Source organism: Xanthomonas arboricola (genome assembly GCF_003353015.1).
GTDB classification, from domain to species: domain Bacteria; phylum Pseudomonadota; class Gammaproteobacteria; order Xanthomonadales; family Xanthomonadaceae; genus Xanthomonas; species Xanthomonas arboricola_E.
Genome location: NZ_QREM01000010.1, coordinates 607976 through 654186, shown reverse-complemented (window position 1 = coordinate 654186; position 46211 = coordinate 607976). Strand labels below are relative to the sequence as shown.

Below are 46211 nucleotides of genomic sequence, written 5' to 3'. Positions count from 1 at the left end.
GGGAACCGCCAGGAGAGGGACCTGCCAGGAGAGGGACCTGCCAGGAGAGGGAACCGCTATTAGAGGGAACCGCCAGCAGAGGGAGCCGCCGGGGGAGAGAACAGCCTGGAGAGGGAGCCGCCAGGAGCGGGACCTGCCGCGGAGAGCTTTGGGTGGGAAGCGCTTCCCGCGTGGACGAGGGCTTGCTCCCTTCTCCCGTTTACGGGGGAAGGTGCCCGAAGGGCGGATGGGGGCAGCCACCTCTGGCCGCACGACCCAATCCCAATCCCCCCGGCCGCTACAATGGTCGGCTTATGACCGCTGTCCTGCCGCTGCCGCAACCCCTGGCCGACCCCGCGCCGCGCGACCCGCGCCAGCGGCTGCAGCGTGAACAGCTGCGCCTGGGCAAACGCCTGCAGCGCCAGGTGGGCCAGGCGATTGCCGACTTCGGCATGATCGCGCCCGGCGACAAGATCATGGTGTGCCTGTCCGGCGGCAAGGACAGCTACACCTTGCTGGACATGCTGCTGCAGCTGCAGCGCAAGGCGCCGGTGCCGTTCACCCTGGTGGCGGTCAACCTGGACCAGAAGCAGCCCGACTTCCCCGCCCACGTCCTGCCCACCTATCTGCGCGGACTGGACGTGCCGTTCGCCATCGTCGAGCAGGACACCTATTCGGTGGTCAGCCGGGTGATTCCGGCCGGCAAGACCATGTGTTCGTTGTGCTCGCGGCTGCGGCGCGGCGCGCTGTATGCCTATGCGCAGGCGCACGGCGTCACCAAGATCGCGCTCGGCCATCATCGCGACGACATCGTGGCCACGTTCTTCATGAACCTGTTCCACCACGCCCGGCTGGCGGCGATGGCGCCCAAGCTGCGCAGCGACGACGGCCAGCACGTGGTGATCCGCCCGCTGGCCTATGTGCGCGAAGCCGATATCGCCGCCTACGCGCAGGCGCGCCAGTTCCCGATCATTCCGTGCAACCTGTGCGGCAGCCAGGAAAACCTGCAGCGCCAGCAGGTCGGCCGCATGCTGCAACAATGGGACCGCGAGCAGCCCGGGCGGGTCGAGCAGATCGCCCGCGCGCTGGCCGATGTACGGCCCGAGCAACTGGCCGACCGCACCCTGTTCGATTTCCTGGCGCTGGGCCGCAATGGCGAGGCGGCACCGCCCGCTCCCGATTCCGACTCCAGCGCCTGGCTCGCCGCCGGCGACGACACCACACACGACAGCGGCTGACGCGGCCACCACGGCGCCGGCAGTCTTCCCACCCTCCACGTTTCCTCCTCTTCGGTCTGACGCATGTTCTTTCGTAATCTCACCCTGTTCCGCTTTCCCACCACGCTGGATTTCTCCGAGATCGACACGCTGCTGCCGCAGGTGCAGCTCAAGCCGGTCGGCCCGCTGGAAATGAGCTCGCGCGGTTTCATCTCCCCGTTCGGCCGCGACGAGCAGGAAGTGCTCTCGCATCGCCTGGAAGATTTCCTCTGGCTCACCGTCGGTGGCGAGGACAAGATCCTGCCCGGCGCGGTGGTCAACGACCTGCTCGAGCGCAAGGTCGCCGAGATCGAGGAGAAGGAAGGCCGTCGCCCCGGCGGCAAGGCGCGCAAGCGCCTGAAGGACGACCTGATCCATGAGCTGTTGCCGCGCGCCTTCGTCAAGAGCTCGCGCACCGATGCCATCCTGGACCTGCAGCACGGCTACATCGCGGTCAACAGCTCCAGCCGCAAGAGCGGCGAGAACGTGATGAGCGAGATCCGCGGCGCGCTCGGCAGCTTCCCGGCCCTGCCGTTGAACGCCGAAGTCGCACCGCGCGCCATCCTCACCGGCTGGATCGCCGGCGAACCCCTGCCCGAAGGCCTGAGCCTGGGCGAAGAATGCGAGATGAAGGACCCGATCGAAGGCGGCGCGGTGGTCAAGTGCCAGCACCAGGAACTGCGCGGCGACGAGATCGACAAGCATCTGGAAGCCGGCAAGCAGGTCACCAAGCTGGCGTTGGTGCTGGACGACAATCTGTCGTTCGTGCTCGGCGACGATCTGGTGATCCGCAAGCTCAAGTTCCTCGACGGCGCACTGGACCAGCTCGAACACAGCGAAGACGACGGCGCACGCGCCGAACTCGATGCCCGTTTCGCACTGATGAGCGCCGAAATCCGCCGCCTGTTCCTGCTGCTGGAAACCGCGCTGAAGCTGAGCAAGGCGGAGTAACCAGGTTTCGAACGGTGGCGGCGTCAAGGCGCGATGCGCCGCTTGAATCATCCGAGGTCTAAAACAACAGCTCGCAGCGTCGCGGGCGCGGTGCCCTCACCGCTCGCGGGACACGCCGTGAACCCATCCATGGGGACCGTGTGGCGGCATCCATGCCGCCACACGGTCCCGCAACCGGCAAGGACACCGCACCAGACAGTTGGTCGGCTGCTTTCTTGAAGGCGTGGCGCTCGGCTTGCGGTGGGCAGACGCGACGCTTGCAGATTGCGCGTCAAAACGCGTGCCTGCTGCTCGGTCTGCGGTGAGACAAGTGGTGGGAAGCCGGTCGAGACACAGTGGCTCGACCATCGCACCTCATCTTCTGCTTGCAACCACACACACCGACCATCTCGACAGGTCCTTGCCCGCTCACCGTCGCGGGACCTTACGCGGCATGGATGCCGCGTAAGCGCTTACAAGGACGTACTTGCAGCGTGTCCTGCGATGGTGGGCGGGCAAGGGCCCTGCAGCCAACGCGCAGCGTCGCTGCTGCGGCGCCCTCACCGCTCGCGGGACACGCCGCAACATCGCATGCATCAATCGCGCCATCTCACCACCTGACACATCGCAGCGCTATCCTGTGCCCATGTTCAAGCCCGTCCGCCGTCTGGTTGCGCCGCCGTCGCAGGTTGTCGAACGCGACTGCGTGCGCGTGCAACTGGACGGGCGCGAAATCGCGGTCCTGCGCGTGCGCGACCCGCGTGCGCGGCGCATCAAGCTCAGCGTCGACGAACGCGGTGCGCGGTTGACCCTGCCGCTGCGCGCAAGCCTGGTGTCGGGCGAGCGCTTTCTGCTGGCGCACCTGGACTGGTTGGGCACGCAGCTGTCGCGTTATCAGCAGGTCGATGCGTTTCCGGCGCTGGCGCGTGGCGTGCCGGGGTTGCTGCCGTTACGCGGCGCCTTGTTGCCACTGAGCTGGCACGACGGGCGCTACGCACGCATCGAGGTCACCGATGACGGCGCGCAGTTCCATGTGCCGACCCGCCTGGGCGACGCCGGCCTGCGCCGCACGCTGAAGGAATTCTACGAAGCGCAGGCGCGCGCCGATGTCGGACGCTGGTTGCCGAGCTATCTGCCCGGCCTGCCGCGCGCGCCGGCGCGGGTGCGGCTGAAGGTGATGTCCTCGCAGTGGGGCTCGCTGGCACCGGATGGCTCGATGGCGCTGGACCTGGCGCTGGTGCTCGGCCGCCCGTCCGCGTTCGAATACGTGCTGGTGCACGAGCTCTGCCACCTGCTGCAGGCCAATCACTCGCCTGCGTTCTGGGCCGAGGTGGAGCAGCGTTTTCCCGCCTGGCGCGACGAGCGCAGCTATTTCCACGAGCACGGGCGCCAGCTCAAGGCGCAGCTGCGGCGGTTGTTGCAGGCTGAGTGACGGGCGGTGTGTCTCACCGCCCGTCACAAACGCCATAACCCCATGGCGCGATGACAATGCGTGTTCGCGTGCATGCACAGCCCGCATCCACCATCACTCGCGCGACGGCAACTCGGCCAAAAACCCATTGATCACCGCAGCCACCGCTTCCGGCGTCTCCATATGCACGTGGTGCGTGCCCGGCAGAAGATGCAGGCGCGCATCGCGCATCAGCGCCACGCGGTGGTCGCGCAAGGCAGCGGGGAAATACGCCTGCGCCGGCGTGGCGAAGATGGCCTGGACCGGGCAGGCGATGGAGGCCAGCAGCACGTCGATCTGCGCTTCGGTCATGCGGATCGCCGTGGGCAGGGTCAGGCGCGGGTCGCTGCACCAGCTGTAGCCGCCTTCGACCGCGCACACGCCGCGCTCCACCAGCAGCCGTGCGGCCGGTTCGGTGAGCTGGTTGGCCATCATGCGTGCGCGCACCGGCATCTCCATCGACGGAAACACGCGCAGCGGCCGCTGCGACAAGGTGCGTGCCGAGGCAATCGCATCGCGCAGGCGGCTGGCAGTGCCTTCCACCGGCTCGGCCAGCGCGCCCAATGCCTCGATCGCGATCAGCGCCTCCACGCGTTCCGGCGCCGCGGCGGCCAGCAGGCTGGCAACACCGCCGCCCAGCGAGTGGCCGAGCACGCTGAAGCGCTCCCAGCCCAGCGCATCGGCCACCTGCAGCAGAATCCCGATCGCGCTGCTGAGCGTGTACTCGGCACCGACCGGCAACCACGTGCTACGGCCGTGGCCGGGCAGATCGAGCAGGACCAGGTCCAGGTCCTGCGCATGCAGGTGCGCGCTCAGCGGCAGGAAGCTGGCGGCGTTGTCCAGCCATCCATGCAGGGCCAGCACCCGGCGCGGGCCACGGTCCGGGTTGCGCAGTCCGGTGACCCGGCCGATCGCCAGGTCGCACGCAAACGGCTCCAACCTCACGCGCGCCGGGCCACGGCGGCCAGTGCCTGTGCATGTGCCGGGCTGGCATTGAGGCAGGGGATGTAGCTCAGGGTGGCGCCGCGTTCGGCCAGCGTTTCGGCAAACCCCAGCGCCACTTCTTCCAGGGTTTCCAGGCAGTCGGTGGCAAAACCCGGGCAGACCAGGTCGAAGCTGCGCACGCCGCCTTCGGCCAGTTTCCACAAGGTCGGTTCGGCGTAGGGCTGCAGCCAACGCTCCGCGCCGAAGCGCGACTGGTAGCCCATCTGCCATTGGTCCGCGCCCAGGCCCAGCGCGGCGACGATGGCCTGCGCGCTGCGCTCGCATTGCTGCGGATACGGATCGCCGGCATTGGCTACGCGCTGCGGCAGGCCGTGGAAGGAGAACATCAGCTTCTCGCTGCGCCCGTGCGCCTGCCAGTGCGCACGGATCGAATCGGCGATCGCCGCGACCCAGCCGGCATCGTCGCAATAGTCCTGGATCACCTCCACCGCGATCTCCGGCGCGCCCGGGCGCCAGGCGTCGATCACGTCCTGGATCGATGCAGTCGTCGTGGTCGAATACTGCGGATACAGCGGCAGCACCACGATGCGCCGGATGCCGCGCGCACGCAGGCCGTCCAGCGCCTTGCGCAGCGCCGGGGCGCCGTAGCGCATGGCCCATTCCACGTGCCAGTCCGGCATGACCTGCTTCAGGCCCTCGGCCAGCCGGCGCGTGTACACCGCCAGCGGCGAGCCGTCCGGCAGCCAGACCTTGGCGTATTTCTCGGCCGACTTGGGCCCGCGGATGGGCAGGATCACCCCGTACAGCAGCGGCTTCCAGAACAGCGGCGGGATCGCGACCACGCGGCGGTCGCTGAGGAACTCGGCCAGGTAGCGGCGCACGGCCGGGGCGGTGGGCGACTCGGGGGTGCCGAGATTGACGACCAGCAGGGCGGTATCGGGGGTGGTGTTCATGCGCACCATTCTGGCAGAGCGCGGCAGTGCTGCCGAGGACAGCGCATCGATTGCCCCCATTGACCGCCTCTGGCACCCGGCCTGCGCTCACCACCGATTCATTGCGCCACCACTAACGTCGCGCCATTGCTATCTTTGACGGATCGTCCCCTGGAGCTTGTCATGCCTCGTCTGTCGCGCCTGGCCCTGTTGTTGTCGCTGACCTTCGCCGCCGGCCATGCCGTCGCCGGCCCGGAAGAGGACCAGCGCGCGCGTAACGCGGTGCGGGTGCTCAACGAGATCATGAAGATTCCCGAGCAGGCCATCCCGGACAAGCTGCTCGACGAGGCGCGCGCCATCGTGGTCATCCCCGACACGCTCAAGGCCGGGCTGGTGATCGGCGGCCGTCGCGGCCACGGCCTGATGTCGATGAAGAATGCCGACGGCAGCTGGTCGCAGCCGGTGTTCGTCAAGCTCACCGGCGGCAGCATCGGCTTCCAGGCCGGCGTGCAGTCCTCCGACGTGGTGCTGGTGTTCCGCAACGACCGCAGCCTGGACAACATCGTCAACGGCAAGTTCACCCTCGGTGCCGATGCCGGCGTGGCCGCCGGCCCGGTCGGCCGCAATGCCGCCGCCGCCACCGATGGCCAGCTCAAGGCCGAAATCTGGTCGTGGTCGCGCGCCCGTGGCCTGTTCGCCGGCGTGGCGCTGGACGGTGCGGTGCTGCAGATCGACGATGCCGCCGACCTCAACGCCTATGGTGGCGGCGCCACCCCGCGGATGATCTTCGAAGGCCGTACCAACGAGCGCCCGTCCACCGACGTGATCGCCTTCCGCGACCGCCTGGAAGAGGTCACCTACACCGCACGCGCCAATCGCAACAGCGATGGCGACGGTGACAGTGACGACACCGTGCCGCCGCCGCACGCGGCGACTGCCACGCAGGCCCCGGTGCAGCCGGCACCGCCGCCGGCCAACGAGGCCAGCACCGTGCCGATGCAGCCCAGCACCACGCCACCGCCGCAGCAGGGCTTCCAGCCGGTGTCCGATGGCGAAATCCGCACCGAATCGCTGGACGGCAACCGCTGACGCGCTGTCATCCCCCTGCGCGGTGCGCTGGGGTATCCTGCGCCTTCCTTCTTCTTCAGCAAGCGAGCAGATCATGGGCGGTTTCAGCATTTGGCACTGGCTGATCGTGCTGGTGATCGTGCTGCTGGTGTTCGGTACCAAGCGGCTCACCAGCGGTGCCAAGGATCTCGGCAGCGCGGTCAAGGAATTCAAGAAAGGCATGCACGACGACGACAAGCCGGCCGGCAAGCTGGGCGACGACAGCCGCACGGCCGAGCAGGCACGTGAGGCGCAGGCCGAGCGCGATCGCGACGCGCGTTGATCCGGAGCGGCGTCGGTGTTTGACATAGGTGTTGGCGAACTGACGCTGATTGCGATCGTCGCCCTGGTGGTGCTCGGTCCCGAGCGATTGCCCAAGGCGGCCCGGTTCGCCGGCTTGTGGGTGCGCCGGGCGCGCATGCAATGGGATTCGGTCAAGCAGGAACTGGAGCGCGAGCTGGAGGCCGAAGAGCTCAAGCGCAGCCTGCAGGACGTGCAGGCCTCGCTGCGCGAGGCCGAGGACCAGTTGCGCAACAAGCAGCAGCAGGTCGAGCAGGGCGCGCGCGCGCTGCACGACGACGTCGGCCGCGATATCGACATCCGCAGCACGGCAGCACCGGTGGCGACGCCGCTGGAGCTGGCGCATGCGGACCTGTCGGCGGGGGCCAATGCCGAGTCGGTCGCAGGGACGCCGGCGCTTGCCGACGCGGCCGCTGCACCCGCGGTTGCGGCACCGGTCATTGCCCAGGCACAACCCATTGCACCGGCGCCCCATCAGCCATTGGTGCCGGCCCCGCATGACCCCGTGGCGCCAGCGCCGCACGCGGCGCATCGCACCAGTGCGCATGCGCAGACGCCGGCCACTACTGCACCGATGGCGCCGAGCACGCCGAAGGCACCGACCGAGCCAACCGCGCCGGGCAAGCCCCAGGAGAAGCAGCCGTGAGCCTGTTCGACGACGCACAGGCCGAAAGCAGTCTGATCGAGCATCTGGTCGAACTGCGCGCGCGCCTGGTGCGTGCCCTGATCGGCCTGGGCGTGGTGCTGCTGGCGCTGCTGCCGTTTTCCCGCGCGATCTATTCGTGGCTGGCTGCGCCGCTTATTTCGCAGCTTCCGCTGGGGCAGACCATGATCGCGATGAACCCGGCCGGCGCGTTCTTCGCCCCGCTCAAGCTGACCTTCTTCGTGGCGGTGTTCTTCAGCGTGCCGTGGCTGCTGTATCAGGCCTGGGCCTTCGTGGCGCCGGGCCTGTACCAGCGCGAGAAGAAACTCGCATTCCCGTTGCTGGCCTCGGCGGTGGCGCTGTTCTACATCGGCTGCGCATTCGCGTATTTCCTGGTGCTGCCGGCGGTGTTCCACTTCCTGACCACGTTCAAGCCGGACGTGATCGCCATTACCCCGGACGCCAATTCGTACCTGGACTTCGTGCTGGCGATCTTCTTCGCCTTCGGTGCGAGTTTCGAGTTGCCGGTTGCGCTGGTGATCCTGGTGCTGCTGGGCTGGGTCAGCCCCAAGCAGCTGAGCGAAGGTCGCGGCTATGCCATTGTCGGCATCTTCGTCCTGGCCGCGGTGCTCACCCCGCCGGACGTGGTCTCGCAGCTGATGCTGGCGATCCCGATGTGCCTGCTCTACGAGCTGGGCATCATCGCCTCGCGCGCGGTAGGGCCAAAGGCCGCCTAGCGCGGACGACGCCCCAGACGCCATCACCCACGTAGGAGCGCACCCGGGCGCGACCGGGACTTCCCGACCAACGCTTCGTCGCGCCCGGGTGCGCTCCTACGGGGTGGGATGGTCTGGCGGCGAACACGTTCGCGCGTGACCGAGGGGTGTCCTGACGAAAGCATGTCGCGCCCGGGTGCGCTCCTACGGGGCCGGGGNTGGGATGGTCTGGCGGCGAACACGTTCGCGCGTGACCGAGGGGTGTCCTGACGAAAGCATGTCGCGCCCGGGTGCGCTCCTACGGGGCCGGGGCCTGAGGCGGCCGAGACAACCGCAGGTCAGGGGGCTCAGGCCGCGAGCGCAGCTGAGCGAAGGTCGCGGCGATGCCATTGTCGGCATTTTCGTCCTGGCCGCGGTGCTCACCCCGCCGGACGTGGTCTCGCAGCTGATGCTGGCGATCCCGATGTGCCTGCTGTGCGCGCTGGGCATCATCGCCTCGCGCGCGGTGGGTCCAAAGGCCGCCTAGCGCGGACGATCGCCCCAGACGCCAATCACCCACGTAGGAGCGCCCCCGGGCGCGACCGGGACTTCCCGACCAACGCTTCGTCGCGCCCGGGTGCGCTCCTACGGGTTGGGATGGTCTGGCGGCGAACACGTTCGCGCGTGACCGAGGGGTGTCCTGACGAAAGCATGTCGCGCCCGGGTGCGCTCCTACGGGGCCGGGGNTGGGATGGTCTGGCGGCGAACACGTTCGCGCGTGACCGAGGGGTGTCCTGACGAAAGCATGTCGCGCCCGGGTGCGCTCCTACGGGGCCGGGGGCCTGAGGTGGCAGAGACAACCGCAACGTGTCAGGGCTCAGGCCGCGAACACGTCCGGGCGTGACGGTGCAGTGGGCTGCGCCACGTTGCCGTCATGCGTGAACATCTGCTTCCAGGCCGCGTAGACCGAGCCGGCGAACACCGGCATCAGCACCGCCATCAGCAGCAGCTGGGCCAGCCACATCGCCACCGTCTGGCCGGCCACCAGGCCGACGATCAGCGCCACGATCATCACCGCGAAATAGATCGCGAAGATGGCGATAAAGGCCAGCACGAAGAACACCAGCATCGCCGGCAGGTTGTGCAGGCTGGCCCGCAGGCTCTCGCGCAGCGCGTGGCCGCCGGTGCGGCGGTCGAACATCACCTGCGGCGGCATCACGAACAGCGCCAGGGTCATCGCCGCGAAGGTGGCGATGGTCAGCAGCAGCCACAGCAGGATGCGGCCGGCCGGCAGGCTGGCGGCCAGCTGCTCGATCTGCACCGGGTCCGGCTGCGCGCCGGACTGGCTGATCTGGTTGATCTTGATCATCACCTCGGACAGCTGCTGCAGCCCGCTGGCGCCGATCATCACCAGCAGCAGCACGCCCAGCAGCAGGCCGGCGATCAGCTGCGGCAGCAACGACACCAGCAGGTGCGGCGCGCGGCCGTCCTGCAGGCCGTGCAACAGGTGCGACGGCTTGGCGATGCGGCCTTCGTCGACCTCGCGGATCGCCCACAGCAGGCCGCCCATGAACAGCGGGCCGGCCAATACCAGCAGGAACTGCAGGGCCGGGCCCAGCAGCGGCACCAGCACCGACAGCGACACCACCAGGGTGGCCGCCACGCTCCAGATCACCCCCAGCGAGCCGAGCGCCAGTGGCGCCCGCTTCAGCAGCGAGAAACCGGTCAACAGCCATTCTGCGCCGGCAGACGCCGGCACCTTGCGGATTTCGCTCATTCCCATTCCGGATCGATACGCGCCGGACCATCCGGCGTGGCGCGATTATCGCTGCTTTTGCGTGTGTGCGGCGGGATGAGTGGTCACTGTTTGCAGGCCGCGTGCGTGATGCACGAACCGGCGCAGCAGCTTGCGGGCGATCGGCGCGGCGGTGACCTCGCGGGCAACCGTGCGGGCGCAGTGGCCGTGGCGGGCGATGCACTCGGCGCGCGCCTGCACATAGCCGCGCATGTGGTGGGTGGCGAACTCGGGGTGGAACTGTACGCCCCAGGCGGCCCGGCCCCAGCGGAAGGCATGGCAACGGTCCTGCCGCGAATGCGCCAGCACGATGGCGCCCTCCGGCGCGCGCACCACCGTCTGCAGATGCGTGGCATGGGCCGGGAACTGCTCCGGCAGGCCGGCGAACAACGGGTCCTGCCCGGCCGGCGGGTGCAATTCCAGCGCGATGGTGCCGGACTCGCGCCCGGCCGGGTTGTAGTCGACCTCGCCACCCAGCGCATGCGCCAGCAACTGGTGCCCGTAGCAGATGCCCAGCAGCGGCTTGCCCTGGTGGGCGGCATCGCGCAGCCACGCGGCACTGCGTTCGCTCCAGTCGGCGCGGTCGGTGACATAGGCGGCCGAGCCGCTGACGATGATGCCGGCGAAGGCGGCCGGGTCGGGCAGCGCATCGCCACTGGCGACGTCGATGGCCACGGTTTCATGCTCGGCCAGCCCGGCGGCCACGCGGATCCAGTGCGGAAAACGGCCGTAGCGCTTCATCTCCGGCACGGGTTGCCCGGTTTCGATGATCAGGAATGGCAAAACGGACATGCGCGAAGATCCGGACACGACAGATGCCCCCGATTGTAGGCGGCAGCGACGCGTTTTTTTCAAGCGGCACTCCAATACGCTCGCTGCGGGTCATTGCCGAATGACATTTCCTGATTCCCTCGCAGCGGGATGCTGATGATGGTAGCGGTGGTCGCCGACTGGTGCATGTCTTGGATATCGGCAGACAAACGCACGGCTGGAATGACAGTGCCTCTGCGCCGTTGCTGTGGTCAGGTCGACGCAAGGTTCGGCTGGATTGAGATGGAAAAACGCCGAGTCGTGCATAACCATCAGAACACCGTGCTTGACGGCTGCGGAGCACGTCGCCGTGGCGGCGTGCTGCATCCCGGGCGTTCAATCCATGCCATGTGTTGGGGCCATCGGCCCAACACGCAGCGCGCGTCGCACACGTCGTCGATGCTTCGTATCGAACAATTCGCTCGCGGGTAGCTCGACTAAAATTTTGGGCATGAAAACCCATGCCACCCATCCAAACGCGTTCCGCACAAACTCGCCTTACGCTCATGCCGAAAAGCCCAGGCTAACGGAGGATGATGCAGCAGCCAGCAGCAGCGGCACGCATCAACCGCTTGGACGGCCGCCTAGAAAACGGCGGAGGATGGAGTCGGATGACCGAGGAGCGTCGACGCGCGACAGGCAGCCCTTTACGGCAAGCGCCGTAAAAAAAGAGCACACCGATGCCAGCGAAGGCGCATGGGACAGGTGCTCTCGGCACTGGCCGCCCTCTGCCGTAAACGAGTGCAACAAAACCGAGCGGTACCCTGACAAGGGGAGCGCCGACGTCGGTGCCTCGTCGCATCGTCGGCCCCAACGACCGACGCAGCATGGTTTGGAAACAAGGGAAAATTTTCGACCGACCGAGCGGCAACCCGAGCGAATCGTGGGAAAACGATCGCGCGAAGAGCAAGAACCCTATCGGCAGTCAAAGCGGTCAGGTCATGGCACGCGGCTGACAGCCGAACTGCGCAGGGCCGAAGATAATCTGGACGTGGCGGCACAAAAACGGCTAAAGGCGCAGCGACAGCAACAGCGGCGACAGTTGAGCGAGCCCCACGGAATCGGGCGGAACCACAACGCCGGCCTGTGCGTATCGATGGCATGCGACAACGAGCTGGCCGATCGCATGCGCGGCAGGATGGCGCTGCCCTTCCTGGAAGAGAGTTTGCATGCGCAAGTCAACGCCAGTCGGCTCGACAAATACCTGCAGCTGGTTGCCAATGCACAGCGCTCCAGGGGGGTAACGCCCCGCGATCTCGATCGTTGCACCGAGCTTGCAGCGCAGTACATCTACCAGACCGGATGGTTCGAAGGCACCTCGCTGAAGCAGCTGGCGCATGTGGGCAACAAGCTGAGCAAGCACCCGCACCAGCCCGCGTGCATGGAGGCAATCGCGTGGATCGCCGGGCAAGTCGATCAGGCCGATGATCTTGTGGGGCTGGGTGCCCACCCGTCGGCTCTGCTCCTGAACGCCTTCGCAAAAAATATCGACAGCGGTCGGTGTGAGCGCGCGGTGGCGCGTGTGGCACGTCATCTGCTGCGTGATGACCACGCCTGGCAGTCTCTGGGTGCGCAGAACATCGGCCTGTCACTCAATACCTTCAGCAAGTGGTCCGATCATCCGGATTGCCAGGCCGCGGCGCATCGGCTCGCCGCGCGTGTCGCAAGCGACAACCGCTTGCGTCATGCGATGGATGCCCAGGGCGTGGCGACCACGCTCAACGCCCTGAGCAAATGGCCCGACACGGCGGTCTGTGGAGACGCCGTCGGCGCGCTGGGCGAGCGGCTGGCCGACGAGGCCCGGTTGCGCAAGGACCTGAGTCCGCAGGAACTGGCCAATGCGCTCAACGCGCTGAGCAAATGGCCCGATACGCCGGTCTGCGCAGCCGCCTCCAGTGCGCTGGCCGAGCGGTTGGTCGACGATCCCGAGTTGCGTCAGGCNCAGGCGCTGGACCGCCAAGGCGTGGCGAACGTGCTCAACGCGCTGAGCAAATGGCCCGATACGCCGATCTGTGGGCAGGCCGTCAGTGCGTTGGCCTGGCGGCTGGCCGGCGATTCCGAGTTGCGCGAGGCCTTGATTGCGCGAGCTGTGTCCAACGTGCTCATCGCCCTGAGCAAATGGCCCGACGACGCGGTCTGTGCGGCCGTCGTCGCTGCGCTGGCCAGGCGGCTCGCCGACGATCCCGAGCTGCGCGAAGACCTGGACCCGCAAGGCGTGTCCAACGTGCTCAACGCGCTGAGCAAATGGCCCGATACGCCGGTCTGCGCAGCCGCCTCCAGTGCGCTGGCCGAGCGGTTGGTCGACGATCCCGAGTTGCGTCAGGCNCAGGCGCTGGACCGCCAAGGCGTGGCGAACGTGCTCAACGCGCTGAGCAAATGGCCCGATACGCCGATCTGTGGGCAGGCCGTCAGTGCGTCGGCCTGGCGGCTGGCCCATGAGCCGGAGTTGTGTATGGCCCTCAACGCGATCAACCTGACCCAAGCGCTGGGTGCCGTGAGCAAATGGCCCGACGAGGAGGTGTGTGCGTCCGCCGGCAGCGCGCTGGCCGCGCGGCTGGCATGCGAGCCCGATGTGTGCGACGCCCTGAAACCGCAAGAAGTGGTCACCGCGCTCAATGCCCTGAGCAAATGGCCCGGCACTCAGGTCTGCGAGGCGGCCACCGACCTGTTGGCGACGAGGCTGGCCAATGCGCCCGGGTTGCGCCATGCCCTGGATGCGCCAGGCGTGGCCATCGCGCTCAACGCGCTGAGCAAATGGCCCGATAACGTACTGTGTGCGGCCGCCGCCGGTGCGCTGGGCGAGCGGCTGGCCGACGATCCCGGGTTGCGCCATGCCCTGGAGGCGCCAGGCGTGGCCATCGCGCTCAACGCGCTGAGCAAATGGCTCGCCAGGCCGGCGTGCCAATCGGCATTCGTGCTGCTCGCCGAGCGTGCAGGCTCGACCGAGCTGCCTTGGCGGCAGTTCGGGATGCGCGAGATCGCCATGGTGGCCAACGCGATGTCCCGCCTGCTGCACCTGGACGATGAGGGCGATGAGCAGTTCCGGCCCCTGGGTGTGGCCAAGCTGCAGGCGATGGCCGGGCACCTGGACCTGCACCGCGAGCGGTTTGTGTCCGCTTCGGCTGCCGATATCGGGGGGCTCTTCAAGGCCCTTGCATCGGCGCAGCTGCAACGCCATATGCGTCCGCTGGGAGAGCCGGCGCTGGAGCGGGTATCGGTCCTGATCGGGGACGATGGATTACGCCAGACCAGCCTTGAGGGGATCGGCAGCCTCTGCTTGGGGCTGTTGCCGCTGATCCGCAGCCCGGAGTTGGCCTCCCGGCATCGGGGCCAGGCATTGCGCGTGTTCGATGCATTGCAGCCCATCGTCGCGCGCAAGATCGACCTGTACCTGGGCGAGGGCGGCGCGCGCGCGTCGGCCGACATCGAACAGCATGCAACACGCTGCCCGGCGCTGACCTTCTACCAGGTGCTCAAAGCCTACGCGGTGGTGAGCCGACGATGGAAAGCGCGCCATCTCGACGGCCCGCGCAAGCAACTGCGCCAGCGCCGCGACGAACTGGTGAAGTGGGTGGACCTGACGCTGGCGCGCACGCGCGAGGCGATCGAGGCGGACCTGGGCGAGATGAGCTGGAACCTGATCGCGCAGATCGAGGCCGGCGAGCAGGTGTTCGAGGCCCTGGACCTGCGCATGGCCAAGGACGCGCCGGCGATTACCCAGGCCCATCCACCGACCCGCTTCGACCTGGACAGTGGGCGGCTGAGCATGTCCACGGTTCCCGGACGGCCGGTGGCGCCGGCGCCGGGCCGCGGCAGCACGACCCATGTGGTGGTCGATCTGGTGGGCAAGGAGCTGTCGACCAACCAGAGCGCATCGGACAAGCCGTATTCGCTGTTTGCACGCCTGACCGGGCTGCCGCTGGTGGAGGTGCAATTGCCTGGTGAGCTATCGACCTTCATGCTCGCGCGGACGTTCAACTACAACGGCGAGCCCTGGCGCTTCGACATGTTCGGCGGCAGTCGCGCCGCGCGCAGGAAATCCAGTGGCAACAGCCTGGTGATGTCTCACAGGCAGGAGTCGGCGTCGCTGTTGCCGGCATTCCGCTATGCCGACACCGCCCCGGGTAGCAGCCTGATGCAGCTGGCGGCCAAGCTCGCTCCGCAACGCGAGGACTGGTCGCGCATGCAGCGCTCGCTGCTGGAGATGGTGCCCAGTGACCATGTCGTGGAAGGCACGCTGCGCCTGGGGGTGTTCGATGACGTCGAGGGCCCTGCGCATCCGTTCAAGCCGTTGGCGGTGGATGGCACCGCCCTGGCGCTGTGCCCCAACGATGGCTGCGGTTTCCTGAAACTGGAGGTGGCCTTGTCCATTCCGGCCTTCCGCACGCATTACGATGCCTGGCACGCGGTGCAGGCGAACCAGGCCACCGAGGAGCAGCGCGAGCTGGTGGCCGAGGACAAGGGGCCTTCGATGATGCCGGCGCAGGCGTTGCAGCATTACCCGCGCGATGCCGCGGCGCTGGAAGAGGCGCACGCGGCGATGCAGGACCGGCTGCAGACACTGGAGCCGACAGGCGATGATCCGCTGTGGGTGTACAGGCCGCTCATCAGCGGGGGCTACCACGGCCAGCGCGTGCGGGCGGTGCCGTCGGCCGACGACCACGTGCATCTGCCGCAGCAGCGCAGCCAGGCCTTCGACCTGGCCGGCGGCCCGTTGCTGCTCGGCAAGCCTCCTTACGACAAGGAAAATCTGCTGCCGGTGCCGGAACAGCGCATCGCCACCGTGGCCACGGGCGACGCCACCGCCGCGTTCCTCTCCCAATGCTTCGGCATCCAGTACAGCTACACCGGTTTCGATGACCGTTCCGACGTCGATCCGCCGATGCTGCACAGCAAGGGAATGCTGGTGGTGGTGCCCGAGCAGCAGTGGCCGGCCGCGTTCAGCGACACCGACCTGGCCTGCTCCAAGGAAGATCTGAAGACGCTGTCGTCCTGGACGAGCGGCCGCGACCGCGGTGCCTTGCCGCGCGACATCCTCAGCACCGGCAGCCTGCGGCTCAAGGACATCGTGGAGCCTGGGCGCCTGGGCGCACTGCCGATTGACGAGTTGCGCAAACGCAACATGGATACCGACGGGGACGACGCCTTCATCTACGCCGGCTACCCCAAGCTGGCGGCGCTGATTTCGCGGGTGATGGTGGATCGCCAGGCCCGGCGCGGTCGGCAGCAGTCCTTCAAACCGCCGAAGACGGCCACGCCGTCCATCGACCCGGTCAACGGCCACTACCAGCCCGGGCGGCTGTCGGAAATCATATCCCTCAAGCGCGGTCAGCGCATTACCTCGGCGGCGGCCACGCTGGCGTCGCGTTTCATGGCGCAACCGGACACGCTGCGTGAAGCGATGGCGCGCGAGATGATATTCGGCACCTACGATGGCATCGAGCGCGAGTTGCGCACCGGTTTGCGCGAGCTGCTCGAAGAGCAGGTCCGCGATCCGGTGGTGTTGGCCACGCTGCGCGTGCAGGCGCGCGATGCCATCGAGCGCGCGCATCTGCCCGAAGCGCGGGAAGCGGCCGCATTGCTGCACGCGCAGCTGCTTGCGCTTGAGACGGACCCGGCCGCCGACAGCGTCGCGCCGGCGTTGCCCGAGGCCTTGGCCGAGGCGTTTCCCGGCCTGGCCAAGGCCTACGCGGCCGCCTCTGGCGTGGAGGCGCGCATCCACGCCATCCTGGACAACTACCCGGTGTGCCGGCTATCGCATGCGCAGTTCCCGGATGGGCAACCCGGGCTGGTCCCCGGCGAGCCGGAACTGACCATGCGCAACCTGTTCACCATTGCCATCAAGGTCGGCACCGATGCGCTGAAGTCCGACACCGGCACGGCGTTGTTCGCCAAGATCGTGGAGGCCTGCGAACGGTCCGAGCGCAGCTTCGCCGAGCGGGTCCGCGTCCCGCCGTACAGCAGGGCGACCGCCCGGGCCATGCAGGACGGGCGCTTCGATCCCGAACAGACCAAGCTGCTGCTGCAGCGCATGCCGTCGATGGCCGCCGGCGTGATGGAAGACGCGCTTGAGGCGCTACAGCAGGCCGGCTGGATCGCCCGCTCGCCGCCGCCGGCCGAGCGTTTGCGCGCCGTGCAGCCGCAGGACATTGCGGCTGAGGCACAGGACTTGCTCGAGCGCGCTCGCCAGATGGAACCGCAGGTCACCGACATGCTGCAGCGCATTGCCGCCCGCCATGGTGGGCAACTGGCCGGCACGCAGCATCAACTGAAGTCCTACGGCTCGTTGCAGGAAAAGCTCAAGCAGCGGGTGGCGCTGAAGAAGCAGTCGTTGGACGAGGCGGCAGCCCGCGTCAACGACGCGCTGCGCTACAGCGTGGTGCTGGAACCGCAGGACTTCACCACTGGTCTGCGCGCCACGCTGGCTGCGCTGGACGATCAGGGCCATGCACGGGTCAAGATGACCAATCAATTCACCAATTACCTGCCAGTCTTCAAGGCCATCAATGTCACGCTGCGCAGCCCGGAGGGGGCGCTGTGGGAGATCCAGTTCCACACGCCGGAGACCTTCGCGCTCAAGGAGCGCTTCCACGATCTGTACAAGCGCACTCATGCGCTGGCGGTTGGCGGTGCGTCGCGGGCCGAGCAGCGCACGCTGCAGGCGCCTGCACTGGAGGCCTTCAAGCGCGTGGCCTCGCCGCCAGGATGCGAGGAGATCGACAACTGGCAGGAAGAGACCGTGCCGGCGTTGCCAAGCGCGAGGCCGACGCCCGGCGCCGGGCAGACTGCCGGCATGGCAGACCCATCGTCGGCACACGGCGTGTTCGACACCGCCGCAAGCAAGCAAGCGGCGCTGACACCGGTGCTCGATACGCTGGCCGAGCGCTTGGGTGCGCGGCTCTGGGGCAACGTGCGCTACGACGCCAGGCAGGGCCGGATCGAGCAGGTGCAACAGGCGCCGTTCCAGAAATCGGTCTCCTCGATCAAGGACAAGATGCGGCGCCATCTGCGCGCCGGCATGACCGCCGAACAGGCCGCGCAGGCCGTGGGCGATGCGCTGCGATATGCGCTTGAGTTGCCGTCCGAGGATTTCGTGGCCAAGGTGCTGGCGGTACAGCAGACCCTGCAACGGCAAGGAATCACATGCGTGAAACTGAAAAATTACTTTACCTCAGGCGACGGCACCTACCGGGGCATCAATGCCAGTTTCACCGATGCCGAGGGCTACGCGTTTGAAGTGCAGTTCCACACCGCCGAGAGCTTCAACGCCAAGGCGCAAACGCACCTGCCGTACAAGCGGATGCAATTGGCGCAGAGCAGGCTTGCCAAGGAGCAGCAAAAACCTCACCCGGACCCGATGAGGCAGGCAGAACTGACGCAGGAGATCGCAGCGCGCCAAAAGACCATGCACGAGATGACCGCCAAGGTGCGCAAGCCCGCCGGCGTCGAGCGTCTGGGAGCGCGCGCATGAGGGCCAATCCATCTTCCGGAACGTGGACAAGTGCGACAGTTGGAAAGATCGAGCTGCGGGCCAGATGGCGTCTCCACCATGACGGCATGAGCGCCGAGTTGCACTGATGCGGCAACATCGAGCGCGTGCGTCGGTCGCCGTCATGGCGATCGAGCGCTCTGCGTACGAAACGGCATGGAAACCGGACGTGTCTTTGCGTGCGTGCCCACCGACAACGTGCCTGAGCGAAAACGGGCGATCGGCAGGGATCGGTCCCACTGTGCGCAAAAAATTTTCTACTCAATCCCCCGACCCTCGATGCCTTGCGGCCTCGACAATCCCCCCGATCATGCACGCGCGTGCCGGCCGCCAACCACGCCCAAGCGGCCTGCTCACCAGCACGGAGGATCCGCTCAGTCCCGGGGCGGCAATACCGACAGCACTTCTTCGATGGTGGTCAGCCCGGCGGCGACCTTCTCCAGGCCGGTGCGGCGCAGCGTGCGCAGGCCTTCGCCGCGGGCGGCGTGGCTGAAGCTGGCCAGGTCGGTGTCGGCGCGGATCAGGCTGCGCAGGCGCGGGGTAACCGGCAGCAGCTCGTACAGGCCCACCCGGCCCAGATAGCCGGTACGGCGACATTCCAGGCAGCCGACCGGTGCGTGTACGTTCAGCACCTCCGGCAACGCCTCGCCGGGCTCGCGGATCGCCGCCCAGTCGTCGTCGCTGAGCGTGTGCGGGCGCTTGCAGTGCACGCACAGGGTGCGCACCAGCCGCTGGGCCAGCACGCCGTTGAGGGTGGAGGCGACCAGGTAATGCGGCACGCCCAGGTCCAGCAAACGGGTGATCGCCGAGGCGGCGTCGTTGGTGTGCAGCGTGGACAGCACCAGATGCCCGGTCAGCGAGGCCTGCACCGCCATCTGCGCGGTTTCCAGGTCGCGGATTTCGCCGATCATGATGATGTCCGGGTCCTGGCGCAGCAGCGTGCGCACGCCGCTGGCGAAATCCAGGTCGATGTTATGCTGGACCTGCATCTGGTTGAACTCGGGCGCGATCATTTCGATCGGGTCTTCCANCAGCACCAGATGCCCGGTCAGCGAGGCCTGCACCGCCATCTGCGCGGTTTCCAGGTCGCGGATTTCGCCGATCATGATGATGTCCGGGTCCTGGCGCAGCAGCGTGCGCACGCCGCTGGCGAAATCCAGGTCGATGTTCTGCTGGACCTGCATCTGGTTGAACTCGGGCGCGATCATTTCGATCGGGTCTTCCACGCTGCACACGTTCACATCCGGCGTGGCCAGGCGCTTGAGCGTGGAATACAGCGTGGTGGTCTTGCCCGAGCCGGTCGGGCCGGTGACCAGCACGATGCCGTGCGGGCGCTCGACCAGCGCGCTCCAGCCGGCGGCTTCTTCCGGGCTGAAGCCGAGTTGCTCGATGCTCTTGAACGCCGAATCCGGGTCGAAGATGCGCATCACGCACTTCTCGCCGAACGCGGTGGGCATCGTGGACAGGCGCATCTCCACCTCGCGCCCGCCCGGCGAACGGGTCTTGATGCGGCCATCCTGCGGGCGGCGGCGTTCGGCCAGGTCCATGCGCCCGAGCACCTTGATGCGGCTGACCACCGCGGTCATCACCGACGGCGGCACTTCCAGCACCTTGTGCAGCACCCCGTCGATGCGGAAGCGCATGCGCCCGGCCTCGCGGCGCGGTTCCAGGTGGATGTCGCTGGCCCGCTGTTCGTAGGCGTACTGCAGCAGCCAGTCGACGATATGCACGATGTGGTGGTCGTCGGCATTGACGTCGCCGGCGCGGCCCAGTTCCACCAGCTGCTCGAAACTGGGCAGGCCCGAGCTCGACTCGGCGCTGCGCACATCGCCGCGCGCGCCGCGCACCGACTGGGTCACGCCGAAGAACTCCATCGTGTAGCGGTGCAGGTCCAGCGGGTTGATCAGCGCCAGTTCGATGCGGCGCCGGCTCAGGTGCTGCACGTCGGCCAGCCAGTCCAGCGCCAGCGGCTCGCTGGTGGCGATCAGCACGCGTTCGGCATCCAGCGCCAGCGGCAGGATGCGGTGGCGGCGCGCGTAGGCATGCGAGACCACGCCGGTGACCGCGGCCACATCGATACGGGTGGGGTCGATGCGCAGGTAGCGCAGGCCGGTGCGGGTGGCCAGCCATTCGGTGAGCCGTTCCAGGCCCAGCTCGCCGGCCGGCGGCTGTGCGGCGTGCAGCTTGAGATTGGCCAGCAGCACCAGCGGATGCACCTCGCTGGCATTGCGCACGCCGGCGGCGGAGAACTGCACGCGCTCGTGTTCGTGCGGCACCACCATGCCATCGGCCAGCAACGCGGCGGCCACCGGGTCGAACATCAGTCGTCCGCGTGGCAGGATCGCCACCGCACCCTCTGGATCGGCCGTACGCCGCTGTTCCATCGCTTGTTTCCCCTGCAGCGGTGCTCCGCGGCAAAGCGCCGCGGGTCGGCCGGTATACTAGCGCACCCCTTTCGCACGGCCCTTGCTGCATGTCCGATTCCCGCCGCGTTCCAATCACGTTCCAGGGCCTGATCCAGACCCTCAACCAGTACTGGGCCGAGCAAGGCTGCGTGCTGATCCAGCCGCTGGACCTGGAAGTGGGCGCAGGCACGTTCCATCCGGCCACCTTCCTGCGCGCGCTGGGACCGGAGCCGTGGAATGCGGCCTACGTGCAGCCCTCGCGCCGCCCCACCGACGGCCGCTACGGCGAAAACCCCAACCGGCTGCAGCGCTACTACCAGTACCAGGTGGCGATGAAGCCCAACCCGGACAACATCCAGGACCTGTACCTGGGCTCGCTCAAGGCGCTGGGCATCGACCCGCTGGTGCACGACCTGCGCTTTGTCGAGGACAACTGGGAATCGCCGACGCTCGGCGCCTGGGGCCTGGGCTGGGAAGTCTGGCTCAACGGCATGGAGGTGACCCAGTTCACCTACTTCCAGCAGGCCGGCGGACTGGAGTGCAAGCCGGTGCTGGGCGAGATCACCTACGGGCTGGAACGGCTGTGCATGTACCTGCAGAGCTGCGACAACGTCTACGACCTGGTGTGGACCTACGGCCCGGATGGCACGCCGGTGAGCTACGGCGATGTGTACCACCAGAACGAGGTGGAGCAAAGCGCCTACAACTTCGAGCATGCCAACGTGGCCGAGCTGTTCCATCGCTTCGACGCCTGCGAGGCCGAGGCCAGGCACCTGGTGGAAGTCGGCCTGCCGTTGCCGGCGTACGAGCAGGTCACCAAGGCCAGCCACGCATTCAACCTGCTGGATGCACGCCGCGCGATCAGCGTGACCGAACGCCAGCGCTACATCCTGCGCGTGCGCGCGCTGGCGCAGGGCGTGGCGCAGGCGTATTACGCACAACGCGAGAAGCTGGGCTTTCCCGGGGTAAAGAAGTAACAAGAGCCCCTCTCCCCCCGGGAGAGGGGTTGGGGGGAGGGTACGGAGGCGCAGCCCTCATGCACCCCAACTCCCCAGAGCTTCGCCCGTACCCTCATCCGCCCCTTCGGGGCACCCTCTCCCGACGGGAGAAGGGACCAGCAAGCCCCTCTCCTGCGGGAGAGGGGTTGGGGCGAGGGGACGAGGCGCAGCCCTCCTGCACCCAAACGCCACAGAGCTTCGCCCGCACCCTCATCCGCCCCTTCGGGGCACCTTCTCCCGACCGGAGAAGGGAACACGTAAAGGTCCACGTCTTATGAGCGAACAACTTCCCCTGCTGATCGAACTGGGCACCGAGGAGCTGCCGGTCAAGGCGCTGCCGGGTCTGGCGCAGGCCTTCTTCGATGGCGTGCTGGCCGGTCTGGAAAAGCGCGGCGTCGCGGTCACCCGTGGCGAGGCCAAGCCGCTGTCCACGCCGCGCCGCCTGGCGGTGCTGCTGCCGGGCGTGGCCACCGAGCAGCCCGAGCAGCGCTCCGAAGTGCTGGGCCCGTATCTCACCATCGCGCTGGATGCCGAGGGCAAGCCGACCAGGGCGCTGGCCGGGTTCGCCGCCAAGGCCGGCATCGACTGGACCGCGCTGGAGCGCACCAGCGATGCCAAGGGCGAGCGCTTCGTGCATCGCGCGGTGACGCCGGGCGCGCGCACCGCCGACCTGCTGCCGGACATCCTGCGTGAAGCCATTGCCGCGATGCCGATCCCCAAGCCGATGCGCTGGGGCGCGCACGAGTACGCCTTCGCGCGGCCGGTGCAGTGGCTGGTGCTGCTGTTCGGCGATGCGGTGATTCCGGCCGAGCTGCTGGGCGTGCGTGGCGATCGCCTCAGCCGCGGGCACCGCTTCATGCATCAGGGCGAGGTGTCGCTGGCGGCACCGGGCGACTACGTCCAGGCGCTGCGCGCCGCGCATGTGCTGGTGGATGCCGACGCACGCCGCGCACGCATCGTCGAGGAAGTCGAAGCTGCCGCCAGGCAGGCCGGTGGCAGTGCGCGCATCAGCGACGACAACCTGGAGCAGGTGGTCAACCTGGTCGAATGGCCGTCGGCGGTGCTGTGCAGTTTCGAGCGCGACTTCCTGGAGGTGCCGCAGGAAGCGCTGATCGAAACCATGGAAATCAACCAGAAATTCTTCCCGGTGCTGGATGCCGGCGGCAAGTTGACCGAGCAGTTCATCGGCATCGCCAACATCGAATCCAAGGATGTTGGTGAAGTCGCCAAGGGCTACGAGCGGGTGATCCGCCCGCGTTTTGCCGATGCCAAGTTCTTCTTCGACGAAGACCTCAAGCAGGGACTGGAGGCGATGGGCGCCGGTCTGGCCAGCGTCACCTACCAGGCCAAGCTGGGCACGGTGGCCGACAAGGTCGCGCGCGTGGCGGCGCTGGCCGAGGCGATCGCGCCGCAGGTCGGTGCCGATCCGGTGCAGGCACGCCGCGCCGCGCAGCTGGCCAAGAACGACCTGCAGTCGCGCATGGTCAACGAATTCCCGGAATTGCAGGGCATTGCCGGGCGCCACTACGCCAAGGCGGCCGGCGAGCCCGGCGAGATTGCGCTGGCCATCGACGAGGCCTACCAGCCGCGGTTTGCCGGCGACGACATCGCGTTGTCGCCGCTGGGCAAGGTGCTGGCGATTGCCGAACGTCTGGATACCCTGGCCGGTGGCTTTGCGGCCGGGCTGAAGCCGACCGGCAACAAGGACCCGTTCGCGCTGCGGCGTAATGCGCTGGGGTTGGCGCGGACGGTGATCGAGAGTGGGTTTGAGCTGGATTTGAAGGCGACGCTGGTGACTGCGGTCAAGTTGCTGCCGTGGGATCGCCTCGTGCGAACAGCGACGCTGAAGAACGAAGAAAAAATTGCTGATATCGAGTCCGCGCAATACGCGCAGCTCGCTTCTGAAATCTTCGACTTCATCCTCGACCGCCTGCGCGGCTACTACGCCGACAAGGGCGTTGCTGCCACGCACTTCAATGCGGTCGCCGCATTGTTCTCGGTCGCGCCCGAGGGCGCTCCTACAGGGCTCGTAGGAGCGCACCCGGGCGCGACCCACGGCTCCCTCTACGACTTCGACCGCCGCATCGAGGCGATCGGCAGCTTCGCCACGCTGCCAGAAGCCGAAGCCCTGGCCGCAGCCAACAAGCGCATCCGCAACATCCTGCGCAAGGTCGACGGCGAGATCCCCGGCGACATCGACACCACGCTGCTGCGCGAACCGGCCGAGGAAGCCCTGGCCGAAGCAGTGGAAGCGGCCATCGGCGACACCGGCGATGCACTGCACCGGCACGACTACGTCGCCGTGCTCGCGCGCCTGGCGCGCCTGCGCCCGCAGGTCGACGCCTTCTTCGACGGGGTGATGGTCAATGCCGAAGATCCGCAACTGCGCGCCAACCGCCTGGCCCTGCTGAAGAAGCTCGGCGACCGCCTCGGCAGCGTCGCCGCCATCGAGCATCTGTCCAGCTGAGGGCCCTGCTGATTGCGTTGCCCGCAGCGCGAAGCCGAATGCGGGCAACCATCAACGCTGGCTGATCCAGGCCGGTGACTGCAGCCCTTGGGCAGTGCCCCCGCCGCCCGATGCGACCTGTCGTCGGTAGCGCCTCAGCGATCTGTGCATGCCTGTCCCCGGTCGTACCTGCAATTGGGGTCGCGCGGGCGGCAGCGCCAGTCCGCGCATCTGCGCTCCGACAGGCGCGTTACAGGCGGCGATGCTTTCGTAGTGCTGCGGCGCGTCATCGCACCCCATGCCATCTGCGCGCCCATGTGCATGCGCGCGTGACATGCCGCATGGCACCCTGGCCGCTTAGACGCGCCATTAACAGCCCTCCACGCCCAGCCCGGTATCCTCCGTCCCATGCGATTCATTTTCCGGGTTAGGCCCGTTCTCCTGCTGTTGTGCGTGCTGGCCGGCCCTGCCCTTGCCCGCGGAACCATCGACAAGATCGAAATCAAGGGCCTGGACGAAGACGACGACGCGGAGATGATCGAGAACATCGAGGTCTCCCTGTCTCTGTATGAGGCCGTGGGCAAGGAGCAGGGCGAGTCGCGTATCGAGTACCTGCTGGCCCAGGCCGAGCGGCAGACGCGCGAGGCGCTGGAGCCCTTTGGTTATTACTCGCCGACCATCGAACTGGCCGCGCCGCGCACCGGCGACAAGGTGACCGTGGTGATCACCGTGGAGCGCGGCGAGCCGGTACGCGTGCGGCAGTCGCATATCTCCATCACCGGCTGGGCCGAGCAGGATCGCTACCTGGGCCAGGACCTGAAGCAGTTCGAGCCGCGCGAAGGCCAGGTCTTCAGCCATCCGCAGTACGAGGCCAGCAAGGTGCGCATTACCCGCCGGCTGGCCGAGCGTGGCTACTTCGATGCCGACTTCACCAAGCGCCGGGTCGCGGTGACGCGCGCCGAGCACGCCGCCGACATCGACCTGAACTGGGACAGCGGCCGCCGCTACGACATGGGCAAGGTGCGCTTCGACTACGACTATTTCCGCCCCGGCCTGTTCGAGCCGCTGGTGTACTGGGACGAGGGCAGCTACTACCACGAGGGCAAGCTGGACCGCCTGCGCGAGTCGCTGACCAAGCTCGATTACTTCAGCACCATCGATATCCAGCCCAAGCCGGAAGAAGCCGACGACCAAGGCCGGGTACCGGTGGATGTGAAGCTCACCCGCGCCAAGCGCACCGTCTACACCTCGGGCCTGAGCTACGGCAGCGAGAGCGGCGCCGGTGTGCGTGGCGGGGTGGAGCGGCGCTACGTCAATTCGCGCGGCCACAAGATGGACACGCAGCTGGATTACGCGCAGAACCGCAAGAGCCTGACCACCAGCTACCGGGTGCCGGCGTTCCGCTGGCTGGATGGCTGGTACACCGCCTCGGCGCGGCTCTATGACGAGCAGACCGAATACATCGACCTGCGCAACGTCAAACTCACCGGCAGCCGCAGCGGCCAGATCAACGAGCGCTGGAGCGCGATCGCTTCGGTCAATGCCTTGCGCGAGCGCTGGCGTTTCAGCAGCGGCGACGACTTCGAAGGTGCGGTGTACGAAACCTCCACGCTGATCTATCCGCAGTTGCAAGTGAACTACGTCAATGTCGACGACCGCCTGTTCCCGCGCAGTGGCGTGTCCGGGCAGGCCTTTATCCGCGGCGGTGCCGAAGGCGCCGGCTCGGACACCAATTTCGGCCAGCTCTACGGCCAGCTGCGCTGGTTCCTGGGCGCCGGCGAGAACGGCCGGGTGATCCTGCGCGGCGAAGGCGGCACCACCTGGACCAGCGATCTGGTGGCGATGCCACCGAGCCTGCGCTTCTTTGCCGGTGGCGCCAACAGCATCCGCGGCTATGCCTTCCGCGAAGTCGGCCCGCGCACGCCCAAGCCGGATGAATTCGCGCTCGGTGCCAAGAATGCGGTCACCGCCAGCGCCGAATACGAGCATTACCTCAAGGGCGGCCCCTGGGGCGGCGCGGTGTTCGTCGACAGCGGCAGCGCGTTCGACAACACGCCTGACTGGCACACCGGTATCGGCTTCGGCCTGCGCTGGCGCTCGCCGGTGGGCCCGGTGCGCGTGGACATCGCGCATGGCCTGAACGACCCCGACTCGCAGTTCCAGCTCTATATCGATATCGGGGCCAACCTGTGAGCACACCGACGCCGCCCCCCGCACCGCGCCGCGCGCGTTTCTACCGCCGACGCCGGTTCTGGGTGGGCTCCGGGCTGACCGTGCTGGGGTTGGTGTTGCTGGCCCTGATCGCGGTGTACTGGCTGCTGCAGACCGTGGCCGGGCGCGATGTGTTGCTGGCGCAGGTGACCGCGCGCCTGCCGGTCGGCGCCAGCTTCACTCACGGCAGCGTCGAAGGCCCGGTGGCCGGCCCGCTGACCCTGCGCAATGTCGACTTCAAGTATCAGGACATCCACTTCACCGCCGAGCGCGTGTATCTGGAACCGGACCTGCGCCCGCTGCTGGGGCGCAAGCTGCAACTGGATGCGGTGCAGGTCAGCAATGCCACCTTGAACCTGGGCAAGAGCGAGGAGCCGTTCACGCTGCCGAGCTGGCCCGAGTCGCTACCGCAGATCAACGTGCCGCTGGCGATCCAGGCCGACAAGATCGCCGTGGAGAACCTGCGCATCACCCAGCTGCAGCAGCCGATGATCGTCCTGCACAAGGTGCAGGGCGGGCTGGAAGTGGCCACCGGCGAACTGCGCACGCGCGCGCTGGTGATCGACACCGATATGGGCGACTTCCGCCTCAATGGCGACTACGTGCCCAACGACGATTACCGCGCCGACCTCACCGCCACCGCGGTGCTGCCGGCCGCACGCGGGCGCACCCCGGCCAGCCTGGGGCTGGTGGCACGCGGCGATCTGGACAAGATGGAAGTGGCCATCGCCGGCCGCGCGCCGGCACCGCTGCAGGCCAGCCTGGTGTTCACCGGGCGCGATGACCCCACCTGGGCCTTCAAGGCCGTCACCGAGGCGCTGGATACCTCGCTGCTGATGCCGGCCAGCAACGGCCAGTACGCCGCCCCGGCCACGCCGATCGCACTGAACCTGCAGGCCTCCGGCAAGGGCGGCAACGCCGACCTGCAAGGCAGCATCAAGCAGGGCGAGTTGAGCGCCAGTTTGCAGCCCTCGCACATCAGCCTGCTGGACCAGGTGATCACCGTCGAGCCGTTGGTGATCGATGCCTTCGAAGGCCGCGCGCAGTTGCGTGGCACTGCCGATTTCCGCGATACGCAGAATCCGAGCTTCCGTTTTGCGGTCAATGCCAGCGGTCTGCGCTTCACCCCGACACCGGACCCGGCCACCCCCGATGCGCCGGTGGTGCCGGTGGAACTGGTCGATGCGCGTCTTGGCGTGGCCGGCACCTTGAAGGCGTGGGCGGCGATCGGCCGCGCCACGCTGGAGCGCGACGGGCAGCAGGCCGCGCTGGTGTTCGACAGCCGCGGCAACGATCAGCGCGCCCAGCTCAAGCAGGTGCAGGCCAGGACCCCGGGCGGCTCGCTGGATCTCACCGGCGAAGTGGGCTGGACCCCGGAGCTGCAGTGGGATGTCACCGCCCAGCTGGCCAAGTTCGACCCGGGCTATTTTGCGCCGGGCTGGAACGGCAATCTCTCCGGCAAGGTGGCCTCCAAGGGCCGCCAGCTGCCGGCGCCGGCCGGCGGCGTCTCGCCGGGTTTCGAGGCCACGGCGGATATCCCGAGCCTCACCGGCCAGCTGCGTCAACGCGCGCTGTCGGCCAACGGCAAGTTCGCCCTGCGCGGCGAACAGGGCGAAGGCGAATTGCAGCTGTCGCTGGGCAATAGCCGCATCAACGCCAAGGGCAAGGTCGGCGACCAGCTCGATATCGCCGCGCAACTGCAGCCGTTGCAGCTGGACGATGTCCTGCCCGGCGCCACCGGCACCGTGCGCGGGCAGCTGCAGGTCAGCGGCAAGCGCGATGCCCCGGACATCACCGCCGACATCGCCGGCAATGGCCTGCGCTGGAACGACTACAGCGCGCAGAGCATCAGCCTGCGTGGGCGCCTGCCGTGGCGCGGCAGCGACGGGCAACTGGCCTTGCAGGGCACCGCGATCGAAGCCGGCGTGGTGCTGGACAGCGTGCGCGTGCAGGCACGCGGCGCGGTGGAAGCGCTGCGCCTGGATGCCGAGATCGCCAACAGCATGGCCAACCTCGCGCTGCAGGGCGATGTCCGTCGCAACGGCGAGCGCTGGCAGGGCCAGGTCGCCACGCTGCGGATCGCACCGGCCAAGGGCGATGCCTGGGCGCTGCGCCAGCCGGCGCAGTTCAGCACCGACGGTGCGGCATTCACGCTGTCGGATACCTGCCTGGGCGCAGCCACCGGTGGCGCACTGTGCGCCAGCGCCAACTGGCCGCGCGAGGGCATGGTGGTGCACGGCGATGCGCTGCCGCTGTCGCTGGTGCAGCCGTGGCTGCCCAAGCAGGAGGGACGGCAGATCTACCTGCGTGGCGATTTGTCGCTGGACGGCAGCTTCAAGCCGCGCGGCAATGCCTGGGAAGGCTCGTTCCGCATCGCCTCGCCCGAAGGCGGCATTCGCCTGGGCGAAACCCGCTACGCGGCGGTGGCCGGCAATCCCAACCGCGGCGAGTTGCTGCGCTACGACCAGTTCAGCGTGCAGGCCGATTTCACCCCGCAACAGATCCAGGCCAAGCTCGGTGTCGGCTTCCAGGGCGCCGGCTTTGTCGATGCCAAGTTCAACACCGGCTGGGATGCCTACGCGCCGCTCAACGGCGAGCTGTATCTCAATATGTCGCGGCTGTACTGGCTGGAGCTGGTGGTGGCCGATGTGGTGCAGCCCAAGGGCCTGGTCGAAGGCCATGTGAGCCTGCGCGGCACCCGCGACAAACCGCTGCTGGGCGGCGATGCCACCTTGAGCAACTTCACGGCCGAATATCCATCGATGGGCCTGACCCTGAGCGAGGGCAAGGGACGCTTCGACGCGCTACCGGATGGCTCGGCCAAGATCACCGCATCGGCCAAGTCCGGCGAAGGCACGCTCAACATCGATGGCGGGCTGTCGTGGTTCGGCACCAGCACGCCGTTGCTGCTGAATATCCGCGGCCAGAACGTGCTGGCCTACAACACCAGCGAGTTGCGCATCATCGCCGACCCGGACATGCAGTTCGGCATCACCGACAACACCATGCAACTGCGCGGCAAGGTCACCGTACCGGAAGCCGATATCGATCTGGAACGCCTGGATCGCGGCACCTCGGTATCCGAGGACGTGGTGGTGCTGGACCCGGTGGATCCGGAAGAAGCGCCGGCTTCGCCCCTGGATATGGACCTGGCCATCGTGCTCGGCGACAAGGTCAACATGAGCGGCTTCGGCCTGAAGGGCGGGCTGAGCGGGCAGATGCAGATCCGCGCGCGCCCGGGCCGCGAGATGACCGCCAACGGCGGGCTGGACGTGCGCGGCCGCTACAAGGCCTATGGCCAGGACCTGACCATCAGCCGCGGCCAGCTGACCTGGAACAACAACATCGTCTCCGACCCGCGCGTGAGCCTGCGCGCCGAGCGCAAGGTCGGCGATGTCACCGCCGGCATCGACGTCAGCGGCCGCGCCGAATCGCCGCGCGCCGATGTGTGGTCGGAACCGGCGATGTCGCAATCCGAAGCACTGTCCTACCTGGTGCTCGGCCGCGGCCTGTCCACTGCCAGCAGCGACGAAACCCAGCAGGTCAGCGCCGCCTCGGCCGCGCTGTCGGCCGGCAGCAGCCTGATCGCCTCGCAGATCGGCGCCAAGCTCGGCCTGGACGAAGCCGGCGTGAGCGAATCCAGCACCGTCGGCTCGGTGGTGGGCTTCGGCAAGTATCTCTCGCCGAAACTCTACGTCGGCTACGGCGTGTCGATGGTCGGCAGCGGCTCGGTGCTGACGCTCAAGTACCTGCTCAGCCGCGGCTTCGATATCGAAGCCGAATCCAGCACGGTGGAGACCAAGGGCTCGGTGAACTGGCGGCGGGAGAAGTAGCCCAAGCCCCGATTCTTGAGTAGCGCCCCAGCCTGGGCTTCAATTCCTTACCCGAGGAGATTGGACACGAAGGGGCGTTTTTACCGAACACCAAATCATCGGCTTCCTGTGCGAAGCCGATGCCGGCCTGGCGATCGAGGACCTGCCGGCGACCAGGTTTCAGCGAGGCGTCCTGCTCTACCAGAATGGCGAGGGCAAGTTGTCCGTTGGCCGGCTGCGCGACAAATGCCTCAATGAGCACTGATTCCCGACGTTATGCGCGGGGGGAAAGAACGTTGGACGCGAGCACAACGAAGACCGCCCCCGCGACAGCAATCGGCGGCATGACACCGGCTATTCAATTCTGGCAGATACCGATATCAATTAGCCCCTGACTCTGGACTCTCGACCCATGCTCTGGACAGGGGATTGTGCTGTTACAGCAAGTGCTCCAGTCGCGATCGATGAGCCCGTCAATTTGACTTTGAGAGGGATCAAATGTCATTTTGGTAATCCCGCGGCCTGAGCGACCTCCTAGGCGGTGTCGCTTGGCTTTATTCTTCTATTAATTTGATCTGGAGGATCCATGCTATTCGGACATCTTACGCCAGGTTGAAGTGACCCCCAAAAGCTGGACAGTTGGGCGATCAGGCGACGAGCTTGCTCTGCTCCCGGTACTTTACCGGACTCAGGCCCTTCAATTTGAGCTTGATCCGGTCTTCGTTGTAGTACCTGATGTACTCCACCAGCCCGGCTTCCAGACTTTCGACGCTGTCAAAGCTGTTTAGATAAAAGAATTCGGACTTCAGCGTCCCGAAGAAGCTCTCCATGGCCGCATTGTCCAAGCAGTTGCCGCGTCGGGACATGCTTTGTTTCAGAGAGTGCTTTTCGAGTTGACGCCGGTAGTTCTCGTGCTGGTAGTGCCATCCTTGGTCAGAGTGGATCATCGGCCGAGCGTCGGGCGAAAGTTTTTTGATTGCCTGATCCAGCATCTGGCCCACCAGGTCGAACACCGGTCGGCGTTTCATCTGATAGGCCACGATTTCGCCGTTGTACAGATCCATGATCAGTGAAAGATAGAGCTTCATGCCTTGCACCTTGAAATCGGTGACATCGGTCACCCACTTCTGGTTGGGCATCTGAGCTTCAAACTGGCGGCTCAGTTCGTTGGCCACGATGACATTGGCTGCGCCCTTGAATGCGCGATAGCGCTTGATGCGCACCCGCGATCGCAGCCCCAGTCCGGCCATCAGCCGCTGCACCCGCTTGTGGTTGATCCTCTCACCCTGATTGGCCAGTTCCAGTGCGATGCGGCGGTAGCCATAGCGCCCTTGGTTTTCATCGTAAATCGCGCGGATGCGCTCACACAGGTCGATCTCACCTTCATCGGGACGGGCCAGGGCACGAATCTGGTAATAGAACGTGCTGCGCGATAGCTCGGCCGCCTTGAGCAAAAGCGGCAGTGCGTAGGTCTGCCTCAATCCGTGGACGGCTTGCGCTTTGCGCGCTGCGCCGACTGCTCTTCCTGGATCAAGGCATCGAGTTTTTTTAAGTAGGCCGTCTCCGCACGCAGGTAGGCCACTTCCTTGAGCAGCTCATCGCGGCTCATGTCCTCGACGGGCTTGGACGAGCGGTTTTTTTTCATCGGCTTCTGGGGCGGCGATAACGCTTGGGCGGCGCCGTCAGCATACAGCCGTTGCCAATGCGCTACCGCACCGGCGCTGCCTATCTGGAAGTAGGTCGTGGCCTCGCGCGCAGACATCCCCTCTTGGCGCATCTTTTCAAGCACTTCCAGCTTGAACGCAAGATCGTAGGAGCGGGCCTTGCGGTGAAACCCGCGCCAACCGTGCAACTGATAGGTCGCTGCCCAACGCCTGACCGTGGAGAACTCCAGACCATGACGGCGAGCCACCGCCTTGACGGAGATGGAGGTCTTGCAGGCCTCCTTGGCGACCTGAAGTTTGAAGCGAGCGTCATATCTATGCATGAAATCCTCGGAGTTGGACGGAGTGTCCAACTTCCGGGGGTCACTTCAGGTTGGGGGTTCTTCTTTGGCGTCATACCCGGCTTAGTTTTTATGGCGTTAAATATGGTAAAAATGTCCAAACTAGGCAGGAAGGTTCGCGCGATGGCAATATCGGAAGGCCAGGATTGGGATCTTAATATGGATTTTTCTAGGCGCCTTAAAGTATTAAAGAATCCTTATTTTATCCTGTGTCCAGGAGAGAGTCAGGGCCTCTCTGAACTAAAGAAGGTGCTTATCAAGAAGTATCCTATTTTCATCGCAAAGCACATGATTTCCGGTTTTTTGGTGGCAGTTGGTGGGATAGTTGGAGTGCTGGCTGGCGTGTATTCCCAAGAAGCAATTCATGGGGTCGCAGGTTGCCTCTGAGTAGGGTCTGTCTTCACGATTTTTCAATGGTTTTAATTGCAAGGGTGTCAGGGATAACTTGGAGAGTACTTTATTTTCTGGTTAATCACGTCGACACGATTGGTATCGTGTTCCAGGTTGAGGCAGATGATCCCTCTGCTTGCGAGTTGGGACGCTTGCATTCTAGTTACCATTGATATTTCCAAGGGGATTTCAGTTTTGAAGTAGTCAAGTGCTGTGTTAGCCAGTACGCCTTGTAAATTGGATCTACTTTGTTCCTAACATGTGCGCTTTGGCATGCGTCCTTAATGATGGCAGCAAGCTGGTTTTAGCTGCTTGACGCAGTAGAAAACCTCATGGTGCTGCCTTGTTCACCCGAGCCCAAAGGTGGCCCTAATGCTGCAGGGCCGAATGATCTTGAGGAGGAAGCGATACATGCCTGAGGTTTGCATCCTGATTCAAGCTGGCTCATCGCATTCGATTTCTCGGAAAATCGGCTTAAAGCGCTTCGCTCAACTTGCCAACGCCGCGATAGTACAGATTAAGGGCAGGGGTGTTGCTTGAGCATTCAAGTCATTACGCACTCTTTATGCTGGAAAATACGATGCGAATAGCTTCTTTATGCCTCCGAGCCCTACCTTGGCACTCCCGCACTGTGGTGCGTTGAGCCAAACACGATGTGTATCCTGATTTTGCAAGGTCCGCAGGCCGATCCGGCGCAGCTGGCGCCGCTGCAGCTGCCCGAGTGTGCCGGCCGTGCGCTGCGCACGCTGGCGTGTGCCGATGTCGATGGCTTGATTGCCGGCTTGCAGGCCGCCGGTGGCGACGCCGAGGTGGAGCTGGTGCTGCTGGATTCGGGTGATCTGGCGCCGTCCGAGCGTGCGCAGGTGCATGCGACGGCATTGCGTGCGGCATTGGATGCGCTACACACGCCCTACATCGAGCTGCATACCGATGCCGACCAGGAACTGGAGCCGTGGCTGCATCCGCAGCATGCGCCGCTGGCGGTGGTGATCACGCCCCACGACGCGCCGCGTGCGTATGCGATGTCGCTGGGCATTGCCGCGCGTTGTCTGCCGTCGTTGCACGCGCCGTTGCGCGTGGCTGCCTGAGGACGCCGCCATGTCGATCATGATCGTGCGTGGGCCGGAGGCATCGTTGCCGCTGGTACGTGGGCCGCAGCCGTTGCCGCGGGCCGTGATCCGGCAGCTGGTGCAGTGTGCCGGCGATGCGGGCAAGACCGTGGCGTTGCGGGCCTGCGGGTCAGAGCAGGAGCTGCTGGATGCCCTGCGCGTGGCCGGGCAGGCGCGGATGGAAATCGCGTTGATCGATCCGGGCAGCTGCGTGGACAGTGCGCGCCTGCACCGTGTGCTGGGCGCGTTGCCGTATCCGTTCGTGGAGGCCCACGACGATAGCGTGGACCGGCCGGAGCGTTGCCTGCCGGAGGGTTTCGGCCAACGTATCGCGACGGTGCGCGGCTACTGCGCGCAGAGCTATCTGCTGGGGCTAGAGATCGCGTTGGAACATCTGGGCTGCACGGAGATCCAGGGCGATGTCCACGTCGGTACCTGAGCTGCGCCAGCTGCATTACTTCGCCGACTACGAGGGCTATTGCGACGGTCGGCCGGTGCTGTGGGGACAACTGGCCCACAGCGTGGACGTGCCTGCCGATGGCGTGCTGGATGCGGCCGGACTGGTGGGTGCGTTGCGCCGCCGCGCGGCCGAGGCGCACGGGCTGGAAGCGGGGCAGATCCGCTTGTGCCAGGTCACGCGGTTGTAGCGGCCACGCTGCGTTGCTGGTATTGCCGGCCTGGCGTCCGGCGTCGAATGCAGTCCCTCGAGCACTGCTGCGCCGCCAGATCTGGTGTGTGCAAACGAAACGGCGCCACCCGAAGATGGCGCCGTCGATCTGCCGCGCTGCGCGTCATGCGACGCGCGGCATCGGCGTTGACGCTTACTTGCCTGCCGCGGTGTCCGGCACGAACTTGATCAGCTGGTTGGCCGTGGCTGCCACGCCGAAGTTGTTGCGCGCATAGCCCGAGCCCCAGTACAGCGCACCGTCGACGATCGATGGCGCACTCATCACCGAACCGGTGGCCTTGTAGTTCCACAGCGTGGCGCCGGTGTCGCTGTCCAGGGCCACCATGTTGCCTGCCATGGAGCCGGCAAACAGCAGGTTGGGCGAGACGCTGATCGGACCCTGGGCGCCGGCCGGCACGTTCGGGTTGACCGGGTTGATGCCCGGCGCCTTGACCTGCCACAGGATCTTGCCGGTGGCCGCGTCCAGCGCCGCCCACGACCCGCCGTTATGGCTGACGGTATTGCCCGGCGCCAGCGTGTAGGGAGTATTCAAGTTGTTGTTGATCCCCACATACACGCGCGACTTGTACGGGTCGAACGCCGCGCCCCACTCGATGCCACCGGTGGTGCCGCCCGGACCGACCTGCGTGGACCACACCTTGGCGCCGGTCTTGGCGTCGAAGGCCCAGTAGATGCCGCTCTTCTGGCCGGCACCGACCAGTTGCTGCAGCTTGCCCTCGCGCTGTACCGCGAACAGGTTGATGCCGGCGCCGCCGAAGTCGTAGTCGGGCCCGGTCAGGTTGGTCGCCTGGGTACTCGGGCACAGGCCGTTGGCCGGGGCGAGGATGCAGGACAGGTTCCACGCGTCGTAGCCCTGGTTGCGGTTGGCCCAGACCAGCTTGCCGGTATCCAGGTTCAGCGAGATCACCGAGTCGACGTAGTTGTCCGGCGCCATGCAGTTGAGCTCATCCTGCACGGTCAGGTCGCTGCCGCGGTAGGCGCGTGCATTGGACACGCAGTTCCCCACGCTGGCGGGAATGTTGTAGTTGTTGCCGGTCCCGAAATAGATGCGGCGTGCGACGGGATCGACGGCGACCTGGCCCCACGTCGATGCACCGGTGTAGCCCTCGGGCGCGTTGTAGAACTGCCAGACCTTCTTGCCGGTCGTCAGGTCCAGCGCCACGACGCTGCCGCGGAACGAGAACTGGTGCGTCGGATCAAGACTTTCGTAGTCCCTGGACGATACGCCCACGTACAAACGGTTGCCGTAGACCACCGGGGACGAGGTGATCTGCGCCTGCGGGTTGGTTTCCACCTCGCTCTTCCACAGCAACTTGCCGGTCTTCTTGTCCAGAGCCAGCACGGTGCCGCTGGCCATGTCGCCCAGAATGATGCTCTTGGAGGTGATGGCCGGGGTGGTGCGCGAGAGCGAGGTGCTCTTGCCGGTGTAGTCGGACAGCTTGGCCTGCCAGTTCGGCTTGCCGGTCTGGGTGTCCACGCTGTACAGCGTGCCGCCCCAGTCGGGAACGTACAGGGTGCCACCCTCGATGCTGGGGGTGGCCGAGATGTCGCCGGTGGTGGTCAGGGTCCAGGCCGGCTTGAGGGTGCCGACGGTGCTGCGGTTGATCTTCCACTCGCCCGGCGCGAAGCGGGTATTGAAGTAGCCGCCACCGGCGATGGGCCAGTTGGCCGGGCTGGCGAACGGAAGGTCTTTGCCGAAGCTGCGCCAGACCTCACCGGAGCGTGCGAACGCCTGCGTATCCAGGGACGACACCGGCTGTGCGGCGGGCATGCCGGACTGGGCGAAGGCCACGGCGCTGGCCAGCAGGCAGGGAACGAGCGTCAAACTGCGAAATCGCAAGCGGCGGATTGAATGTGTCATCACGGCATGTCCATAGATGGAAGGAAGCGCTGGATCCCCCCGGATCTGCCGAATGAAGATGGCCGATTGTGGCGAGCGTGCAACACGCGGCCTGTCGCTGCATTCATTCAACGGTCGGCTCCGTTCACATCTGGTGCCACCAGCTTGAAAAAATTGCGTTCAACATGTTCGTTATTCGCACAAATGGTGATGATTCATCACTATTCGCGTCTGTCGCGATAGAAAAAATGATTGTTCACGACGACGGCGTGGCTGCCTGCAAAACCGCGGTCTACAAAAAGTAACCAGGAAATTTTGCGCCACCTTGTCAGGTTGGTCACGGTGTTGAACAGAGCCCCTCTCCCTGGGGGCGAGAAGGCACTGTTTGCGCGCCACTGGCGCGCGTGCCTTGGAGCGCCCGCGTCGCAAACGCGGGCCGGGGCGCGGAGCGGGGGGAGGGTACGGGGCGAAGCCACACGAGAGACTGGATGGCGTGGCGTCGCACGTCCCCTCATCCGGCCTTCGGGGCACCTTCTCCCGGAGCGAGGGAAGCAGCCATGCATGGCTGCGTTGTCTCTTACGTCAGGCGCCTTGGGGCGAGGGCGCGGCGCCGTGCACCGCATCGGGAGCAATCAGCGCCAATTGCGCGATCGCATCCCGCACCACCTCGGCCACCGTGGCGTCGACATCCACCGACACCACGTCGGCCTCGTCCAGCGGCAATTCCAGGGTCTGCAACTGGCTATCCAACAGGCTGGGCGGCATGAAGTGGCCGGCGCGTGCGCTCAGGCGTGCGGCGATCACGTGCGGGGCCGCGTGCAGGAACACAAAACGGATCGGAATGCCGCTGCGGCGCAGCAATTGACGGTGCGTGCCGCGCAGGCCCGAGAACGCGAGCACCACCGACGCGCCGGCATGCACGCAGTCGCGCAGGGTCGCAGCCAGCAGCTCCACCCAGGGCAGGCGCATCGCATCGGTGAGCGGTTGGCCTGCGGCCATCTGCGCGCGTGCGGCCACGCTGTGGTAGTCGTCGGCGTCCAGAAAACGGTAGCCGTAATGCGCTGCCAGGGCCTGCGCGATGGTGGTCTTGCCGCTGCCGGAAACGCCCATCACCACGATGGCCAGGGGCGAAGCGGACGCGGGTGTAGCGGGGGCGGCGGTGTCCATCACGTCAGGTTATATCTCCGGAGCGATTCGGCATTTTGCCGGATTTCACGTTGGCGGCAGCCGATGCGTGGTGTAGCGTCGGCGCTCCTCGCCAGGTGAGCGGGCCGCCCAGCGTAACGGCGCGCTCGGCCGGGTTCAACGCACTCCAGGGTCTGCCGATGCCGTCATCGCCTGCACCGTCTCCTGCATCGGCGCGCCTGCGCTGGCGCGAAAAGCTGGGCTACGGCGCCGGCGATCTGGGCCTGAATCTGTACTGGGCCAACATCTCCGCGTTCTTGCTGATCTTCTACACCGACACCATGCATCTGCCGGCCGCGGCGGTGGGCACGATGATCCTGTTGACCAAGATCGCCGATGCGATCGCGGACCCGGCGATGGGGGCGATCGCCGACCGCACACGTAGCCGCTGGGGCAAGTTCCGCCCGTATCTGCTGTGGGGCGCGGTGCCGATGGCGGTGACGGGAGTGGTGGCGTACACCACCCCGGACCTGGATCAGAACGGGCGCATGTGGTGGGCCACGATCAGCTTCCTGGTGATGATGCTGGCCTACACCGTGGTGAGCATTCCGTACTCGGCGCTCTCGGGTGTGATCACCGCCGACAGCAAGCAGCGCACCGGTCTGATCAGCCTGCGTTTCATCGGCGCGTTTGCAGGCACCACGCTGGTCAATTACTTCACGATGGATCTGGTGCGCTGGTTCGGCGGCGGCAACGATGCACTGGGCTGGCAGCGCACGATGATGCTGTACGGCGCGGTGGCGGTGGCGCTGTTCGTGACCGTGGCACTGACCACGCGCGAGCGCGTACAGCCACCGCCGCAACAGCGCACGCCGATCCGCCGGGATATCGCCGACCTGCTGCAGAACAAGCCGTGGTGCGTGCTGTTCGTACTGTCGTTGATCATCATGATCACGATCGTCATGCGCGGCGGTGCGGGCGTGTATTACCTCAAGTACTACGTGCAGCGGCCGGAGCTGACCGGGCTGTTCCTGGGCAGTTATTCGGTGTCGTTGGCGGTGGGCGCGGCGATCACCCCATTGCTGACACGGCATTGGGACAAGCGCCAGTTGATGACCGCGCTGATGGCGATGGTGGGCGTGTTGAGCTGCCTGATGTTCTTCATTCCTGCCGATGCGGTGTGGGCGATCTTCGGGTTGAACATGTTGATCGGGCTGGCGCTGGGGCCGAAATCGCCGCTGGCGTTTTCGATGTATGCCGACAGCGCCGACTACACCGAGTGGCGCACCGGCCGGCGCGCCACCGCGATGACCTTTGCCGCCGCGACGTTCTCGCAAAAGCTCGGCGGCGCGCTGGCCTCGGCCGGCATCGCCTGGGTGCTGGCCGGCATGGGCTATGTGGCCAACAGCGCGCAGTCGGACGGGTCGTTGACCGGCATCGTGCTGCTGCTGACGGTGATCCCGGGCGCGGTGGCGCTGCTGGCGGCCTGGACCATGCGTTTCTATCCACTCGATGATGGCTCGTTGCGCCGCATCCAACACGAACTGGCCGCGCGCAAGCGCGACGAACAGGAGCCCCGCTGACCGTGTCCGCACTTTCCCACGCTGATTCCAGGACCACGTCCAACGACGATCTTTCCGCGCTGCTGGCGCCCAGCGCCGATGGCACGCGGTATGCGCTCTACAGCCCCACCGCGATGCCGAACGCGGGCGGATTCCTGTGGAACCGCCGCATGATGCTGCAGCTCACCTGCCGTGGTTACGCCACCGGGCAGTTCATGCAGCCGGAACCGGCCAAATACGCGCACGCGCCGCTGCTGGAGGCGCGCAACTTCATGATGCCCGAGCAGCCGTACTACGCGCATCATCCCGGGCGCTTCTTCTATCTCAAGGACGAAGACAGCGGCGCGTTGTATTCGGTGCCGCACGAACCGGTGCGCGCGCCGCCGGAGCAGTTCGAATTTTCCGCCGGCAAGCACGATGTGCGCTGGCGGGTGCGCCACGATGGCATCGTGGTGGAGCTGTGCGTGGCGTTGCCCACCGACGATGCGGTGGAGCTGTGGGAGTGCCGCGTGCATAACCTGTCCGGCCGCACGCGCCGGCTCAGCCTGTATCCGTATTTCCCCATCGGTTACATGTCGTGGATGCACCAGGGCGGCGCCTACGAGCCGGCGCTGGGCGGCATCGTCTGCCGTAGCGTGGCGCCGTATCAGAAGGTGGAGGATTACTTCCGCCAGCGCGACTTCAAGGACTGCACCTTCCTGCTGCACGAGCAGCCACCGGTGGCCTGGGACGCGCAGCAGACGGCCTTCGAAGGCGAGGGTGGCCTGCATGCGCCCTCGGCCATCCAGGCCGAGCAGCTGGGCAATAGCCAGGCACACTACGAGAATCCGGCCGCCGCGTTGCAGTACCGGCTGACGCTGGATGCCGATGCGGCCAGCGTGTATCGCTTCGCGTTCGGGCCGGCCAAGGACGATGCGGAGATCGCCGCGCTGCGTGCGCGTTATCTGTCCGAGGCCGGCTTTGCCGCCGCCGCGCGCGATTACGCGCAGTATCTGCAGGGCGGGCAGGGCTGCGCGCAGATCGCCACGCCCGATCCGGCGCTGGACAACCTGGTCAATCATTGGTTGCCGCGGCAGGTGTTCTATCACGGCGACGTCAATCGCCTGACCACCGATCCGCAGACGCGCAACTATCTGCAGGACCACATGGGCATGGCCTACCTGCAGCCGGCCACCGCACGCGCGGCGTTGCTGCACGCGCTCTCGCAGCAGGAACCCAGCGGCGCGATGCCGGACGGCATCCTGCTGGTGGAAGGCGCCGAGCTGAAATACATCAACCAGGTGCCGCACACCGATCACTGCGTGTGGTTGCCGATCTTCCTGAGCGCCTATCTGGCCGAAACCGGCGATGCCAGCGTGCTCGACGCGGTGGTCCGCACGCAGGACGGGCAGGCGCTGAGCGTGGCCGAGCGGCTGGATGCGGCGATGCAATGGTTGCTGGACGCCCGCGACGCCCGCGGCCTGAGTTTCATCGCCCAGGGTGACTGGAACGACCCGATGAACATGGTCGGCTGGCGCGGCAAGGGCGTATCCGGCTGGCTCACGGTGGCCACCGCGTATGCGCTGCGGCTGTGGTCGGGCATCTGCGCAGCGCATGGGCGAAGCGCGCAGGCAGAAACGTTTGCGCAGGCCGTGCAGACGGTCAACGCCGATGCCAATCGCGAACTGTGGGACGGCAACTGGTATGCGCGCGGCATCACCGACGATGGGGTGCGCTTCGGCATTGCCGAGGATGTGGAAGGACGCATCTATCTCAACCCGCAGAGCTTTGCGCTGCTGGCCGGCACCGCCGATGCCGCGCAGCGCGACGCCTTGCTGGAGGCGGTGCGCGAACAGCTGCATACGCCGTACGGGCCGGTGATGCTGGCCCCGGCGTATACGCACATGCGCGATGACGTGGGCCGCTTGACGCAGAAGTGGCCGGGCGCTGCGGAAAACGGCGCGGTCTACAACCATGCGGTGGCGTTCTACCTGTACAGCCTGTACCAGATCGGCGAAGCCGACCGCGCCTGGGAGATCCTGCGCGCGATGCTGCCCGGCCCCACCCGCGAGGACGTGCTGCAGCGCGGCCACCTGCCGGTGTCGTTGCCCAATTACTATCGCGGCGCCTGGCACCAGTATCCGCGCACGGCCGGGCGGTCCAGCCAGCTGTTCAACACCGGCACGGTGGCGTGGGTGTATCGCTGCGTGCTCGAAGGCCTGTTCGGCCTGGTCGGCGAGGGCGATGCATTGGCGATCCGCCCGCAGCTGCCCTCGCACTGGCCGCACGCGCAGGTGACGCGCCAGTTCCGCGGCGCGCAGTTCGAGGTGACGCTGACACGGGAGCCGGGACGCACGCAGGTAGACGTCGAAGTGGATGGAGCCGCTTGCCCGGACCGGCGTGTGCACGGCGTCGTCGCCGGCCGGACGTACCGGGTGCAGGTGCGCCTGCCGGGCTGACGGCCCTCACCCGCCCTCCGGGCACCCTCTCCCGCAGGCGGGAGAGGGGAGCATTGGCCGGCCGGACTGCGATCTGGCCGGAACGGCTCAGCCACTCGCCTGGGCGCTTTTTGGATCTGAAGCTTCGGCCTGGCGGAATTCGGCCTGGCGGAACAACAAGCGGCTGACCGGTAGCGCACTGCAGACGCCCAGCAGGGGGACGTGGCCCAGGCGGACACTTCACGCCTGAGCCAATGCGGATCACTCCCTTCTCCCGCGTGCGGGAGAAGCTGCCCGCAGGGCAGATGAGGGGCGCTCGCCCCTGAGCCCGATGCTTCTTGCCACAGGCTCATTCAAACGACCGGCTTCCCGGCAGCACGAAACGCATGCATCGCCACACCAACACCACTCCCCAGGCAAGCGCACGGCGCAGGCCGCAACCGCAGTCCCTTCTCCCGCGTGCGGGAGAAGNAGACAGCCCGATGCTTCTTGCCACAGGCTCATTCAAACGACCGGCTTCCCGGCAGCACGAAACGCATGCATCGCCACACCAACACCACTCCCCAGGCAAGCGCACGGCGCAGGCCGCAACCGCAGTCCCTTCTCCCGCGTGCGGGAGAAGGTGCCCGCAGGGCGGATGAGGGGCGCTCGCCCCTGAGCCCGATGCCTCTTGCCACAGGCTGATTCAAACGACCGGCGTCCCGGCAGCACGAAACGCATGTATCGCCACACCAACACCACTCCCCAGGCAAGCGCACGGCGCAGGCCGCAACCGCAGTCCCTTCTCCCGCGTGCGGGAGAAGCTGCCCGCAGNATCGCCACACCAACACCACTCCCCAGGCAAGCGCACGGCGCAGGCCGCAACCGCAGTCCCTTCTCCCGCGTGCGGGAGAAGCTGCCCGCAGGGCGGATGAGGGGCGCTCGCCCCTGGGCCCGATGCTTCTTGCCACAGGCTGATTCAAACGACCGGCTTTCCGGCAGCACGAAACACATGCATCGCCACACCAACACCACTCCCCAGGCAAGCGCACGGCGCAGGCCGCAACCGCAATCCCTTCTCCCGCGTGCGGGAGAAGGTGCCCGCAGGGCGGATGAGGGGCGTCTGACGCTGAACCCTCCGCCAGCCAGTCCGGCACGAATCCCCAACCCCCAATCCCGATTCCCCACTGCGTAAACTCCCAGGCTCGCCTCGCGCCGCCTAGGAACGCCCCTTGGTCTCAAGCTGGATCCTGCTGCTGGTCTCCGTCGGCTATGCCGCGCTGCTGTTCGGCGTGGCGTGGTGGGGCGACCGCCGTCCGTTGTACCCGGAGCGGCCGTGGCTGCGCCCGGCGGTCTACAGCCTGGCATTGGCGGTGTACTGCTCGTCGTGGACCTTCTACGGCGCGGTCGGCTCGGCGGTGCGCAACGGCATCGGCTATCTGCCGATCTACCTGGGTCCGCTGCTGTTGCTGCTGTTCGGCTGGCGCATCATCGAGCGGCTGGCGCTGATCGCACGCGCCGAGAACACCGTTTCCATCGCCGATTTCATTTCGTCGCGCTATGGCCGTTCGCGACGCTTGGCGGCACTGGTGGCGGTGATCGCGCTGGTCGGCATCGTTCCGTATCTGGCGCTGCAGTACAAGGCGGTGGCGATGAGCCTGGAGGTGCTGACCGGGCATAGCAGTGCCGGGCGCGGCATCTTTGCCGATCCGGCGCTGTATGTGGCGCTGTTGATGGCCCTGTTTGCCACCCTGTTCGGCACCCGCCAGGTCGATGCCACCGAACACCACCGCGGCATGATGCTGGCGATCGCGCTGGAGTCGGTGATCAAGTTGATCGCCATCGTCGCGGTGGGCCTGTTCGCCTGGGTGTGGCTGAGCGACCACCAGGTGCCCATCGCCGACTCGGCGCGCACCTTGTTCGAGCACACCCCGTCGGTGGGCTTCATTTCGCAGACCCTGCTGAGCTTCCTGGCGGTGATCTGCCTGCCGCGCCAGTTCCATGTGGCCGTGGTCGAATGCAGCGACGTGGGCGACATCCGGCGCGCGCGCTGGTTGTTCGGCGCCTACCTGGTGATCATCTCGGCAATGGTGGTGCCGATCGCATCGGCCGGCGTGGCCTTGTTCGGCAAGGGCAGCACGGTGGTCGACGATGCGGTGGTGCTGGCGCTGCCGCTGAGCCAGGGCAATACCGTGCTGGCGCTGGTGGCGTATGTGGGCGGGTTTTCCGCCGCCACCGGCATGGTGATCGTGGCCAGCATCGCGTTGGCCACGATGGTCAGCAACGACCTGGTGATGCCGGTGCTGCTGCGCCGCCGTGGCAGCGCCGATGCGCGCGCGGCGGTGGCCTCGCGGGTGCTGTGGATCCGCCGCGTCGCCATCCTGCTGCTGGCGCTGGTCGCCTACGGCTACCACCGCAGCGTGGCCAACGACACCACCTTGGCCGCCTACGGCCTGATGGCCTTTGCGGCGGTGGCACAGTTCGCGCCGGGGGTGATCGGTGGGCTGTACTGGCGCGGCGCCAGCCGCAAGGGCGTGGAGACCGGCATGGTGCTGGGCTTCATGACCTGGATCTACACGCTGCTGCTGCCGGCCGCCACGCGCGCGGGCTGGCTGCAGCCGGACTGGCTGGTGGACGGGCCGTTCGGCATCGCCTGGTTGCAGCCGCAGCAGCTGTTCGGCATGCATGGCTGGGACCCGCTGGCGCACGGCACGTTCTGGTCGCTGCTGATCAATGTCGGCGCGATGATGCTGGTCTCCGCACGCTGGCGCCCCGGGGTGGACGAACGCCTGCGCGCCGCGCCATTCCTGGACCCGTACGCGCAGCGCCCGGCGGTGGCCGGCGACTGGCCCGGGCATGTGCGCGTGGCCGACCTGCAGGCCCTGGCCGAGCGCGTGGTGGGCGAGCGGCATGCGCACCGCGCCTTCGTCGACCAGGCGGTGCTGCTGGAGCGCGAGCTGCAACCCACCGTGGTGGCCGACCGCGCCTGGGTGCAGTTCACCGAACGCCTGCTGGCCGCCTCGATCGGCGCGGCCTCCGCACGCCTGGTGCTGACCAGCCTGTTGCGCGGCTCGGGCATGGACCTGGGCGAGGTGGTGGCGGTGCTGGACGAAGCCGGCCAGGAGCTGCGCTTCAACCGCGAGATCCTGTCCACCACGCTGGAAAACATCAGCGCCGCGGTCAGCGTGGTCGACCCGGAGATGCGCCTGACCGCGTGGAATCGCCGCTACCAGCAACTGTTCGGCTATCCGGACGGCATGCTGTATGTCGGCCGCCCGGTGGCCGACCTGATCCGCTACAACGCCGAGCGCGGCGAGCTGGGCGAGGGCGATATCGAAGACCAGATCGATCGCCGTATCCGCCACATGCGCGCCGGCTCGCCGCATGTGTTCGAGCGCACCCGCAGCGACGGCAAGGTGATCGAGATGCGTGGCCAGGCGCTGCCCGGCGGCGGCTATGTCACCAGCTACAACGACATCACCGACTACAAACGCGCCGAGCGCGCGCTGCTGGACGCCAACGAGAACCTGGAACAGCGCGTGGCCGACCGCTCGCGCGAGGCCGAGCTGGCCCAGCAGTCCAAGACGCGTTTTCTGGCCGCCATCAGCCACGACGTGCTGCAGCCGCTCAATGCCGCGCGGCTGTTCGCCTCGGCGCTGCGCGAGAGCCACCAGAACAACGAGGAGCAACGCCATCTGGCCGAGCGCGTGGATGCCTCGCTGCGCGCAGCCGAGGAGTTGCTCGATGGCCTGCTCGACGTCTCGCGGCTGGATGCCGGCGGCCTGCGGCCCACGGTCGAGGACTTCGATGCCAGCGCGCTGATGCACGAACTGGCCGCGCAGTACGCGCCGGTGGCGTCCAGCCGCGGCCTGAAGCTGCAGGTGCACGCCCGCCCGCTGTGGGTGCGCAGCGACCGCCGTCTGCTGCGCCGGGTGATGCAGAACTTCCTGGCCAATGCGCTGCGCTACACGCGCCAGGGTCGCATCGTGCTGGGCATGCGCGGCCGCGGCGACCAGGTGGAGCTGCAGGTGTGGGATACCGGCCCGGGCATTCCCGAGCACCACATGCGGCAGATCTTCGAAGAGTTCCGCCGCTATCAGCAGCCGTTCGACTGGGGCGAGCAGGGCCTGGGGCTGGGCCTGTCGATCTGCCAGCGCATCTCGCGCCTGCTCGACCACGACCTGAGCGCGCGCAGCCAGGTCGGCCGCGGCAGCATGTTCTCGATCCTGCTGCCGCGCGTGGCGGCAGTGCCGGTGGCGCCGATGTTGCCGGTGCCGGTCGCGCGCCCGCTGCCCAGCGGCGATTCGCTGGCGGGCCTGCGCGTGCTGTGCGTGGACAACGACCGCGAAATCCTCGACGGCATGTGCGCCTTGCTCGGTCGCTGGCAGGTGGAGGTGATCACTGCCAGCACGGTGGATCAGGCGCTGGAACGCGCGCGCGAGCAACCGGACCTGATGCTGGTGGATTACCACCTGCACGACCGGCTCGATGGCCTGGACACGCTGGATGCGCTGCAGGCCGCCGCCCCTGCACCGATCGCCGGCGCGCTGCTCACCGCCGATGGCCGCGATGAACTCAAGCAACTGGCGCGCGAACGCGGCTATCGCCTGCTGACCAAACCGGTCAAACCGGCCTCGCTACGCGCGTTCCTGAGCGCGTATCACGATGCAAAGACACGCTGACGGCTGCATCCCTGCCAGCCCTGCGACATGCGGCGATGCAGGCAGCATCGAGCAACAATGCCACGATGCCGAGCGCACTGCCCGGCCTCGTAGGAGCGCACCTGGGCGCGAGGGGCTTTACCGATAACGCCTCGTCGCGCCCAGGTGCGCTCCTACGGAGACTGCCGCGTGCTACGCGGCGCCGCTGAGGTGTTCGTAGAGGATGACGCTG

27 protein-coding genes and 2 pseudogenes are annotated in these 46211 nt (G+C 66.8%); 20 read left to right on the top strand and 9 right to left on the bottom strand.

All coding sequences use genetic code 11. The features are described from left to right. The first annotated feature begins 293 nt into the window (after positions 1-293). The 3 genes from ttcA (at position 294) to C0541_RS20235 (ending at position 3597) form a co-directional block, all read left to right on the top strand. A complete protein-coding gene (gene ttcA / locus C0541_RS20250; protein ID WP_115051134.1) occupies positions 294-1217 on the top strand; it encodes a tRNA 2-thiocytidine(32) synthetase TtcA in 924 nt (307 codons plus the stop codon). Positions 1218-1280: 63 nt separating this feature from the next. After that, positions 1281-2186 (top strand): recombination-associated protein RdgC, encoded by a 906-nt coding sequence (locus C0541_RS20245; RefSeq protein ID WP_007974628.1) that lies wholly within the window; start codon positions 1281-1283, stop codon positions 2184-2186. 625 nt (positions 2187-2811) lie between these two features. Continuing rightward, the gene (locus C0541_RS20235) at positions 2812-3597 is read left to right on the top strand and encodes a SprT family zinc-dependent metalloprotease (RefSeq protein WP_161960180.1); all 786 of its coding nucleotides are present in this window, start codon (positions 2812-2814) and stop codon (positions 3595-3597) included. A 93-nt stretch (positions 3598-3690) separates the two neighbouring features. On the opposite strand, the gene C0541_RS20230 is transcribed toward C0541_RS20235, so the two are convergent. Together C0541_RS20230 and hemH are read right to left on the bottom strand one after the other, a co-directional pair. Then, entirely contained in the window at positions 3691-4554 is an 864-nt protein-coding gene (locus tag C0541_RS20230; protein ID WP_161960192.1) for an alpha/beta fold hydrolase, read from the bottom strand. A 2-nt stretch (positions 4555-4556) separates the two neighbouring features. Then, positions 4557-5522, bottom strand: coding sequence for a ferrochelatase (gene hemH, locus C0541_RS20225; protein ID WP_115051131.1), 966 nt, complete (start codon positions 5520-5522; stop codon positions 4557-4559). 153 nt (positions 5523-5675) lie between these two features. Here hemH and C0541_RS20220 point away from each other — a divergent pair, with 153 nt between their 5' ends. The 5 genes from C0541_RS20220 (at position 5676) to C0541_RS21600 (ending at position 8784) form a co-directional block, all read left to right on the top strand. Beyond that, a complete protein-coding gene (locus tag C0541_RS20220; protein ID WP_161960179.1) occupies positions 5676-6581 on the top strand; it encodes a lipid-binding SYLF domain-containing protein in 906 nt (301 codons plus the stop codon). Positions 6582-6654: 73 nt separating this feature from the next. Next, positions 6655-6882: a Sec-independent protein translocase subunit TatA gene (gene tatA / locus C0541_RS20215; RefSeq protein WP_003484969.1), complete on the top strand. Its 228-nt coding sequence runs from the start codon at positions 6655-6657 to the stop codon at positions 6880-6882. A gap of 15 nt (positions 6883-6897) precedes the next feature. Beyond that, positions 6898-7545 carry a Sec-independent protein translocase protein TatB gene (tatB, locus tag C0541_RS20210; protein ID WP_115051129.1) on the top strand — a complete coding sequence of 216 codons (648 nt, stop codon included), beginning with the start codon at positions 6898-6900 and terminating at the stop codon, positions 7543-7545. Then, the gene (gene tatC, locus C0541_RS20205; RefSeq protein ID WP_115051128.1) at positions 7542-8279 is read left to right on the top strand and encodes a twin-arginine translocase subunit TatC; all 738 of its coding nucleotides are present in this window, start codon (positions 7542-7544) and stop codon (positions 8277-8279) included. Before tatB ends, tatC begins: the two co-directional genes overlap by 4 nt. A 202-nt stretch (positions 8280-8481) precedes the next feature. After that, positions 8482-8784 (top strand): twin-arginine translocase subunit TatC, encoded by a 303-nt coding sequence (locus C0541_RS21600; RefSeq protein WP_338016154.1) that lies wholly within the window; start codon positions 8482-8484, stop codon positions 8782-8784. Between the two features lie 330 nt (positions 8785-9114). Here the strand turns inward: C0541_RS21600 and C0541_RS20195 are convergent, their stop codons facing one another. After that, positions 9115-10014, bottom strand: coding sequence for a BPSS1780 family membrane protein (locus C0541_RS20195; protein WP_115051127.1), 900 nt, complete (start codon positions 10012-10014; stop codon positions 9115-9117). 45 nt (positions 10015-10059) lie between these two features. Further along, entirely contained in the window at positions 10060-10824 is a 765-nt protein-coding gene (locus tag C0541_RS20190; RefSeq protein WP_115051126.1) for a glutamine amidotransferase, read from the bottom strand. A 469-nt stretch (positions 10825-11293) separates the two neighbouring features. Here C0541_RS20190 and xopAD point away from each other — a divergent pair, with 469 nt between their 5' ends. After that, on the top strand, positions 11294-18313 hold the full coding sequence (xopAD, locus tag C0541_RS20180) for a XopAD/skwp family type III secretion system effector (RefSeq protein WP_153065008.1): 7020 nt from the start codon (positions 11294-11296) through the stop codon (positions 18311-18313). Between the two features lie 392 nt (positions 18314-18705). Here xopAD and C0541_RS21810 read toward each other — a convergent pair. Continuing rightward, a pseudogene (locus tag C0541_RS21810) lies at positions 18706-19359 on the bottom strand (GspE/PulE family protein); the annotation flags it as partial. Positions 19360-19374: 15 nt separating this feature from the next. Beyond that, a pseudogene (locus C0541_RS20175) lies at positions 19375-20715 on the bottom strand (GspE/PulE family protein); the annotation flags it as partial. Between the two features lie 89 nt (positions 20716-20804). On the opposite strand from C0541_RS20175, the gene glyQ reads away from it, so the two are divergent. The 4 genes from glyQ (at position 20805) to C0541_RS20155 (ending at position 30224) form a co-directional block, all read left to right on the top strand. After that, complete coding sequence (gene glyQ, locus C0541_RS20170; RefSeq protein WP_039513568.1) at positions 20805-21713, top strand: glycine--tRNA ligase subunit alpha; 909 nt, start codon at positions 20805-20807, stop codon at positions 21711-21713. A gap of 295 nt (positions 21714-22008) precedes the next feature. Then, positions 22009-24201: a glycine--tRNA ligase subunit beta gene (gene glyS / locus C0541_RS20165; protein WP_115051123.1), complete on the top strand. Its 2193-nt coding sequence runs from the start codon at positions 22009-22011 to the stop codon at positions 24199-24201. A 387-nt stretch (positions 24202-24588) separates the two neighbouring features. Next, positions 24589-26373 carry an autotransporter assembly complex protein TamA gene (locus C0541_RS20160; protein ID WP_115051122.1) on the top strand — a complete coding sequence of 595 codons (1785 nt, stop codon included), beginning with the start codon at positions 24589-24591 and terminating at the stop codon, positions 26371-26373. Then, positions 26370-30224, top strand: a complete 3855-nt coding sequence (locus C0541_RS20155) for a translocation/assembly module TamB domain-containing protein (protein WP_115051121.1) — start codon at positions 26370-26372, stop codon at positions 30222-30224. Before C0541_RS20160 ends, C0541_RS20155 begins: the two co-directional genes overlap by 4 nt. A 626-nt stretch (positions 30225-30850) precedes the next feature. On the opposite strand, the gene C0541_RS20150 is transcribed toward C0541_RS20155, so the two are convergent. Then, positions 30851-32190 (bottom strand): IS3 family transposase gene (locus C0541_RS20150; protein ID WP_115051120.1). Its coding sequence is split into 2 segments (ribosomal slippage): positions 30851-31755 and positions 31755-32190, totalling 1341 coding nucleotides; the frame shifts between segments, so codons are not numbered across the junction. Between C0541_RS20150 and C0541_RS20810 the strand changes: the two genes are divergently transcribed. From C0541_RS20810 to C0541_RS20135, 4 genes are all read left to right on the top strand, one after another. Beyond that, positions 32185-32595: a hypothetical protein gene (locus C0541_RS20810; protein WP_153065007.1), complete on the top strand. Its 411-nt coding sequence runs from the start codon at positions 32185-32187 to the stop codon at positions 32593-32595. The genes C0541_RS20150 and C0541_RS20810 overlap by 6 nt on opposite strands. 656 nt (positions 32596-33251) lie before the next feature. Further along, a complete protein-coding gene (locus C0541_RS20145; protein WP_115051119.1) occupies positions 33252-33686 on the top strand; it encodes a hypothetical protein in 435 nt (144 codons plus the stop codon). 10 nt (positions 33687-33696) lie between these two features. Continuing rightward, complete coding sequence (locus tag C0541_RS20140) at positions 33697-34146, top strand: 3-dehydroquinate dehydratase (RefSeq protein WP_161960178.1); 450 nt, start codon at positions 33697-33699, stop codon at positions 34144-34146. Next, positions 34127-34354: a hypothetical protein gene (locus tag C0541_RS20135; RefSeq protein WP_115051118.1), complete on the top strand. Its 228-nt coding sequence runs from the start codon at positions 34127-34129 to the stop codon at positions 34352-34354. Before C0541_RS20140 ends, C0541_RS20135 begins: the two co-directional genes overlap by 20 nt. 174 nt (positions 34355-34528) lie before the next feature. On the opposite strand, the gene C0541_RS20130 is transcribed toward C0541_RS20135, so the two are convergent. Continuing rightward, positions 34529-36256 (bottom strand): PQQ-binding-like beta-propeller repeat protein, encoded by a 1728-nt coding sequence (locus tag C0541_RS20130; RefSeq protein ID WP_161960177.1) that lies wholly within the window; start codon positions 36254-36256, stop codon positions 34529-34531. A gap of 561 nt (positions 36257-36817) precedes the next feature. Beyond that, complete coding sequence (locus C0541_RS20120) at positions 36818-37402, bottom strand: gluconokinase (RefSeq protein ID WP_193725973.1); 585 nt, start codon at positions 37400-37402, stop codon at positions 36818-36820. A 158-nt stretch (positions 37403-37560) separates the two neighbouring features. Between C0541_RS20120 and C0541_RS20115 the strand changes: the two genes are divergently transcribed. The 3 genes from C0541_RS20115 to C0541_RS20105 all read left to right on the top strand — a co-directional run bounded on the left by C0541_RS20115 (position 37561) and on the right by C0541_RS20105 (position 46000). Continuing rightward, positions 37561-38943: an MFS transporter gene (locus C0541_RS20115; RefSeq protein ID WP_115051115.1), complete on the top strand. Its 1383-nt coding sequence runs from the start codon at positions 37561-37563 to the stop codon at positions 38941-38943. Positions 38944-38945: 2 nt separating this feature from the next. After that, the gene (locus tag C0541_RS20110) at positions 38946-41360 is read left to right on the top strand and encodes a GH36-type glycosyl hydrolase domain-containing protein (protein WP_115051114.1); all 2415 of its coding nucleotides are present in this window, start codon (positions 38946-38948) and stop codon (positions 41358-41360) included. A gap of 1190 nt (positions 41361-42550) precedes the next feature. Then, entirely contained in the window at positions 42551-46000 is a 3450-nt protein-coding gene (locus C0541_RS20105; RefSeq protein ID WP_115051113.1) for a hybrid sensor histidine kinase/response regulator, read from the top strand. Positions 46001-46211: the final 211 nt, after the last annotated feature.

What these genes read in the sequence shown, in the direction of transcription:
- C0541_RS20195 (WP_115051127.1), bottom strand. Translation starts at nt 10,014, where the DNA reads ATGAGCGAAATCCGCAAGGTGCCGGCGTCTGCCGGCGCAGAATGGCTG.
- C0541_RS20120 (WP_193725973.1), bottom strand. Translation starts at nt 37,402, where the DNA reads ATGGACACCGCCGCCCCCGCTACACCCGCGTCCGCTTCGCCCCTGGCC.
- glyS (WP_115051123.1), top strand. Translation starts at nt 22,009, where the DNA reads ATGAGCGAACAACTTCCCCTGCTGATCGAACTGGGCACCGAGGAGCTG.
- C0541_RS20130 (WP_161960177.1), bottom strand. Translation starts at nt 36,256, where the DNA reads ATGACACATTCAATCCGCCGCTTGCGATTTCGCAGTTTGACGCTCGTT.
- hemH (WP_115051131.1), bottom strand. Translation starts at nt 5,522, where the DNA reads ATGGTGCGCATGAACACCACCCCCGATACCGCCCTGCTGGTCGTCAAT.
- C0541_RS20145 (WP_115051119.1), top strand. Translation starts at nt 33,252, where the DNA reads ATGTGTATCCTGATTTTGCAAGGTCCGCAGGCCGATCCGGCGCAGCTG.
- C0541_RS20140 (WP_161960178.1), top strand. Translation starts at nt 33,697, where the DNA reads ATGTCGATCATGATCGTGCGTGGGCCGGAGGCATCGTTGCCGCTGGTA.
- C0541_RS21600 (WP_338016154.1), top strand. Translation starts at nt 8,482, where the DNA reads ATGGTCTGGCGGCGAACACGTTCGCGCGTGACCGAGGGGTGTCCTGAC.
- ttcA (WP_115051134.1), top strand. Translation starts at nt 294, where the DNA reads ATGACCGCTGTCCTGCCGCTGCCGCAACCCCTGGCCGACCCCGCGCCG.
- tatA (WP_003484969.1), top strand. Translation starts at nt 6,655, where the DNA reads ATGGGCGGTTTCAGCATTTGGCACTGGCTGATCGTGCTGGTGATCGTG.
- glyQ (WP_039513568.1), top strand. Translation starts at nt 20,805, where the DNA reads ATGTCCGATTCCCGCCGCGTTCCAATCACGTTCCAGGGCCTGATCCAG.
- C0541_RS20135 (WP_115051118.1), top strand. Translation starts at nt 34,127, where the DNA reads ATGTCCACGTCGGTACCTGAGCTGCGCCAGCTGCATTACTTCGCCGAC.
- C0541_RS20190 (WP_115051126.1), bottom strand. Translation starts at nt 10,824, where the DNA reads ATGTCCGTTTTGCCATTCCTGATCATCGAAACCGGGCAACCCGTGCCG.
- C0541_RS20245 (WP_007974628.1), top strand. Translation starts at nt 1,281, where the DNA reads ATGTTCTTTCGTAATCTCACCCTGTTCCGCTTTCCCACCACGCTGGAT.
- C0541_RS20235 (WP_161960180.1), top strand. Translation starts at nt 2,812, where the DNA reads ATGTTCAAGCCCGTCCGCCGTCTGGTTGCGCCGCCGTCGCAGGTTGTC.
- C0541_RS20160 (WP_115051122.1), top strand. Translation starts at nt 24,589, where the DNA reads ATGCGATTCATTTTCCGGGTTAGGCCCGTTCTCCTGCTGTTGTGCGTG.
- C0541_RS20115 (WP_115051115.1), top strand. Translation starts at nt 37,561, where the DNA reads ATGCCGTCATCGCCTGCACCGTCTCCTGCATCGGCGCGCCTGCGCTGG.
- C0541_RS20220 (WP_161960179.1), top strand. Translation starts at nt 5,676, where the DNA reads ATGCCTCGTCTGTCGCGCCTGGCCCTGTTGTTGTCGCTGACCTTCGCC.
- C0541_RS20810 (WP_153065007.1), top strand. Translation starts at nt 32,185, where the DNA reads ATGCATGAAATCCTCGGAGTTGGACGGAGTGTCCAACTTCCGGGGGTC.